The 48,036-nt window shown below is 46.7% G+C and carries 34 protein-coding genes; 13 read left to right on the forward strand and 21 right to left on the reverse strand.

Going from position 1 to position 48,036, the window contains the following annotated elements; translation table 11 throughout:
• Nucleotides 1-654: 654 nt before the first annotated feature.
• From HNR77_RS26905 to HNR77_RS26925, 5 genes are all read right to left on the reverse strand, one after another.
• A complete protein-coding gene (locus HNR77_RS26905; RefSeq protein WP_111269773.1) occupies nucleotides 655-822 on the reverse strand; it encodes a DUF3934 family protein in 168 nt (55 codons plus the stop codon).
• 153 nt (nucleotides 823-975) lie between these two features.
• Nucleotides 976-2,196, reverse strand: a complete 1,221-nt coding sequence (locus HNR77_RS26910) for an MFS transporter (RefSeq protein ID WP_184190796.1) — start codon at nucleotides 2,194-2,196, stop codon at nucleotides 976-978.
• 24 nt (nucleotides 2,197-2,220) lie between these two features.
• Nucleotides 2,221-2,826: a TetR/AcrR family transcriptional regulator gene (locus HNR77_RS26915; protein ID WP_184190848.1), complete on the reverse strand. Its 606-nt coding sequence runs from the start codon at nucleotides 2,824-2,826 to the stop codon at nucleotides 2,221-2,223.
• Between the two features lie 218 nt (nucleotides 2,827-3,044).
• Entirely contained in the window at nucleotides 3,045-4,196 is a 1,152-nt protein-coding gene (locus HNR77_RS26920; protein WP_184190798.1) for a S1C family serine protease, read from the reverse strand.
• 11 nt (nucleotides 4,197-4,207) lie between these two features.
• Nucleotides 4,208-5,416, reverse strand: a complete 1,209-nt coding sequence (locus tag HNR77_RS26925) for a hypothetical protein (RefSeq protein ID WP_184190800.1) — start codon at nucleotides 5,414-5,416, stop codon at nucleotides 4,208-4,210.
• 634 nt (nucleotides 5,417-6,050) lie between these two features.
• On the opposite strand from HNR77_RS26925, the gene HNR77_RS26930 reads away from it, so the two are divergent.
• Complete coding sequence (locus HNR77_RS26930) at nucleotides 6,051-6,818, forward strand: class I SAM-dependent methyltransferase (protein ID WP_184190802.1); 768 nt, start codon at nucleotides 6,051-6,053, stop codon at nucleotides 6,816-6,818.
• A 113-nt stretch (nucleotides 6,819-6,931) separates the two neighbouring features.
• On the opposite strand, the gene HNR77_RS26935 is transcribed toward HNR77_RS26930, so the two are convergent.
• Entirely contained in the window at nucleotides 6,932-9,061 is a 2,130-nt protein-coding gene (locus HNR77_RS26935; RefSeq protein ID WP_184190804.1) for a penicillin-binding transpeptidase domain-containing protein, read from the reverse strand.
• Nucleotides 9,062-9,239: 178 nt separating this feature from the next.
• Between HNR77_RS26935 and HNR77_RS26940 the strand changes: the two genes are divergently transcribed.
• The 5 genes from HNR77_RS26940 (at nucleotide 9,240) to HNR77_RS26960 (ending at nucleotide 16,122) form a co-directional block, all read left to right on the forward strand.
• Nucleotides 9,240-9,644 carry a CBS domain-containing protein gene (locus tag HNR77_RS26940; protein WP_110897934.1) on the forward strand — a complete coding sequence of 135 codons (405 nt, stop codon included), beginning with the start codon at nucleotides 9,240-9,242 and terminating at the stop codon, nucleotides 9,642-9,644.
• 311 nt (nucleotides 9,645-9,955) lie between these two features.
• Entirely contained in the window at nucleotides 9,956-12,232 is a 2,277-nt protein-coding gene (locus HNR77_RS26945) for a glycosyltransferase (RefSeq protein WP_221444021.1), read from the forward strand.
• A gap of 19 nt (nucleotides 12,233-12,251) precedes the next feature.
• Nucleotides 12,252-13,412 (forward strand): hypothetical protein, encoded by a 1,161-nt coding sequence (locus HNR77_RS26950; RefSeq protein WP_184190806.1) that lies wholly within the window; start codon nucleotides 12,252-12,254, stop codon nucleotides 13,410-13,412.
• 32 nt (nucleotides 13,413-13,444) lie between these two features.
• The gene (locus HNR77_RS26955; protein WP_184190808.1) at nucleotides 13,445-14,866 is read left to right on the forward strand and encodes an MBOAT family O-acyltransferase; all 1,422 of its coding nucleotides are present in this window, start codon (nucleotides 13,445-13,447) and stop codon (nucleotides 14,864-14,866) included.
• 14 nt (nucleotides 14,867-14,880) lie between these two features.
• Nucleotides 14,881-16,122 carry an alginate O-acetyltransferase AlgX-related protein gene (locus HNR77_RS26960; RefSeq protein WP_184190809.1) on the forward strand — a complete coding sequence of 414 codons (1,242 nt, stop codon included), beginning with the start codon at nucleotides 14,881-14,883 and terminating at the stop codon, nucleotides 16,120-16,122.
• A 113-nt stretch (nucleotides 16,123-16,235) separates the two neighbouring features.
• On the opposite strand, the gene HNR77_RS26965 is transcribed toward HNR77_RS26960, so the two are convergent.
• Complete coding sequence (locus HNR77_RS26965) at nucleotides 16,236-16,685, reverse strand: SMI1/KNR4 family protein (protein WP_184190811.1); 450 nt, start codon at nucleotides 16,683-16,685, stop codon at nucleotides 16,236-16,238.
• 168 nt (nucleotides 16,686-16,853) lie between these two features.
• Between HNR77_RS26965 and HNR77_RS26970 the strand changes: the two genes are divergently transcribed.
• On the forward strand, nucleotides 16,854-17,456 hold the full coding sequence (locus tag HNR77_RS26970; protein WP_184190813.1) for a hypothetical protein: 603 nt from the start codon (nucleotides 16,854-16,856) through the stop codon (nucleotides 17,454-17,456).
• Between the two features lie 125 nt (nucleotides 17,457-17,581).
• Here the strand turns inward: HNR77_RS26970 and HNR77_RS26975 are convergent, their stop codons facing one another.
• The 8 genes from HNR77_RS26975 to HNR77_RS27010 form a co-directional block, all read right to left on the reverse strand.
• Complete coding sequence (locus tag HNR77_RS26975; protein WP_184190816.1) at nucleotides 17,582-18,949, reverse strand: MFS transporter; 1,368 nt, start codon at nucleotides 18,947-18,949, stop codon at nucleotides 17,582-17,584.
• 75 nt (nucleotides 18,950-19,024) lie between these two features.
• Nucleotides 19,025-23,056 carry a non-ribosomal peptide synthetase gene (locus HNR77_RS26980; RefSeq protein ID WP_184190818.1) on the reverse strand — a complete coding sequence of 1,344 codons (4,032 nt, stop codon included), beginning with the start codon at nucleotides 23,054-23,056 and terminating at the stop codon, nucleotides 19,025-19,027.
• Nucleotides 23,057-26,152, reverse strand: coding sequence for an amino acid adenylation domain-containing protein (locus HNR77_RS26985; protein ID WP_184190820.1), 3,096 nt, complete (start codon nucleotides 26,150-26,152; stop codon nucleotides 23,057-23,059).
• Nucleotides 26,153-26,227: 75 nt separating this feature from the next.
• Entirely contained in the window at nucleotides 26,228-27,232 is a 1,005-nt protein-coding gene (locus tag HNR77_RS26990; RefSeq protein WP_184190822.1) for a TauD/TfdA family dioxygenase, read from the reverse strand.
• Nucleotides 27,233-27,243: 11 nt separating this feature from the next.
• Entirely contained in the window at nucleotides 27,244-31,872 is a 4,629-nt protein-coding gene (locus HNR77_RS26995; RefSeq protein WP_260410938.1) for a non-ribosomal peptide synthetase, read from the reverse strand.
• 240 nt (nucleotides 31,873-32,112) lie between these two features.
• Nucleotides 32,113-32,664, reverse strand: coding sequence for an isochorismatase family protein (locus tag HNR77_RS27000; protein ID WP_184190826.1), 552 nt, complete (start codon nucleotides 32,662-32,664; stop codon nucleotides 32,113-32,115).
• Nucleotides 32,661-33,032 (reverse strand): iron chaperone, encoded by a 372-nt coding sequence (locus HNR77_RS27005; RefSeq protein WP_184190828.1) that lies wholly within the window; start codon nucleotides 33,030-33,032, stop codon nucleotides 32,661-32,663. Before HNR77_RS27005 ends, HNR77_RS27000 begins: the two co-directional genes overlap by 4 nt.
• A gap of 82 nt (nucleotides 33,033-33,114) precedes the next feature.
• A complete protein-coding gene (locus HNR77_RS27010; RefSeq protein WP_397367653.1) occupies nucleotides 33,115-33,774 on the reverse strand; it encodes a M48 family metallopeptidase in 660 nt (219 codons plus the stop codon).
• Between the two features lie 169 nt (nucleotides 33,775-33,943).
• Between HNR77_RS27010 and HNR77_RS27015 the strand changes: the two genes are divergently transcribed.
• Nucleotides 33,944-34,699 carry a GNAT family N-acetyltransferase gene (locus tag HNR77_RS27015; protein ID WP_184190852.1) on the forward strand — a complete coding sequence of 252 codons (756 nt, stop codon included), beginning with the start codon at nucleotides 33,944-33,946 and terminating at the stop codon, nucleotides 34,697-34,699.
• 109 nt (nucleotides 34,700-34,808) lie between these two features.
• Here HNR77_RS27015 and HNR77_RS27020 read toward each other — a convergent pair whose 3' ends face one another.
• A complete protein-coding gene (locus HNR77_RS27020) occupies nucleotides 34,809-35,231 on the reverse strand; it encodes an ester cyclase (RefSeq protein WP_184190832.1) in 423 nt (140 codons plus the stop codon).
• Nucleotides 35,232-35,484: 253 nt separating this feature from the next.
• On the opposite strand from HNR77_RS27020, the gene HNR77_RS27025 reads away from it, so the two are divergent.
• Nucleotides 35,485-37,950 carry a transglutaminase domain-containing protein gene (locus HNR77_RS27025; protein WP_184190834.1) on the forward strand — a complete coding sequence of 822 codons (2,466 nt, stop codon included), beginning with the start codon at nucleotides 35,485-35,487 and terminating at the stop codon, nucleotides 37,948-37,950.
• Between the two features lie 119 nt (nucleotides 37,951-38,069).
• On the opposite strand, the gene HNR77_RS27030 is transcribed toward HNR77_RS27025, so the two are convergent.
• On the reverse strand, nucleotides 38,070-38,972 hold the full coding sequence (locus HNR77_RS27030) for an SDR family oxidoreductase (RefSeq protein WP_184190836.1): 903 nt from the start codon (nucleotides 38,970-38,972) through the stop codon (nucleotides 38,070-38,072).
• 264 nt (nucleotides 38,973-39,236) lie between these two features.
• On the reverse strand, nucleotides 39,237-40,613 hold the full coding sequence (locus HNR77_RS27035; protein ID WP_184190854.1) for an amino acid permease: 1,377 nt from the start codon (nucleotides 40,611-40,613) through the stop codon (nucleotides 39,237-39,239).
• Between the two features lie 237 nt (nucleotides 40,614-40,850).
• On the opposite strand from HNR77_RS27035, the gene HNR77_RS27040 reads away from it, so the two are divergent.
• Both HNR77_RS27040 and HNR77_RS27045 read left to right on the forward strand, forming a co-directional pair.
• Nucleotides 40,851-41,219: a DUF6713 family protein gene (locus HNR77_RS27040; RefSeq protein WP_184190837.1), complete on the forward strand. Its 369-nt coding sequence runs from the start codon at nucleotides 40,851-40,853 to the stop codon at nucleotides 41,217-41,219.
• Between the two features lie 28 nt (nucleotides 41,220-41,247).
• The gene (locus tag HNR77_RS27045; RefSeq protein ID WP_184190839.1) at nucleotides 41,248-42,231 is read left to right on the forward strand and encodes a DUF4003 family protein; all 984 of its coding nucleotides are present in this window, start codon (nucleotides 41,248-41,250) and stop codon (nucleotides 42,229-42,231) included.
• Between the two features lie 104 nt (nucleotides 42,232-42,335).
• On the opposite strand, the gene HNR77_RS27050 is transcribed toward HNR77_RS27045, so the two are convergent.
• From HNR77_RS27050 to HNR77_RS27060, 3 genes are all read right to left on the reverse strand, one after another.
• Nucleotides 42,336-43,343: a phosphotransferase gene (locus HNR77_RS27050; protein ID WP_184190841.1), complete on the reverse strand. Its 1,008-nt coding sequence runs from the start codon at nucleotides 43,341-43,343 to the stop codon at nucleotides 42,336-42,338.
• A 75-nt stretch (nucleotides 43,344-43,418) separates the two neighbouring features.
• Entirely contained in the window at nucleotides 43,419-45,194 is a 1,776-nt protein-coding gene (locus tag HNR77_RS27055; protein ID WP_184190843.1) for a SulP family inorganic anion transporter, read from the reverse strand.
• 180 nt (nucleotides 45,195-45,374) lie between these two features.
• Nucleotides 45,375-45,704: an ArsR/SmtB family transcription factor gene (locus HNR77_RS27060; protein ID WP_111269748.1), complete on the reverse strand. Its 330-nt coding sequence runs from the start codon at nucleotides 45,702-45,704 to the stop codon at nucleotides 45,375-45,377.
• Between the two features lie 215 nt (nucleotides 45,705-45,919).
• On the opposite strand from HNR77_RS27060, the gene HNR77_RS27065 reads away from it, so the two are divergent.
• Both HNR77_RS27065 and HNR77_RS27070 read left to right on the forward strand, forming a co-directional pair.
• The gene (locus tag HNR77_RS27065; protein ID WP_184190844.1) at nucleotides 45,920-46,879 is read left to right on the forward strand and encodes an alpha/beta hydrolase fold domain-containing protein; all 960 of its coding nucleotides are present in this window, start codon (nucleotides 45,920-45,922) and stop codon (nucleotides 46,877-46,879) included.
• Nucleotides 46,880-47,020: 141 nt separating this feature from the next.
• Nucleotides 47,021-47,740: a suppressor of fused domain protein gene (locus tag HNR77_RS27070; RefSeq protein WP_184190846.1), complete on the forward strand. Its 720-nt coding sequence runs from the start codon at nucleotides 47,021-47,023 to the stop codon at nucleotides 47,738-47,740.
• Nucleotides 47,741-48,036: the final 296 nt, after the last annotated feature.

The following is a 48,036-nucleotide window of genomic DNA, read 5'->3' on the forward strand; positions in this document are numbered from 1 at the left end:
GCGTTCGTCCTGAGCCAGGATCAAACTCTCCAATAAAGTATTGAAAAGAGCGATTAGCTCATTTTGAATCTGACGAGATTAAAAATCTCATTGTTTGTTCCAGTTTTCATACAGCCAGATGGCATGCACCAAAAACCTTCACGTTCATTCTGCAAGCAAAATGATTACTCACTCGTTGTTCAGTTTTCAAAGATCAAACTTTTCTTCGTTACCGAAACTAGTTCGTTTCAGCAACTTTTATATCATATCATTTCCGAACCAACTTTGCAAGCTCTTTTTTCCAAGCTTCTTTCGAAGCATTTTTGTAAGCTGCTTGCTGCACCGTGTAAACCGTGTTTTCTTGGCCGGAATTAGAATATATCACGAATCACCCTCGCTTGTAAAGCACTAAATATTAAAATAAATTATACATAGTATAGGTTTTGTATTTTAGACATTCGAGACACGCCCCAATTCCACATACCTATCATTAGCTAACCGAGTTTAAAATTAAATATTTCATTAATATTTACCTCTTTATAATAGAAGAAACCTGCCTAAAGTCTATTGCCTTTTACATACACAAAAAAACAGCAGTTTTCACAGATGTGCTTACCATCCCCAAAAACTGCTGCTTCCCTAACGAAACCCAGCTCTGCCTTCTCCACTGCCCGTTCACTTGGACTTATCTGCAGCCGATTCAGAACTTTCCTTATTTTTAGTGCCCTTGCTTTTATAAGGCTTTGGGGCACTCTTGGCTCGATTGGCACTGGCTTGCCAGCGGTTCCAGCCCTTTTTGCCTGTACCACGACCAGTGCCGCCCTTGCCTTTTGCTTTACTCATTTTATCACTCCAATAGTTCTGTCTATGTCTAAAAATGATCTTCCTTGGTCCTGTCCACTGTAAACCGACTCATGTGACTCACTTCCAGCAACTCTTATTATACCAGAATTGAAGTATCCACGTTTTCCCCTACAGATTGATATTATCCAGCCACTAAACTTGTGCCTTTGGTTCTTGTACTGTCTCGACAGTTCTTAGCACACGTAAAGATAACAGGAAACAAATTCCGAGCACCGCGGCAGCTGAAACATATGGATAGTTAATGTTAACATCAAATAATGCGCCCGCTACGATCGGTCCGGCAATATTGCCCAGACTGGTATAAGCCGAATTCAAGCCGGCAACGAAGCCTTGCTGCTCCTCAGCTAGTTTGGACATCTGTGTACTAATGGCAGGACGCAAAATATCCATTCCCAAAAACACGGTAAACGTTACAACAACGATGAGCCAGTACGTATGCACAAACAGAGTCAGCAGTACAAATACAGAAACAAACAGCAAGCATACGGAAATGACCTTTTTCTCACCGAATGTATTCAGCAGCCAGCCGATCAGAGATACCTGTACAACGGCTCCGGCAATTGAACCAAAAGTAATAATAAATGCAATATCTTTCGTCGTGAAACCGAATTTATGATCCACAAACAGTGAGAATACCGTTTCATAGTTAGCCAAGCCAAACGCCATAACAAATACAATGATCAAGCTGAAAAAGTAAGGCTCACGATAAGAGTTTAACAATTGAGCGACCATACCTGGTGCTTTTTCCTTCACTCTATCGGTTTCAACTGACGACTGCTCACTCGCACTCCGTTCGGATTCCGGCAAAATAATCAATGTGATAATAGCAGCCAGCAAACCGGCAACCCCCGCAGCATAAAAAGGAACCCGAATGCCAAACTCCGCAATGTAACCGCCAATGCCCGGACCGATAATAAAGCCTGTCGTAATGGCCGCATTAATTAGCCCCATGCCTTTACCGCGCTCTTCCTCCGTCGTAATATCCGCAGTGTACGCCATAACAGCCGGGAAAATCATCGCTGCACCAACCCCGCCCAGCATCCGGGCTGCGAAGAGCAGATAAGGTGCATTTACTGCGCCAAACATAAATTCAGATACGGCAAAGATCAGCATGCCGATGACAATAATCTTTTTACGTCCCCACTGATCTGACCATCGTCCGGCAGCCGGAGAGAACAGGAATTGAGTAAACGAGAACGCCGCAAACAGAAGTCCCATCGTAAAGCCTGTAATATGAAGCAAATTCATATAAGCAGGCATAATTGGAACAACCAGACCTATGCCCATAAATACCAGAAAAATATTGAACATTAACAGCAGCAGCGCGCCCCTGCTTCGTGTCAGCAAAGCCATGATTCCATCCTCCAGTGTTGTTGTCTAATTATGCTGTTTATCCTTCGCAATTCCGTAAAGGAATACACCAGCAGCCTGACGATATAATGCCAGTGCCTCTTCGGGCTCCAGCTTCCTTGACATTTGACTGAGTCCAATAATGATGCTTTCCAGAATAAGCGCAAGATGCTCCACATTGTTCTGGTTGAACTCACCTTTATCTATTCCTTCCTGAATCAGCTGTTTGTTGAATTCAATGTGACGCTCGAACATAACAGCAATCCGTTCCTGAATATCATTCTCTTTTTTCTCTCCTGTAAAAAATTCATCAGCTGCCTTTGTTAAAGGATGATTCAAATCATCCATAATTAGCTGTTCTGCCAGCCCGTAGATTTTCTCAGTGGAAGTGCGATATAGATGTTCTTTCGCGCTCCAGCTCGCTTCCCATTCCCGATCCCATTCATCAATGAGATAGAGGAAGAGCCCTTCTTTGCTTTTAAAATGATAATAGATATTCCCTTTACTGCTGCCTGTAGCGGCGACAATATCCTCAATCGAAGTTGCTTTATATCCTTTTTGTACAAAAAGGGCTTTGGAAGCATCAGCGAGTTTCTTCTTTGTCTGCTCGGACTGGAGCTGCTTTTTATTCATACTCACTCACTTCACTCCATTCACATATACATACTGAACGTTCGTTCTGTATTTTATCAAAACTGCATTTAATTCGCAATACATAAAGAAAGAACCCGCAGATAACTGCGTGCTCTTCACTTTGGTTATAACTTTGCCTGTATAGGTTCTATTTAATGACTCCAGCCATGTAAACTGCTGATCCATATCATGCTATTTTAGCTTTTCACCTTATCATGTTACTTAATCTTTTTGCCTTGACCGTGCAGAATCTTCATCTGGCCGTTCTCGTATCCAACCTGATAAGTGACATTATATCGTGATGTGATGTATTCCCCATCCTTGCGTTCTTCTGCAGCAATTACACCGCTTACTTCCAACTCATCCTCAGCGGTACGCTTGGAAGATATCTTCTCCAGGGTCACATCACTTGTATACGTATAACCTTCACGGAATTTGGCGTAACTTGTACTGCTCTGCCAGTCACTTCCGAGCAGCGCATAAGCAGATACATAATCACTCATGCTCAGATAACTGTAAAAGTCAGCAACCACGCCCTCCGCTTCCGATAAGTCCGCTGAGGACGTTTGTGAAGAGTTGTCCAGAACCGTCTGAACAGACTTGGCATCAGAGGAAAGCTCGGACCACTGCTGCACCTGTTTCAGCACACTGGTGATCGGAATGCTGAATCCAATTCCACCTTCCTGTTTCACCACCGTTGAGTTGATGCCCAGCACTTCTCCTGTCTCGGCATTAATCAGCGGGCCTCCGCTGTTGCCGTTAGTTATCGGAGCAGAGATCTGATACAAGTTGTTATAGATATACGGTTCAATCTCAAAGCTGCGGTCAAGTCCGCTAATAATGCCAGTGGTGACGGTGTTTTCAAAGCCCAGCGGGCTGCCCAATGCAAGAATCTCATCGCCCACCTCTGCTTTGGCAGAAGAGATGGGCAGTGGTTCTATTTTCACAAGATCCGGGACTCTGACGACAGCTATATCTGTTTCTTCCCCGATGCCGATGACTATCCCCTGATATTCCTGATGATCCAGAGTGCGAACGGTCACTTCTTTCGAGCCCTCTACCACATGTGCATTGGTGATTACATCACCCTTGTTATTGTATAAAAAGCCGGAGCCCAGACCTTCGCCGCTCTCGATCGTGACCACTTTTTTCTGACTATCCTCAATAATCTGCTTGCGTGTTTTTTTATTTGAAGCGTTAGAAGTCGTATTGGCCTCAGGCTTTTCCGTTCCTTTAGAAGAGGCAACTGCCAGTTTGGGTGCAATCGCCAGCTCGTCGGCTGCCTGCTCGTGAATCCAGAATACGCCTCCAGCACCGGCTCCAATGATTATTGCACTGGAAACGATCGTGCCCCATATCCGTTTGCTCATTTGATCCCCTCCTACTCCACATACCATGATGCATTCGTAACCGTCACATTTGTTGCTTCATATACCCCGTAATAGTAGGTTTCAAAATAACCCTCTTCGCCTACATCTAATATCGTCGGGTATACATAAGCATCCGTTTCACCGATATAATCACCATTCGAAGCATTGATATTGACGATAAGAGCCACCGACGAAATTGGACGTGTGCCCTGATTAACGATTGATCCGCTGATATACAAATCTCCGTACTCATCCAGTTCAGCAGACAGATCTGTAACATATACAGCCCCTGTGCGATTTCGAAGCTCCTCCTCAGCTGCCTGCTGCTCGGCAAGTCGAATACGTTCTTCCTCCGCTTTCTCAAACGCCTTTTTCTCCCGCAGCACTTCGTCCCGATATTTGGTCAGCTTTTGGTCATCTGGTGCATAGGATAAACCGTTGTCCACGGTCTGCAGCGCTGCTGTAAAATTACGTTTCTTCACCTGCTGCTCCGCTTGTTTATAACTGATGCCTGCCAGCTTGTCGATGATCTGCTTTCGTACCGCTTCCGCTTCCTTGCCGCTCAAGCCGGATATCGTTTTGAGTTTCCCCGCCAGTGCTTCTACGGTGGTTAACTGATCAATTTCTTTTTTGACCTTTAGAACAGCCAGCGTTACTTTTCGATTGTTCAAGGCTGCCCTTGCTTTAGCAAATACGGGCTCCTGCCGCTCGTTTAACGTTTTCGCTGCCGTTTGAATGATTTTGTCCGCTTCTGACAGCTTGCCTGTTTTGAGTAAACCCGCAGCTTCATCCATCTGATTGAATAGATTGTAGGCTTTTGCCGTAATCTGCCGGTCCTGAACCAACGCTTCTACATTCGGTCTGTAGCCAAGTGCTTGATCCAGCAGCTTGATGGCCTCCGCATATTTCCCATTCAGCGCGGCTTGCTCTGCCTCATGATGCAATGTCTTTACTTGAGCATTAACAGCACTCTCCTGATTATAATAATACGTCAGCAGCGCACCCATAAATGCTGCAAGCAGCAGCGGAATAATCCATAGAAAAGGGCTATTTTTACGTTTGCTCACCTCTCCGGCAGAAGCTGCATTGCGGGGTGAAAGTCCTTCCTGTTCCTTCCAGATCTGATCCTCCGTAGAGCTGACTTGTTTGAGCACAGTTCCACACTTCTGACACTGTGCTTGACCCGAGCTGTTTTTTGTCCCGCATACGTGACAGTACACCCTGATCCCTCCATCTAAAAATATGTATGTTTCCATTGCTTATCTGTTATTAAGCTGTTCTTCTACCCGTTAACAGAATATGTGTATCTGAATCTCAGGGTGAATCGACATATATCATATAGCAAAAAGGTAAAATGCACCATATCTTACTGCGATAAAATGCATTATTCGCTATTGGCTAGGTGATGTCAGGCTTTGTAATGATTCACCTTTCCATAAAGATAAACATTGCAGGCAAGGAGACATCACAATTGTGATTCGTTCATCTAAAAAAGCCCTCCTGTAGTCAGGAAGGCTTTCTACATTGTTATGCACAGTATCTTATTTGCTTTCTGAGCTTAGCACGAAGAGCCACCATCGATCCCTCGGATTGGTAGAATAGAATCCACTCCAAAATATCACCTCGCGTATGCGCTATCAATTACGTATAATGAACGTATTCCAACATGTGAGGTGAAAGGGATGTTGTTCCCGATCGTTCGAAGTAGTTAGAAATCGGGCTGGATCAAAACGCGTACCAGCTGCCAAGGGGCAGGTCTGTCCATTTGAGCCTGTTCGATGCTTTACACACGAATGATTACACAAGGAGACACATCCATAACCATAACATCACATATTGGAGGAAGGTTAAAGTATGACAAAAAAATGGGATTACGAAGCATTCTATGAACGTGTCGGTCGGCAAAACGGCTGGGATTTCAGCACAATGAAGGTTGTATCTGATACCCCTGATTGGGATTTCTACGAAGAGGTTATTCGCTGCACGCAAACCTCAGACTTGCTGCTCGATATTGGCACCGGCGGAGGAGAAGCCGTGTTGTCCATTGCAGAACATGCTCATCTGCTTGTGGGCATTGATCTGGCTCAAGGCATGATCGATACTGCCCGGCGAAATCTGAAGAAAGCGGCAAGCTGCTCCGCAAACAGTTCCAATGTCCGCTTCGTTCAGATGGATGCAGACCATCTCGAGTTCCCGAATGAGTTTTTCAACACCGCATCCTGCAGACATTCCGCATTCTCTGCATCGGAGGTATACCGGGTACTCGCAGAGGACGGCATATTTCTGACCCAACAAGTCAGCGAGCATGACAAATTAAATATCGCGCAGGCTTTCGAACGCAGGCAGCATTCCGGCATTGAACCTGACGCGCTGCTGGAACGCTACAGACAGGAGCTTGCACGCGCCGGTTTCCGGCAGATCGAGGTCCGTGAATATAATGTAATGGAGTATTATGCAACACCAGAGGATCTCCTGTTTTTGCTCATGCACACGCCGATTGTGCCTCATTTTGGAGAACATGCTTCCGATCTGGAGACTTTCAAACAGTTTGTGCAGGACCACCGGCACGAGAAGGGGATTCGCACCAACTCGGCACGCTTTATGATTACAGCAAGAAAATAATCTGAAATATATTCAAAAACGCGCGTTGGCAAATCCGGGTGGATTCAGCCAACGCGCGTTTTGTTCATTATACTTGCCGCTCGCTGTTTATGAAAAAATTTTACTGAGTCAAATTACTGATCAAGCTGCAATTTCTCCAGGAACGGCTTTAACCGATCCACTACATAATGGCTGCCCCCGCGCCCGTTAACTTCTTCGATCACCGCTGCCAGAAGGAACGATGGCGATTCCGTATCAAACGTAACGAAAAAGCCATTCTCCTGACCTTGCTCGCCCTTCTTCGCTTTCAGCTCTGCCGTACCGGTCTTGCCTGCAAGACCACCAGCAATTGAACTGAGGGCATGTCCTGTTCCTCCTTGACGAGAAACAACCTCTTTCAAAGCATTTTTGACGGTGTTGGCCACATCGGGTGTGATAATTGCCGCAGGGTCAGAGGTTTCTTTGCCAACAATGAGCACAGGCTTTACAAGCTTGCCTTCATTCACAAACGGTGTAAAAGCAGCGGCAAGATGAATCGGCGACATTAACATCTCCCCTTGTCCATATGACGTGTCGGCAAGCAGCACCTCGGAGGATAAGTCCTTATGTGCTTCATTGGCATACTGACTCGGCTTCAGGTACAGCTCATCCATTCCGAAATTATCGCCAAACCCGAACTTCTGAATGCCCTCGATGAACTTGGCACTGCCCATTTCTGTCGCTTCCATCGCAAAATAAATATTGTCGGAATACACCAGCGCATCCACCATATTAACCGGACTCAGGCTTTTCACCCGCTTGACGTAATATCCACCCCAGCTGTCATCTTTCCTCCACTGCAAACCGGAAATGTCATGAGTTTTATCCGCGGTTGTTACGTTCTCCATTAATCCGGCTGCCGCGGTAATTGCTTTGAAGGTCGAACCCGGGGCATACCGTGTCGTAACTCGATTGATAAAAGGAAGCTTCTCATTCGCCGAATAGGCGTCCCATTCCGCTTGCGTCAGGCCCGTGACCATTTTGTTTGGATCGTATGACGGTGCACTTACCAGCGCCAGCAGGTTGCCATCCTTTGGATTCATCATCACCATTGCTCCGGCATCACCGCCGCCAGACAGCGTTTGATACAGCCTTTTCTGCTGCGCCGAGCTGATCGTGAGCTGCACATCTTTGCCATCCACCGCATCCTTGCGAATTAATTCGGAAAGGGTATTCCCCGCTTGATCGGTGATCTCAATCAAAGCACCGCGCTCTCCGCGCAGCTGTTTCTCCATGGATTGCTCCAGTCCTGCTTTGCCGATCCAATCCTCCGCGCGGTAATATCCCTCGGTGTCTTTGTCCAGGTCCTCCTTGGTCGCTTTACGAACATAGCCAATCAGATGCGCGGCTGCTTCTCCAAGGGGATAATATCGGACCTCCTTGCTTTGCAATGCAACACCACTCAGTGAATCCGGAACATCGAACTCCTCCGTAGAACCGATCGGGACAAAAAATCCGGGCTTCACCCACGTCTGATTCAGCGCCTTCTGAATGCCTTCTACGGATACATTGTAATGATCTGCGATGCGAGCAATCATCTGATCGGGTTGATCTCCCAGCTTCTCAGGCACAATTCCCCATTCATTCATGGTCCCTTGGGTTGCGAGCGGTAATCCATCACGATCTACAATATTTCCTCGAGCCGGAAACAAAGTCTTCACCCGAACCTTGCTTCCTTTCACCATGTCACTGAGAATCAGGGATGGCTGCCAGTTAATTTGCCAGATTTTGCTCCCGTCCTCCAGCTCCTGTCTAACTAATTTTAACGTATGGGTCTCACTGATATCTCCCAGAAAAGTAGTCAGGTGAAGATTGTAATTTGCCTCGTAGAGGTCCGGATTACCGTCATTCTCCTGACCCGTCTTCGCTTCTGAACCCGCTTTCTGATCTGTATTCGCTCCGGCATCCGCTCCAGCTTCAGTCTCTGCTTCCTGCAGCGGCTGCAGCTCAGCCTTGATGTCGGAAACCTGCATGCCCGTATATATGGCATTGTATTTCTCGACAAACTGCTCCTTTGTCATGCCTGCTTCGGTCAACGAAGCAGGTGACATTAACGAATACAACTGGTCGAACTCTTTCTTCTGCAGATGCTCTATGTACTGATTTACGGTGGTCTGAGGTTTCGCTTCCTCGGGTTTGTTGTTCTGCATGTATAAATACATTCCGATGCCGCCTGCAAACAGGATGGGCAGAAGTCCATATAATAATTTACGTTTTGATTTCATGTCAGTTCACCTCTACTCTATACTATAGATTTCCAGCACGGATTAAACAATGTAACAAATCTGATGAATTTGTCATTAAAAATAGCCTTCGGCTCACATAATATGTTTAAATAAGAATAGTGAATTACATACTAAAGCTTTTTTGCTGTGAAGCAAAAAGCTGAAAAGGAGCCCGATGATGGAAATCAGCTATTTTTTACTCCCCAAAGCCGAAGTGGCCTATATCGAGTCTACCGCTTCCATGAAAGATGCTATCGAGCAGCTGGAATCGCACCACTACACCGCCATTCCCGTAATTGACCCGGATGGAAAATATGTTGCTACTCTATCCGAAGGCGATCTGTTATGGAAAATGCGGGGCACCCCCGGTTTGACATTTGACAATATGGATCAAGTGCAGGTGCATGAGATCAGCAATCGCGTTTATAATGAATGCGTGTACATCGAAGCAGAGATGGAAGATATGCTGACCCTTGCAGCAGATCAGAACTTTGTACCCGTGGTCGATATAGATCGTGTCTTTCTCGGCATCATTCGTCGTAAAGATATCATTGAATATTACACCCGCAACATTTCAGATTAACACGAATCTGGAGGAGCAGCAGATACACAGGTGTGTCTGCATAAGATATTACGAAGAAGGCGAGCTTACGGGCTCGTCTTTTTTGCATCTGTACAGAAAAACCCAAAATATATTCCATATCGTGGATTTATAATAAAAATGTTGCTAATTATCGCTGAAATAAATACAATATTCATCATAATTCGACATTTATCCCAATGACCATATCAGCTTATGTTCAGAATCTGTTCAGAACTGCATTGTATGATAGACATATTGTCAGACTTGATAAACGCTAGCTATTTTACCACGCATAGAGAGAGGTATGCACCTTGAATCGTTTAAGCACGCGCAACAAAATACTGGTCACTGCAACAGTCATTATGTCCTGTATTTACGTCATCTGGCGTACATTCTTCACCATTCCTTTCGGCCATGGCCCTCTTGCTGTGACCGCTGGTCTTGCCCTCCTCATTGTTGAACTCATCGGCATGTTTGAACTGGCCGTGCATTTCTATAATATGACCCGGCTTGAATATCCCGAGCTTCCCGTTGTGGACGAGGTTTTATATCCGGATGTCGATGTTTTTATTGCAACCTACAATGAACCGGCATCCCTGCTCTTCAAAACGATAAACGGTTGTCTCAACATGGATTATCCCGATCGCTCCAAAGTACATATTTATCTATGTGACGACTCCAATCGTCCCGAGATGCGGGAACTGGCTGCTCATATGGGCATTCACTATCTAACCCGAACAGAGCATATCCATGCCAAGGCCGGAAACCTGAACAACGCCATGAAGCATACTTCCTCACCTCTAATCGCCACGTTCGATGCCGATATGATTCCGAAGCATGATTTTCTGACGTCCTGTGTGCCGTATTTTTTGACAGGAGAAAAAATTGGCTTCGTTCAAACTCCGCAAAGCTTTTATAATCCGGATCAATTTCAGTACAACCTGTATTCGGAAGCCCGCATTCCCAATGAACAGGACTACTTCTATCGTGATGTGCAGGTTGGGCGGAACAAGTCCAACTCCGTCATCTATGGCGGAACCAATACGGTGCTGTCCAGACAAGCCCTTGAGGACGTTGGTGGTTTCTATACCGGGTCGATTACAGAAGACTTTGCAACCGGTATTGAAATGCAGAGCAAAGGGTATCGCTGTTATGCCACCAATAAGGTGCTGGCTTCAGGACTTGCTCCCGGTGATCTGAAAAGCCTGATCAAGCAGCGTCAGCGCTGGGCACGCGGATGTATCCAGACGGGCAGAAAATTGAACATTCTCTTCAAGAGAGGTCTTACTTTTGCCCAAAGACTGAACTATATCTCATCCATTACCTACTGGTATGCCGGCTTAAAACGGCTGCTGTACATTATGTCGCCTATTCTGTTTGCTGTGTTTGGTGTGCTGGTGGTGAAATGCACCATTCTGGAGATTCTGGTGTTCTGGCTGCCGATGTACCTGCTGACCAATACATGTCTTCGTATGCTGTCAGGCAATATTCGAACGACCAAATGGACCAATGTATATGAAACGATATTGTTTCCGTCGCTGCTGCCTGCCGTTATTCTGGAAACACTCGGCATCACCATGAACAAGTTTGCAGTCACTCGCAAAGATGGAGCACATAATGATCGCAGCTACCAGATCAAACAGATTATTCCTCATCTCATTCTGGCGGTGCTGTCCGTAATTGGTATTGTGAACTGTATCCACTGGACCTTTAGTCAAGGCACGATTGGTTTTCTTGTCGTTTTATACTGGTTGCTGATCAACTTCTACAACATTATGATGTCCATCTTTTTCCTCAGCGGACGCAAGGTGTTCCGCAACTATGAGCGTGTGCTGGCTGCTGTGGAGTGTACGCTGACCACAGAGGGGGAAACCCTCTCGACTGTTACTTATGATATCTCGGAAGGCGGCATTTCCATTCTGCTGGATACACCAAGATACATTCCGAGTGATGCTGAATTTGGCGTGCAGCTGGTATCGGGTCCTTATTCGAGCGAGTTCAAAGCCAAGGTCACACACGTCACTACATTTGGAACCAAGTGGAAGTATGCATTTAAAGTGCATGAGATTAACGAAGCAGAGCAGCGCCAGCTGCTGCACATTGTGTATGATCGCGAGCCAACGCTTCCTCAGAAGCTGGACAAGGATATCAGTACATTTGAAGACATTCGTCTGAACTTTGTACGCCGCGGACAGATCGGCATGATGTCGAACCGCAAGCTGGCCCGTATTTCGCTGAACCACGAGCTTGAAACAACCGAGTATGGCACAGTGACCCTGCTGGATTTCAACTACGATTTTATACTTGTGCAGATGTCTCACCCGGAAATGGCCTACGAAGTTCGTCTGCCTCTTGCGGAAAATCTGATTCTCGACTGTGAATGGGTAAAATCGATGCGAAGCAAACACGGCATTTTGTATCGGGTTCGAAACATTCGCGACATCGCCCGCAGTGGTCAAATGCCAGAGCTGGAGGCCCTTTTGAAGCAGTGGAATGTAGCGTATATCGAGTCTCGCAAACCAAAGGGCACATCCTCTTACAAAAACTTCGTCTCCGATGATGAACTGAACGAGATGGCTTATTTATAAATAATGGAGGCAAAAAAGCATGCGTACGAAATGGCAGCAGTGGCTGCTTCTCGCGATTGTGACGGGGTTGTGGAGCATGAGCAGTTCCTATGCCAGTGCTTCAACTCAGCCTGAACAGCTGCACTGGAGCGAACGTTCCATCCATAAGTGGAGCAATGGTGCCAAGGTGCAGTCCAATGTGGACCGTAATGGCAGCTTGCAGATCAGCACCAGCACACAGGGGCTGAACAAAGGATTTTATTCTGCCTATCTATACGAACTGCAGAACAGGGATTGGTCGGGCAGCGGCGAGCTAAGGTTCTCCGTACGCAATGACTCGGATCAGGCACTGCCACTAAACGTTGTTATCACCCGAGCTGACCGGGCCGCACTCACTGTTTCGAACGAACGTCAGGTCATCCTGATTCCGAAAGCAACCAAGCAACCCGGGCTGGTTCAACCCGTGAATGGATTGATTGAACTTGCGCCGGGATTTGAAGGCGAGGTTCGTGTTCCCTTTTCCAGCCTCATGATTCGCAATAAACCTGCTACAGCCGGACACGTCACTCCGGGAAACATTCTGAGCTGGGGGATCACCATGACAACATCGGAAAATGCACAGCTGAGCTATCGCATAGGAAACGTCAAGCTGGTGTCTGCTCAAGAAGCCTTTATGGAGAACAGCTTGTCCGCTGTGCACATCCATGGAGATGAACGCGTAGTCATACCCGTCGCCGGTCAATCCGTGGCCCAATATACGGTGATTGGTTCGCCAGAGAGTTCGGACGTCCAATTCCAGCTTGCACATCCTGTACAGGGTGTATCCATTACATCGGACGGGCTGCTGACACTTGAGACGGAGGCTGACGGGGCCAAGTCGGTTGTGATTCAGGCTGTAATTGATGAGAAGTGGCGCAGCAGCCTCTCGATTGCACTTGATCCTTCTACGGCGATGAAGGTCAAGGAGGCTGACGGAACACCACGTTTCATCCCTGCACCTGATCAGGTGTCCAAAGTGCTGGAGCCTTCTGCCATATGGTTAAAGCCCTGGATGGAATGGATGATTCGCATCAGCCTGCTCCTCATCGGTCTACTGGTTGTCATCCCTTACTGGCTGTGGAGAAGAGAGCAGCGTGCCTTCCAATCTGGTAAAGCCCATTCCATGAATCATCGCCGGTCCAAACGATTGTTCCGCATGTAAGTTGTTTATTTCATCTCCAAGGAGGAAAGGCAGTGCTCTTTTCCAGTGTCGTTTTTTTATTTTATTTTTTGCCGCTTGTATTAGGGCTCTATTATGTACTGCGATTTTCGGTAACGCTGAAAAACATGCTGCTGCTTGCAGCCAGTCTATTCTTCTATGCGTGGGGTGAACCTCGCTTCGTACTGGTCATGCTGGTTTCGATTGCGCTGAACTATGTGTTCGCCCTGCTTGTAGACAAGTATCGGGATCGGCGCAATGCCGCCTACACCATTATTACTGTGATGCTTGCCGCCAATCTGGGCATGCTGTTTGTTTATAAATATTTGGCGTTTGCCCTGCGCATTGTGAATGAAAGCACAGGCTTTGGTCTGAGCATTTCACATATTGCGCTGCCGCTCGGTATTTCTTTTTTCACCTTCCATGCGATCTCCTATGTTATTGACGTGTACCGCGGACATGGCAGTGTGCAGAAAAACCCGTTTTATGTCGCTCTGTATATTTCCTTTTTCCCTCAGCTGGTTGCGGGGCCTATTCTGCGTTACAACATGATTGCGGATCAGATGATGCATCGCAAGGAGAGCTGGGACAAGTTCGCGGTAGGCTGCTGCCGCTTCATTGTCGGTTTAAGCAAAAAGGTGCTGTTATCCAACAGCATGGCCATTGTTGCCGATCACGCCTTCAGCGTGGGAGGAACGTCCGATATGGCATCAAGTCTGGCATGGTTGGGCGCTATCGCCTATACGCTGCAAATATATTTCGACTTCTCCGGTTATTCCGATATGGCGATTGGACTTGCGTTAATGTTTGGCTTCAAGTTTGAAGAAAACTTCAAGTATCCGTACATTTCCCGATCTATCACTGAATTCTGGCGCCGCTGGCATATCTCGCTTGGAACCTGGTTCAAGGAATATGTCTACTTCCCGCTCGGAGGCTCACGAGTCAGCAACAAGGACAAAATGATCCGCAACCTGCTTGTGGTCTGGGGACTTACAGGTGTCTGGCATGGCGCGGAATGGACATTTGTCATCTGGGGTTTAATTAACTTTGCCTTCATTGCCTTGGAGAAAATCTTTAATCTGGACAAAGGCATTCGTTTTGCTCCGCTCAGACATGTCTATGCCATGTTTGTTGTTGTCATCGGCTGGGTCATTTTCCGTTCACCCGATCTGCTGCAGGCAGGCAACTATCTTGGCAACATGTTCGGATTGTACGGCAACGGGTTCTGGAGTGATACAACCGGGATGTTCATGAAGGAATATGCGCTTTTCTTCGTACTCGGCATTCTCTTCTCCACACCGATCGCCTTGCGTATGAACAAATGGATGGTCGATGGCGTTCGCTTCGGCAAACCGCTGGAGCTGATCTACCCGGTGAGCATCATCGGTTTGTTCCTCGTATGTGTATCCTATCTGGTCAAAGGAACGTATAATCCGTTTATTTATTTCAATTTCTGAGAGAAGGATGTTATATGCATAACTTTTTTGCCAAAAAGAGACTCGCCGCCTTCCTCTTCATTGTGGTGCTGGCTGCGTTCTCCATCCTCAATATGCTGCAATCTTTCGAGCCGTTAAAAAAGACGCTGGCATCGGCAGACTATCGTTTCTCCAATGCCAAAGGCATCATTAACAAGCTGGATGCAGACATCAATGAGCATGTTTTTGAGAAGTTCGGGTTCGTGGAGGCCTACGGTTACTTGCAGGCTCTGATGTGGAAAAACGAGGAGAATAACTTCGAGGTGGTCAAAGATACCGAAGGCAAGCTGCACTATACCTACTTCGCTACCGGTCCGACCGATACGAAGCAGCTTTCTGACCGGGTGGCCGAGCTTGGGGCACAATTGGATGCCGCAACAAAGCTGACCTATGTTATGACACCCGACAAATATGTACGTGGGCATACAACGTTCCCGGACGGCATTCCTTACAATTATAATAACGAAACCGCCGATGGCTTTCTGAATCATCTGAAGCAGGCCGGAATCGACACACTCGACTTGCGCGAGGGGCTGCTGGAGAGCGGCATACCTGCGAAGGACCTTTTTTTCACAACCGATCATCACTGGAAAATCAGAACGGCCTTCTGGGCGTTCGGTCAGCTGGTTCATCATCTGGATGGCATGTATAACAAACCACTGGACCCGGAGCATTATTTTACGGATATCAACAACTATAACGTCATTCCATACAAGGATTTCTTTATTGGCTCACAAGGGCGCAGAACGGGGAAATGGTATGCAGGCGACGATGATTTTGATCTCATCTATCCAAAATTCGGAACGAACTACTCGTTCTATTTCCAGACAGGCGACACCAAGGCAACATTAAACGGACGCTTCGAGGATGCCCTGCTGACAACGTATCCGCTGAATGTGAAGGGTGCTGCCTATGATCTCACTGCTGATAAATATTTTACGTATCTTTATGGCAATCAAGGGATCGTACATGTGACCAACAAAGACAATCCGAACGGACTCAAGGTGATGTTTATTAAAGACTCGCTGGCTGTGCCGATGATCTCTTTCCTCTCGACCGTAGTATCTGATGTGTATCTGGTTGATCCACGATATTATACCGGGGACATTATTGATTTTGCGAAAAAGACCGACCTGGATCACGTCTTTGTGTCCATCTCGCCGCAGGATCTCGTGGATGAGTTTTTCCCTTACGGGAAGAACGAGAAGACAGAAGATCATTACGCCAGTTCGAAGTAAAGGAGCAAGCTAACACCTGAAAAAGGGTACTTCTACGACATTTGCAGCCAGTAGAGTACCCTTTTGCTTATCAGGGATATGTCTAGCACTTTTTCCACTTACATATTGCTTTTTTACAGTGTCGTCACTTCGGCCAATTCGAAATACCACTCCAGAAATGCATTAAAATCAGCCCATTGCGGCTTGCTCTCACCACTCAAAAAGCGTTCAATCGACTCGCCCAGCTCAACCAGCACAACTTCGTCTGTCTGACGATTATAGAAAAATCCACCCTCGCCCTCAAAGCTGTCCAGCGGAATATATGCCTCTGGCAGTCCGAGTGTAAGCTGAGCTACATTCATATCGTCCAGATATACGGTATTTTCGATTACCCAACAGATCTGATACAGCTCCTGATGCCTACTGTAAAATGTCGGTCCATCCTCTGCATGCAAGTAAAATTGTGCGAAATCCGAGTTCAGATCCATATTCAGCTTACGCAGCGCTTCCTCGTATTCGGCAGGTACATCTTCATGCCACCAGCCGTTTACGCGGCAGTGTTCAATGACTTTGGTGGATAACATCACAAGCCCTCCTGTTCATGAAGCCGTCCCTCATGGTTAAGTATGGTCTATAAATCAAATACCTTCTCACTATATCGTCTGCGCTGTCCCGGTTCAAGTCAGGTCAATATGCAACTTTCTCTTTTCATCTCCGTCTAACTAGAGGACTACACCTCAAAGGAGATGACTATGCGAATAAGCTGCAGCCCCGGTTTTCCCGGAAGTATGATCGGTTCCATTGATTTGAGACCTGTTGAACCTGGCCCTACCCTTTCTACGAAAAGTCAGATCACAGCACACATTGATCCCGAACTTATCGCGATTCCCTATACTATCGATCCTGGTTTTGGATCACACTTTGATACGATGAAGATCATGAAAGGTACATATCAGCAAGAGTTTCACCATAGCTTTGATGTCGAGTTTACGATTGATGTAGATCAAAAAGGTTATATTACGCAGTTTGAGCACACCTTCACGCTGGAGCGTTATTTGGATTTGATCCGAACGCAGTCATACCAGGTCATTCAGACGAACTGGCGCGGACAGTCCTTTCATGTCATGACCTACAGTTATATGGAAGAGGTGCTTAACCCGAACAATGTGATTTTCCGATGCACGGATGCAGAAGATGTGTTTGTTGTCGCTGAGCTCATTCCTTTTCGCGTGGGGGGAGTTGTGGAGCAGCTTAACCATCGGTTCCTTCACTTTCGCGCACTGATCTCCGCCCGGGACGACTTGTACCCCATTGATTATATGTGTCAGCCGGATTTCGATCTGAATCTGAACTAAGCCATAAAGCTCGCTGCCCCTGTAGCCATTAAAAAAGCACCTCACCGAATCAGCACAAGATAACCATACTTACGCCGGATATCGATGCATTTCGGGGGTGCTTCGTTTAATAGAATTACAATTGCTCACATACCGGTTCCAGTTCCAGTACCCGAACGAGCAGATTCCGCGCGCGGAGTGAAGCTGAAATATCCTTCATCGAGATGCTCTGTTTTGGGAAGACTGCGTGACACGCGGTCAACCATCCAGAACACACCAACCAGAACGACAATACAACCACTCAAAGTAATCACACCAGCAGTGGGTATCCACACCCCCAGCGTACCACCAATCAGACTGCCTACAGGCATCGCGATCCCGCTCAATGCCATCGTGGCAGCGAAAACCAAGCCAAGATATTTCTGAGGAATGCCTTTCTGAACAACCGTGTTAATGATGACATTTACCGCGCCACCAGGAAGCCAGGCCAATCCATAGACCAGAATGCTAAGCCATCCCCAAGGAGCAAATACACAGGCTATCCATGCAATTCCTGATGCGATATACGCAACGGAATATAACAAACCCAGACGAACCTGTTCCAGTCTGAGATAAGGTGCACATGTGGCTCCAATCACACTTCCGAGCGCCTGTGCCATTAACATTAGCCCGTACATGCCTGCCCCGCCAAGTTGATCACTATATATCGGAAGAACGCTGAAGGTTGCTCCGCCAGCAGCATTAATAACCATTATGCCGAAGAGCAGCTTGGCTAAGGAAGTGCGGGTAAGAAGCTGTATCCCGCTAACCAGGTCGTCCATGTAATTCCTGAAAAACAACCGGATTCCGGCGTGTTTCCTGTTACCCGTTGACTCTTCATTCACCGATGAAGAAGCAGTATCCGGCTGTTGTGCTGTTTCCTGTTTTGCAGATGACGATGGGGGGAAAGGAGCGATTCGCAGCTGGGAAAACAGCATAGCGCCAATAAAAAAACCAATAGCATTCCAGAAATACATCGAAACTGCACCCAATGCGACAATGAGCATCCCGGATATTGCATTACAGGCCACATCAATTCCTTGATACGCTATGGAAAACAAGGAGTTGCCCTGGGTTAGCTGATGTTTGTGGACTACCCTCGGCAGCGCTGACATCTGAACAGGATACACCCATGTGTTGCAAATATTAAGAATCGGGGTGATCACCAGAACCAGACCTACACTCAAAAAATCATAATATGCCGCAACAGGTACAATTAATAACAAAAAAGCCTGAATAAGCTGACTATATACGAGAATGCCTCGAACCGGTAAACGATCAATGATCGGGCCGGAGAAAATCTGAATAATTTTAGGCAAAATCGACAGAAAACCTGCCAGCCCCGTATAGAATGATGATCCGCCCAGGTTATATACCAGCCACATCGCTGATACAGCATAAAGGCTATCTCCTATGTTAGTCAGAATACGTCCAAAAAACATCAGGCTAAAATTTTTGTTTCTGAAAATGTCCAAATCTCCACCTCCATCAGCCTCGCCAGTTCCCTGAATTTATACCCATACACCACGCAAGGAGGTTGGATGCTCTGCTCAGAAATCCTTGGATGCCTCCTTCACCAATTGATTGACATATTGAGCGACATTCACCGCGTGTGTGGTATCAATCAGATTTTCATGATGACCAGGGATGGGAATAGCGACACAGCTGCCTGTTGTTTTGGCATGCCATGATGCCGCATCCGTTAATGGAACCGGACTTGTTTCATCCTGAGTGACAGCGTACAACAGATGGATATCCGACTGAATCGGCTCAGCAGAATAATAGTTATCAAAAGCGACCTCGTTCGCGATGCGCACTTTCAAATTGCCCACCGAAGTCTTGTCGGGAAAATAACTCAACAGCTCGGAAAGCTGCTCTTCATAGGTGTCATCCGGCTTCAATTCGTACCCGTTATTCCAGGCAAGCTCGTTCAAAGCCTGCACTCGATTGATAGGACGTACAACCTGTTGATGGCTTCTTGCTGGAGCATCCAGAATAATCAGCCACTCCAGTTCTTGTCCCGCTTCTTCAATCAACCGTGCCAGTTCAAAGGCTACATTACCACCAAAGGACCAGCCGAGCACTCGATACGGCCCCTGCGGCTTCCACTTGGTAAGAACCGAGTAATAAAAGCGCGCGATAGATTGCACCGTATATAAAGGCTCCTCATGGCTGTCATAACCTTTAGGTATAAATCCGCATATCGTTAAATTCTCAATCTGACTTACCAATTCATAATAGTTGATGAGATTGCCACCACCTGTTGGAACAAGGAACAGAGGGTTATCCTGCTTCCGTGCACTTTCCTTTAATACAACAATGGACTGATGTTTATCTGTCATACCTTCGCGAATCAAACGGGCAATTTCAATGACGGTAGAGTGATCAAACAAAGTCAGTACTGATAATTGAGTCTGGAAAGTGCTGTTCAGCATATCCACTAAACGAATCGCTTTAATCGAATGTCCCCCTTGATCAAAAAAGCTCTCATGAAGCTGCACGGATTCCAGATCCAGTATTTCCATGAAAATCTGCATGATTTTCTCCTCCAGCTCATCCTGAGGAGCGAAAGTCCCATCCTGGAGCAGGCTGCTGTCCAGCTGCTTCAATGCAGACTTGTCTACCTTACCGTTACTGTTCAGGGGAATCTGATCAATGGTGAAAAAACGTGATGGAATCATATGGCTCGGCAGCAGCGTTCGGCAGTAACTGCGTAAATCTGTGCTGGTCATGGCTGAAGACGAAGTCATCTGAATATAGGCGCTTAATGAAAGCTCATCATCATCGCCCCATTTCTCTGCGAGTACCGCACATTCCTGAATATCAGCGTGTCTGGAGATGACATCCGATATCTCTCCGAGTTCCACACGCATCCCCCTGATCTTCAACTGATTGTCCATCCGGCCAACAATGTACAGTTTCCCTGAAGCATCGTAATAAGCCATATCTCCTGTTTTATACATTCGTCCTTCTGTAAAAGGGTTGGTGAAAAAGGCCTGCGCTGTCTTGACAGGGTCTCTGTAGTACCCCCTCGCCAGCCCCACTCCCCCAATATACAGATGCCCTTGAACACCAATGGGCACAGGCTGCTGCATTTCGTCCAGAACATAGATAAAGTTGTTCCCGATTGGACGGCCGATCGATACATTTCGTGAAGCCAGCCCCGGATCGGATTGCACATTGATATTAACCGTGGAATCAATGGACACTTCCGTTACTCCATAGCTGTTATGAAGACGAATGCCTGGAAGATGACGATGAAACGCTTGCACCATCTCAGGCTTTAACGCCTCTCCGCTGGAGAATACATCTCTCAATGCATGCAGCTGCTCCAGGTCCGAACGCCCCACTCGCTGGGTCAGCATTTTGAGCATGCTTGGAACAAAAAACACGATACCCACCTTATATTTCTTCAGGGCTTCGATAATGGCGTAAGGGTCCCGATGAAATCCCGGCTCCAGAAGCGCAACTCGGGCACCAGCCATCCAGGTCCAGAAATATTCGAGTCCCACATCGTCAAACGTCAGCGTTGTTTTCTGAAGCACGGTTTCATCATGCCGCAGCTTGAACTGCTGCTGCATCCACCAGATTCGGCTTACCCAGCCCTGATGCCGCACGGACACCCCTTTTGGTTTGCCCGTAGTTCCTGAGGTGTAATAGATAGCAACCAGATGATCCGGCCCTACTTGAGACGGGGGAGCATCGACTGGTTTATTGTGAACGAGTTCAGGCCGGGAAACATCGATCAGTACTGCTGCATCCTTCGGAATAGGAAGTGTATGCGTATTGATCAGACAGATGGATGCTTCCGAATCCAGGATCATGTGGCGGTTCCGTTCGATAGGTGCATCCAGATCCAGGGGCACGATCGCTCCTCCTGCTTTTAACACCGCAAGCAGTGCCACAGGCAAATGTAAGGAACGTTCAATGCCAATAGCAACGGCCTTGTCCGGCCCGATTCCGTGTTCAATCAGAGCATGAGCCAGTTGATTCGCTCTGCGATCCAATTCCTCATAGGTTAAACTCACTGTTCCATATACTACTGCGGCATGATCAGGATAACGGGAAACCGATGCTTCAAACAGATGATGTACACATCGATCCTCGGGATAGTCCATATGGGTATTATTCCATTCATACAGAAGCTGCTGCCGTTCCTCAGCACTTACCCCGCTTAACGTTGAGATAGGCTGTTCAGGGTGCTCGGCAATATCCTGAAGCAAGGCAAGAAAGTTACCGATCCAGCGTTCGATAGTACCCGCATCAAATAGATCGGCTCGACATTCGAATGTACCTCTGATGACCTCCTCTCCCTCCGTCATGTCCAGGGACATATCAAATTTGGATGTACTTACTGGCTTGAACTGCATCCCTTTGAATTCAGTCTGGCGATCCTGCTGCTGGACACGAGCTGCCCTTCCCAGACTAAACATCACTTGAAAGAGTGGGGAGTAGCCGACATTTCTGGTTTGTATCAAATCATCAAATAACAGATCAATCGGTACGTCCTGATGATCAAAAGCATCCAGAATCGTGTTTCTGGATTGCTTCAGCTGATCCAGATACGATTGCTCATCATGAATTCGACTCCGTAGCACCAGTGTGTTCACAAAAAAACCAACAACCTTCTCCAAATCCGGCTGCGGCCGATTCGAAACAGGTGTGCCTATCAGCAGGTCCGTCTCGCCCGAATACTTGCGCAGCAGAATAGCAAAGCAAGTGTACATCACCATAAAAAGAGTAGAATGATGTGTCTGTGAAATACTCTTCAACTTGCGTGTGAGTGCTGCGGGCACTGTAAAATGTACGGATATGCCCTCTTCACTTGGCTTTGCCGGACGTTCGCGATCGCAAGGAAGATTCAGAGTGTAGGAATGACCTTTCAACTGTTCAATCCAGTACTGCTTCTGTTTCATAAACGATGAACGGTCCAGCATCTGATTCTGCCATACGGAATAATCTATATATTGGGCCGCGAAAGCATCGAACACCTGTAATGGACCAGCCCCGCGGAAATATTCATAATAGGATAATAAGTCACGCTGAATGATCTCTATGGATTGACCATCCGAAATAATATGGTGCATCATTAGAACAAAAATATGACGCTGCTGATCCAGCCTGAACAGTCTGAACTTGCACAATGGATCATGTGTAAAATCAAAAGGGCCATTGGCCCTCTCGATCAGTTCTGCAATATGCTGCTCCGCCTGAGCATTCGAATGCATGGAAACATCCACAAATTGATAATCCGGCTTGTCATGTTCAATACATTGATAAGGTATACCTGCTTCAGCATCAATTCGAATCTGAAGCGCCTCTTGTCGCTGCACCAGCAAATGGATCGCTTGCTCGAATGCTTCAGGTTCAAATGGCCCCCGAATGTCATTCGCAAACATCATATTATAAGCCGTACTGGCCGGGTCAATCTGCTGTTGAAGCCACAATCTTTTTTGGGCAAAAGATAACGGAAATCGATTGTCTTCACGAGATATACGCTCTATAGCTTCGGACACATTCATTTGGCTCAAAATTTGATCAACTAATTGCCTTTTATTCAGGATTGCACCGGATTTTTTCAATTAATTGTCCTCCACACGATATCCATTCGCTTCCAACAGTACATTTTCAACGACTTCCGACAACTCCTGAATGGTTGGTGCATCAAAAATTTTGCGCAGCGGCAGATTGATGCCCATCTGTTGTCTGATGCCAGAAATAACCTGGGTGGCGATTAGAGAGTGCCCGCCTAGCGCAAAGAAATTTTCGTTAATACTGATCTTCTCGCGCTTTAACACCGTTCTCCAGATTTGTGCAACAATGTGCTCCACGGAAGTCGATGGTTCTACATAGTCATCTGATGCATCGATCAGAGCATCCGGCAAGGAATGATAGTCGATCTTTCCGTTATGCAGGAGCGGCAGCTGATCCAGCTTTTGAATGAAGCCAGGAACCATATATTCAGGCAGCGCCGAAGCAATCCATTGTCTGACATCCTGGATATCTCCCTGTGCATCCATTTCTACATAACCAGCCAGCAAAGGCTCTGTTTTCTCCAGCACCTTCACAGCTGCAAGCCGCACATGAGGATGAGTGTTCAGCGTCTTTTCAATCTCGCCAAGTTCAATCCGGTACCCTCTCAGCTTTACCTGCCGGTCAACCCTCCCGATATATTCCAAATTCCCGTCCGCAAAGTAGCGCACCCGGTCTCCCGTTCTGTACATACGCTGCTCCGGTTCATACGAATTTGCCATAAAAGCTTCCGCATTCAGAGCCTCATCCACATAACCATCGGCCAGCCCATTTCCACTAATGTATAATTCTCCGGCGACCCCTGGCGGTACCAGCCTGAGCTCCGAATCCAGAACCAGCAAACGAGTATTATGAATTGGGGAACCGATCGTTTCATACACCTGATGCCTGTCACAGATATGAAAGGTGGTATCCACAGCAGCTTCAGTAGGACCATAAAGATTAATTAACTGTGCATTACTTGCCGCAAAGAAAGCCTGCTGTAAAGGAACACCCAGTCTTTCTCCACCGCTAAATACTCTGGTCAACGGAGAAGAAGCAAGCTTTTCCTGCTCCACCAAAGCCTGAAGCATCGTAGGCACAACCTGCAGCGTTGTAATGTTCTCCTTATGGATCGTATCAAGCAAGTAGTCCGGGTCCGCATGTTTCTCCGGTTCAGCCATCACAAGTCTCGCGCCAGTAGTCAGCGGTGCATAGAACTCCCAGACAGAAGCATCGAAGTTCATGGACGTTTTCTGCAATACAGCATCTGCCCCGCTCATCGGAAACTCATGATTCATCCAGTGCATATGATTGGTAATTGCCTCATGGGAAATTTTCACACCTTTAGGCCTGCCCGTGGAGCCGGATGTATACAGAATATAAGCCGTGTCTTTACCCTTCACTGTAACGGCTGGAGCATCACTCGACTCCGCAGTGATCTGCTCTCCCTCTTCCTCCAGATATACAGGTTGTGCAAACAGCGAGCTAAGCCGGTTATTGTTTTTATTTTGCAACAGTACCGTCTGGATTCGCGCATTATCACAAATATAGGTTAAACGCTCATTCGGATAATCCGGGTCAAGAGGTACGTATGCAGCACCAGCCCGAAGAACCGCTAACAACGCAATCACCAGTTCCGACGATCTCTCTATGCATACCCCGATGACATCGCCATGTTTGACGTTTCTGGTTCGATGCAGGTAATTGGCAAGCTGTCTGGACGTTTCCTGTACCTCCCGATAAGTCAGCAGCGTATGACCAAAAACAACCGCAATCTGATCCGGTGTCTTTAACGCCTGCTCGTCAATCAATTCTACAAGTGTGGAAGCCTGGTAATGCCGAGCCTCTCCTTGAAGTAATTCACGTAACGTTTGCGTCAGTTGATCCGGCATGGAGATGGAAGCAACGCTTTTCTCCGGATTCGAATACACAAGATTACAAAGATGTGCCAAGATATCCGCCACATAGCTGGCTTCTGTGCTCGTATATACCTCGCTATTGTAGTTTAATGTGATATCTTTGCGGTCCTCATAATGATTCACTTTCAGGCCCAGATGTACCGGCTCAATCTCTTCAGATTGATATACGATTCGAAACGTATTACCTTCCGACTCTATAAGGCATGATGCATCACTACTCTCAAATCCGTAGGAAAATATCTGCTGCCCCTGATCTGCCGCTCCTGAAAGTTTAAAATCGAAGTAATCTGCATATTCGGCGCTATCCTTGACCTCATTCCTTGTTCTTTGCAAAAATCCAAGGAACGTATCCTCCTCTTTTATGCCGGAGTATACAGGTACATATCTATTCAATGGTCCGACAACGTTCTCCAGGTCTTCATCTTGCCGGCCGCGGGTATGTACGCCCACCGTAATTTCTTTTGCTTCGCCCAGCCAATGGATTGTCAGGTTCCAGCAGGCAAGCAGCACCTGATCTATTGTACTTTCAGCTTGTACAGCTATTTTGTCCAACTGCTGCCATAGCTCCGAAGACCCCGAGACGGGTATACTAGCCATACTCAGCTTGCTTGCGTCCCGATTCGAAGCAAGCGCAAGCTGCTTGTCATAATGGGTATATCGTTTGTGATTCCAGAAGCTTCGCTCCTCCGAATGCTCCTCACTGGTTAACAGATCATTCAGCCATTCGGATACTGCGTAATAGGGAACCTCCTCTTCCAGCAGTGATGAATCCATCTCGCCTCTGGTGAATTCGGATAAATCCTTCATAATAATCGCGGATTCCACGTCCGAAAAGTAAGGGTGGAGAGCAAGAATCAACATACTCGAACGGTCTGGACCATTAACCAACACGCTATCCAGGGTGTATTCTCCTGTCCAGTTACCCAGCTCCTGCTGTACTAGGGACGGGATATGTTCTTCCTGAATTCGTTGATCTGAAAATGCAGTGCGGAATCGATATTTCGGCTCTTCTCCCACCTTTTGCAGGTATACTCCATAGTTGGGATCGGCTTCAATGGAAGTCCTGAATGTACTGTATTTCTCGGCTATTCTCTTCACAGCTGCTTCAATCTGAGGATTCGTGCATTCACCTTCAATACTTATGGCGATTACATTAGGGACAGACGATTTTAGACCGCTAAGCTGCAATTCATGCAGCCGCTTCTGTTGTGGTGAAAGGGGATAACCCAGCATTACATTTTCCATGTTTAACCCTCCTGCAGTTTTAGTGGTTTGCTGCCGTTCCAGTGCGAATCTGCTCTTCAACCTTGCCTGGATATGTTAACGACTCACCGGCTCACCCATGGCAACCAGCACTTTGCGCTCGCCCTGATACGGATTACGTGCATGCGCGACCAGCATATTGTCCAGCATCAGGATGTCACCCTCCTGCCATGGAAAAGCAATCGTTGCATCTTCATACGCCTGACGAATATGTGCTGCCACAGACGGATCAATCGGGCTCCCGTCCCCATAATAAGTCTGGTAGGGCAGACCCTCTTCTCCGAATTCCTCCAGCATCAGGTTGCGCACTTCCTCATTCAAGCTGCTGCTGTGCCAGAAGGCGATATGGTTGAACCACAGGTTTTCATTCGTGTCAGGATGGATGGTAATTGCGGGTCTTACCTGTTTTGTTGTCAGCGTTCCATCCTCGTTCCAGTGAAAGGACATGTTATTCTCCTGGCAATACTGCTCGACTTCCTCCTTGGATTCGGTATGAAAAACGTACTGCCACGTTTGTCCAAATCCGCTGCCATAATTGCGAACCAGCATCCAGCCCTTTTCAGCAAATACATCCCGAATCTCCGGATCAATAAGGTTGTATACTTTGCGCACATCAACGATTGGCGTTTCTCCCCCCTCATCCGCCACAATCATGCTGGCAAACCAGATTTTTTTAGGCCAGGTCATCACATAGGACAGCTCATTGTGAGGTGCAATCGTTTCTTCATTCGGAAATTCAGTTGACGTATACACCTTTCCCTGGACTTGTGTTCTCGGTGTTGCTCCCTCCTTATAGCTGAGCGGCTCCGGGCAGCTCACATCGATAAAACGGTAAAAGCTCTCCGGTGTCTTCGTTTCAAATCCTCTGAACAGGATACCTCCATGCTTCAATATCTTCTCTTCAACCAGCTCTTTATTGTTTAGATACCACTGATTCAGATCAAGCCCCGCAATATTCGGTTTGATAACCAAAGGCAGTTCTTGGCCCTCGGCCAGCAGCGATTGTTTGACAAGTTCCTTTTGCATGACCATCTGAGCACCTTTATCAAACTTCTTTTTCATGTTCATTCCTCCTATGATTTGATTTTGCTGAACTTCTTTTTGTTTTTACTGCTGTTCAGCAGCTCCATCTTGTAGGCATGGGACATCACCTCCCATTCCTCCCTGATCTCATGAAGACTGCGTGAGGAGTCTTCAGCGATCAGCTGCACAAGCGCAGCATAATCATGCAAAAATCTTTTCATTGTTGATTTGTTAAACAGCTCGGTTTTGTACTCAACAACCACATTCATCATCTGATCGGCCTCAATCAGATTCAAGGTCAGATCCCACTTGCTCTTGCCGCTGTGACCCCACAAAACTTCATTCTGGGATATATCGAGTCCCTTGATGCCGTAGGTGGTTTTCACGTCAAGAACAAACCAGGATTGAAAAAATGGAGTTAGCCCTGTCGTACGATCCGGGTTCAGAAGCTCAATCAGTTTACCGAAGGGCATCTCTTGATGGTCAAACGCCTCAAATACGGTGTTTCGCACCATGATAATCTGTGCGTCCATCGATTGCTCAGGATCAATCTCCGTCTTCAGCGCGAGACTGTTAGAGAAATATCCGATCAGCTTCTGCACCTCTGCCCGATTGCGATTCGCCACTGGTGTGCCAACGACGATCTCGGTTACATCCGAGTAAAAATAGAGAAGCACCTTATACGCTGTTAACATCGTAATGTACAGACTGGCATTGCTTTTCATCCCCGCCTGTTTGGCCCGTTCAATCCTATCGATTGGAATCTCCGAAAATAACACTTCTCCCGCATCACCCGTATCAACCTCCGGTTCCCGATCATAGGGCAGCACCTTAATGGAACGACTTGCCCCGTTCTTCAGCTGATTGCTCCAGTAATCTAGTAAAATCGGAAACTCGGACGTTAACCATATTCCTTTTTGCCAATGTGAATAGTCAGAATATTGGATGCTGAGTTCCTCCAGATTCACATTATCCTCTGTCAGATAAGCATTGTAGTACGTATCCATCTCACTCATAAGCACCTGCTGTGACCAGCCATCAAATATAATGTGATGGAAGTTGAAATAAGCAAAATGTTTATGCTCATCGATCTGGTATAAACGGAAATAGTACATGGGCCCGGTCTCCAGATTGAACTGATGTCTGGATTCTTCTTCGATAACACGCTTCAGGCTGGCCTCTGAGTCGTCTCGCAGTGAATACTGAACCTCCAATTCAAAGGGCTCGTAAGGCCGGACTCGCTGCACGGGCATGTTTTGTTCCATAACAAAATACGTTCGAAGCACATCATGTCTGCGCACAATCTGGTTCAAGGCATACGTGAAGGCATCTACAGAGAAAGTGCCTTTGAATATGACGTGTCCGGGGATGTTATATTTGGTGCTCTTCCCCTCAAATTGTTCAACGAGCCATAATGCCTCCTGGTTAAATGACATGGCCCCTTTCTGTTCTGGAGGAACACTTGCAATATCCTTCGAAAGCGCCACCGGCTTACCTATAATCTCGTTTAACCATTCATCCTTGGATGGTCTTGCTGCGGTATGTTTCATATCCACCCTGCCTTCCCTTCCTTCTACAAGTTGATCCAGATGTGTACATAAGGAACGAATTGTAGGGAATTTAAACATATCGTTAATGGAGAAGTCATAACCTGTCTGGGTCAATCTGGTATAAATCTGTATCAGCTTTAGTGAATCCCCGCCTCGCTCGTAGAAATGATCCGTGACTCCGACCGTGTCCAGCTCCAGAAGCTCACACCAGATCTCCGCTAACTGCTGCTCTGCCTCAGAGACCGGAGCAACTCGGAGATGGCTCTCCTCCTTCATCGAGTTCTCCATGGGCAGTGCGTAATAATCAATCTTGCCATTGATGGTAAGCGGTATCGTTGACACTTGAATCAAATGTGTCGGAATCATATATTCGGGCAAATGGAAAGCCAGGTGTTCACGGATACTCCGCTGGGCAAAGTCTGTTTCACTCACATAGTGAGCACATAGTTGTTTCGATTGATGCTCACCTCGGACACTGACAGCAGCATCACGAATGCCTTTTATTTTCAGAAGTGCTGCCTTAATCTCACCAAGTTCTATTCGATATCCACGAACTTTCACCTGATCGTCCGTTCGGCCGAGATATTCCATCTGTCCATCTTCTCTCAGCCGGCATACATCCCCGGTTCGATATAATCGTCTGCCAGGAAAGTCCGGGTGCTCGACATATTTGGCGGCTGTCAGATCAGGTCTGTTCAAATAGCCTCTTGTCACACCGTCTCCTCCGACAAACAACTCACCTTGAACACCCACCGGAACGAACTGAAGCGACCGATCAAGTACATATAACGATGTGTTCTGAATAGGTTTTCCAATAGGTACATTTTCCGTCTGGTCCAACTGAGGATTAAAGGTATAGATCATACAGCCCACCACCGTTTCCGTTGGCCCATATTCATTAAATATGGTCACTTCATGGCTGCTTTGCTGTGTAATGGTTCGAGCGAGTGAGGTGCTCAGATTATCCCCGCCAACAATAAACGTGGTGACATTGGAATGCTGCATCAGCTTCATATCCTGAATCAGCTGCAGATGGGCAGGCGTCAGCTTGACCAAATCTACCCGCGGGTCAGATACAACCTCTGCAACCAAAGCCTTGTTCTGCGGCGAGTGGTATATTACCACAGCGTTGCCTGTGATCAGTGGCGTGAAAATGGACGTAATAGTCAGGTCAAACGAAATGGACGAATACAAGGAAAAAGTGGTTTTCTTTCCTTTGACATACGTATCACTTGCCCAGCAAATATAATTGGTTAATCCTCTGTGCTCGACCAGAACTCCTTTGGGAGCTCCTGTTGAGCCCGAGGTATAGATCACATATGCAAGATCGCTGATATGAATGTCCAGATTCAGATTATCTGTCGGATCAACAGGCCTGTTCATTTCACGTAAATCTATAGTCTGAATACTTTGCGGCAGAGCTGCCGCTTGATTGACCAGTACAAACCTCGTCTGTGAGTCCTTCAAAATATGCTGAATTCGCTCATCGGGATATTCAGGGTCAATCGGAATATAGGCACAGCCTGCTTTCATCACAGCCATAATGGCAACAACCAGCTCCATGCTGTGGGAAGCCATAATACCAACCAGATCACGCTGCCGGATGCCTCTGCTGATTAGCAGAGCAGCCAGGCGATTAGCCCGGTCGTTAAGCTCTCTGTAGCTCATCTCCTGCTCACCGAGAATGAGCGCTGTTGCCAAAGGTCTATTAACAGCCTGCTCTTCAAACAGTTGAATGACCGTGCGATTATTTGGATACGCTTTCATTGTGTTGTTATATTCATTCAGCATCCAGTTTCTCTCAGCCTCACTGACAAGGTTGATCTGATGAATGCTCTGATCGGCATCCTTCAGAATGGTTTCCGCCATGTACAGAAAGCGATCAAACAGCTGGTCTGCTTCAGGTTCAGTAAACAGCTGCGTGCGATACTCGAACTGGAATACAATCTGATGTTGATTGACTTTTTCAATAATATTGATCAGCAGGTCATTCGTTTCATGTCCGTTGAATTTGTTCTCAAACTGAATCTCATGACCCAGCAGTTTCTCAAATCGCTCAGGTCTGTAGACCAAGGAGATGCCAAACAATCTCTTGAGCTCCATTAAGGAAAGTGAATCTCTTAATTCACGAATGATTTGGTGATAGGGATACTTCTGATGGCGCAGTACCTCCTTCTGTTCGTTGGAGATCATTTGAATGGATTCGAGCGCTGTATGCTCCGGATCAATTCCGATTCGAACAGGCACCGTTGTGACAAACATGCCTATCGTTTCCTTGTCTGTTCTGCTCGTGCGGTTAGCGTAATTGGTTCCGACAACCAGGTCGGTACAATGAGTGAGTTTGTGTATCAGGATCGCCAGAGTTGAGAGAAAAAAGGTAAATATGCTGACATTGTTCAAATGGCAGAACTCTTGCAAACGTACATACATCGAGTGGTCCATATAACGTATTTTTCTGTTGGCTGCGGTATTGGTAAGAAGGGGATTATGCGGCTTGAGCTCTGTCCATTCAGGCATGGTTCGAAATTTCTCTTTCCAGAAAATCTGGTCTTTCGCATAACGCCTGGAAGCGAGATATTGTCGTTCACTCTCCAGATAGCTGGTATAGTCATCAAATGGAGGCGAACTGCATGTCCTGTCTGATCGGCCCGGTTGCAACTGAGCATGATAAATTGCCGTAATTTCATTAATCAACTGAATAAAGCTGAGACCATCACATATGATGTGGTGGGCTTGAATTATGTATCCATACTCACCTTCTCCTTCATAGGCATAGAACTGAATCAGATGCTCACTATGAAGATGAATGGGATGTTTGTCCACATAATCAGTCCATGTCTCGTTATCACGAAGAGAGAAGGGATCGATTCTAGGGATCGTTCTGAATTCGTACGGTGGTATATACTGCTTATTCTCGCCTTGATCCAGCACAATTCGAGTTCTCAGCAGCTGTCTTTGCTCAAGTATGAGGTTGATCGAACGTTCCAGCAAGGTAAAATCTAAAGGTTCGGGTATGCTTATCTTAGCTGTAATCATCCATACATCTGAATTCGGATATAACATTTCCATATACCATATTCTTTGCTGATGCTCTGTTAAAGGATGCAGATCGAAGCATACATTTACCATTTAATTCTCCTTTTTTATATAATTTATAACAAAATAAGTTAATAACAACTTATCATTCCACAAAGATTTTATCAATCATTATTTTAGCTTATTTTCCAACACTTTCTCGTATATTCCGACATCTAAAACACTTCATTCAAGCTCTGTACCTTGGAGTAATGACTTCTGAAAACACAAAAAAACAGCCGGATTACCGAAGTATCCTGCTGTTGAATGGAAGTATGATGTCAGGCCTCTTAATCAAGGCTTTAACGGAGAATCCACTGCAACATTTTCCAAAAACTCATCTGTATACACAACCTCAACACAGCCGGACCAGTTCAGAATTGAACCGATAAAATCAGGGATATCCAGCCCCTTCATCTCGTATGTATCCTCCGTATTCACCGTGCCGGCTGCATCCTCAATCAAGGTTACCTGAAACCCCTCATGTTCAGCGGTAATTGCTGTAAACAAGCAACAATATTCCATATTAAAACCGACAATACACACATGCTCGACCTGTTGACCAAGCAGCCACTTTTTCAGTTCACTGTTGCTAAAGGCACTCGGCTTGCTTTTCTCAAAAACAGGATGCTGCCTGGTATCCAGAACAATCTCAATATTCTCCGTCTTCTGGCGGTAAAGTGAGGATTGCTCGTCCTGCTCATCTGCATGTTTGATAAATACGATCGGCCAATTCATACGTTCAAAGACTGTAATGATTGCTTCAATCTTTTCAACCGTCGCAGACACATCTCTCAGACTCGTCAGACCACGCTGCACATCAAGCACGATCAAGGCTTTATTCATCTCTGACTCCTCTCTACATTCTCCTTTACCCTGAATTCAACGATCTGGCGTATCAAATCCTCTGGCAGCGGCTCATCGAGCGGAAACTGCACAGACCCCTTTGCTCCCTTGAACCTGGAGAGCTGTTCCTTGAATGCCAGTATACCGCTAGCTGCAGGATAAAACCCGATATGATTCTTATATGCGGCAAAATGAACCAGATTCCCATGCTGCGCATATGTCGGCATCTTGTAACTGATCTTTTCTTCGGCAAGCGGGGCTGCCTCCCGAATCATCTGCCGCAGCCTCTGCAATTTCTGCTGCACATCTGCCGGAAATGCGGCGATATATTCTTCCACCAGCGCCGAATGCTGCCCATTTTGATTCATCTTGTTCTCCTTTCACTTACAACCATATTATTTGTTGAATCATGCATTCAATATGAAGAGCCATAGTATTCTCTTGGTTCATTTACAGCGTCATCGCACGTCCATTGCGCATCAGATAATCTTCTTTTTCCTTGTAATCCGGCATTATACTACCTACCCGCCGCCAGAACGAGCGGTCATGATTCATATGATGAATATGGCATAGCTCATGGATTATAACGTAATCCATTACCTCTGGCGGTGCCATGGCAAGGCGGTAATTAAACGTCAGTTTTTTGTCCCAGCTGCAGCTGCCCCATTTCGTGGGAGAGTCTACGATCTCAATGGACTTCGGCTTCACCTTCAGCTCCTGCTGATAACGTGTAATTCGCTGCCCGATCATGCGTTTACATTCGGCAAAATAAAACTTTTTCAGATTCGCACGCAGCTCTTCTTCAGTAAGTCCCTCTACCGGAATCAGTTCATGCAGGGCATGAGCCTTGCCAAATAACAAAAATGTCCCTCTGCCCTCTTTCTCGTATTCCTTGGCTTGGGGACCATCCAGTACCTGCTGCATTCGGGCCGATTTCTCTACAATCTCTGCACCATGCTGCATGACCAGCTGCCGAAGCACCTCCTCACTCGTACCATTTGGCGCTTTAATCGTGACCATATAAGGCAAATCCATCGTGATGGAGGCCTTTTTTCGTTTGCCGAATTCGATATGACACTTCACCGTTTGTCCCTGAATCTCGATCGTAATCATGCTGTACTCCATTTCTATGACTTGAGCTGCTCTGTTCTACAGACTGTATACCATGATGCTAACCAGGATAAGATTATTGCTCTATCATTTTCGGTTGAATTTTTATACACATATTTGTATTATTATAAATTATATTACTATACGAAGGAGGCCAAAGCGAGTGCAGATGACGGAATCCACATATCGCCAGATTGAAGAATTAACGCTTAATCACTGGCAGCCTTTATCCACATCATTATATGACGGGTGGGTGCTGCGGTTTGCCAACGGGTATTCGAAACGCGCCAACTCCGTGCAGCCGATCTACACTTCTACACTGGATGTGCATGAGAAAATTATAACATGTGAGAACATATATAACTCCAATCAGTTAAGCACCATTTTTAAAATCACACCTTTTGTCCAGCCTGAAAATATAGACGAGCTGCTGCAGCATCGAGGTTATACTGTCGTTGATCCAACGATTGTACAGCTTCGAAATTTGGACGATTTGAAAGCCCCCGATCCCCTGGATATACTTATCGATGAGCAACTGACAGACGAATGGCTGCATCACTTGTGTCGCTTCGGTTCGGTAAACGAAGAATTGCGGAAAACAATGTCACAGATGCTGCGGAATGTCCGTGCACATACGTGCTTTATTAGCTTGTCCATTGAGGGTCAGGTGGTCGCTTGTGGTCTCGGCGTACTCGAACGGAGAGTCATTGGACTACATGATATCATCACCGATAAAGCGTATCGCAACCGTGGTCTGGCAGAACAGATGATTCTGCATCTGCTGCATTGGGGTAAACAGCGCGGTGCACAGTCAAGCTATTTGCAAGTGGTCGCAAATAATGCTCCTGCACGCAGATTATATGAAAAATTGGGATACACCGATGCCTATACATACTGGTACCGGGTCCAGAAATATACGAAGTAAAGCTCACTCTAACCGTTGATGCAACTCTCCGAATTAAAACGGCCCTCTCTTATAACATAAAGAAAGGACCGTTTTTGATTCCAATTTCACTATAGTCACAAGTCATATTTTATCCGTTCAGGTTGCGCTCCAATTGTCTCTCGATGCCCAGGCGATCAATCTGAATCCAATACTCCGCAATTTGATCATTCTCCACCCGATAGACCGCACTCGCGATCTCGACCACGGGGAGTCCCGTTGGGCTGTAGTGATCCACCTGTCCCGTATGAGTACCTGTTTGCTTCCAGCGCACATATACTTTGCTGCCTTGTGTGATCATCTCCTGTATCTCCAGCGTAAACGCCCCGTATGCTTCGATCATCTCGCGCACATGCTCCGCATAATCGGAAGGTGTTCGCTTGACCGTGACTTCTTCCTCGGATATCACTTGATGAGCCAGCACCTGTTCTGCCATCACCTGACTTGCATAATCCGGATTCCGGCCTGATCGGACTTCTTCAAAAAATATTCTGACAATCTGCTCAGCAATCATGCACGGCTGCCTCCTCCAACGTTATTCTCCATTGATGAACGCATCAACGATGATTGAACTATTTTAGCATAGGTTTAACATGAGAACGTTGGTCTTTTATACCTAGTTACAGGCCTTTAAGCCCCTTATATTTCCTTGACAATAAGCCTGTATGACCATACACTAGCAATGAATATCAGGAAATTAATAGGAGGTTTAAGGGGTAAGAGGATTGAAATCGAGTTTTAACCAGAAAAATAGAAAGTGGTGTACCATGAAACGATTATTAGCAATGATGTTTGCATTAACATTGCTGTTGGCCGGATGCCAGAGCAGTGAGCAGGAGAGCAGTAATCCCGAAAGCAATCCGACGGAACCGAAACAGGGCTCCAGCATTTTAAGTCTGAAAGAAAAGTATGGCACAGCTTCCGAAAAAGCAATCATGCCCATGTACAATGTGGCACAGGATGAAGAATTTACGTTTAAGTTTAAAGGTGATCTGAGTAAAATAGATTATTATTCCAATGATATCATTTCAGTACATACCGATATTAAAGGCCTTAAAGCAAGTGAAGTTCCGTGGTTGGTAGATTACAAGGATAATAGTGTTTCAGTAAGACCACTGGGTTGGGGTGTGCTAAGTTCCGATTCCATGCGCATAAAGGGAAACAGCAGTTGGGGCGGTGCTCCCATCTATTATATTCGTCTGAACTATGATCCGGATGCAGAGAATCCCACTTTGCTTGACGAGCCTATCATTATCCCTTTTACTGTAAAATCCGAGCTTCCGGTGCCTAAACTTAGATATGAGATTGACAAAGACAGACGGTTCAAGCTGGTCTGGGATAAGGTTGAGGGTGCAACCCAATATAACATTTATAAACGTATTGATCGAACTAAAATTTTTGATTCTGGCAATCTTCCTCTTCAGGGAGCAGAGAGCGCATATGATGGAGCTATTCCATTGCTTGTCGCAACGACAAACGAAACAACCTTTAATGATTTTATGAAAGATGGTCGTGGCGGCCTTGGCATTTATAATGACATCATTACAACGAGACAAAATTTCGGTATTATAGGAGAATACTACGTAACCGCACTCGGAGACGGCAAGGAATCCAATTTTAGTAATGGAGTGGCTACGGCTCCACTGGCATCGCAGTTACCCTCATCTTTAAAAGAAGAACTCTATCGAGACAAGTTAAAAAATGTTAGCGAGCTGCCTCAGAAAATTACGGTGGAATACAATGACGGCTCACTAGCCCGTGAGACAATTGTCTATGATACGGCTAATGTGAAGATTTCAGAGTTCCTTGAAACGGAAATTCCTTTCCACGTCAAAGGAACAGCACTTAAAAGTTACGTCCGTGTAGAGAATGTGACCCAGGAGGATCTGGATCACCTTGCACAGCAGCGTGTGGCAGATTCCAGCAACGGATTCGTTGAACCCAAAAACGACACACCTTATGTGCCTGCACCAGATGTACCAACGATTATCAATAATGACACACCACCAGCAGTAGAAGAAAATACCGACACGTCATCGAATGCCGCAACAGAGGCTACAGACGGTACCAGCGAAGAAGCAACGACTAGCGATTCTACAAATGCTCCTTCGGATGAAACAGCTGCCCCAGAGCCAGCTGCCGATGAGAACCTAATCGATGAGCAAAAGTCTAATACCGAGCAGCAGGTGGAGCAGGGAAATCAGGAGACTGTGCCTGAACCAGCTACAGGGGATGCGTTCATAAACGCAGATTCAGCTCTGGAAGAAGTTTTAGCTAAAAATATGATTGCCGCTCAGGACAGCATCTCGCTGAAAGCTTTTCCTGAAGCACAGAATTTCACCACACTCTCGGACGTTGTCTTGAAGGTGATGTACCAGAATCCCCTCATTCTCGGCGTAGAAGGATTCGAATACAACTATGGCACACTCACCCTGTCGATCCATTACAAAGAATCGGCTGCCGATATTCAGCGTAAACAGAATGAGATTATTGCCAAAGGCAAAGACGTTGTCGCTTCAATCATCAAACAAGGCATGAGCGATGATGAGAAACGCAAAGCTATCTACGATTATTTGAACGACAATGCAAAATACGATGACGCTGCCCTGGAAAACGCCGAGCAAAATAACTTTAAAAACGTGGATGCACAGTTCAACGATTCCTTCACAACATACGGCATTCTAGTTAAGGGTGTAGGTGTATGTGCGAGTTATGCTTCGGTATACAAGCTGCTCTCGGACCTGTCCGGACTGGAAAGCATCGTCGTTACGGGAACCTCCAGCGGTGTACCGCATGCATGGAACAAGGTTAAAATCGGAAACGAGTGGTTACATGTGGATGCAACCAATAACCTGACGAACTCCGGCATTCCTTATTTCCTGTACAACGCCAATGATGAGACAGCTGTAAGCCAGAAAACGGTAGCGGACAAGGACTACTGGCTCGATTCCGAGCTGGATCAGTTCAAGGGCGATAGTGATGCCAACGATTATTATGTACAGAACGACCTTGAAGTCGATTCCATTAGCGAGTACAAGAGCAAAGCCGAGACACATCTGAAAAAAGGCGAGACATCTGTCATTCTTCGTTTTGCCTCACCGGTTGACTCCGATGAACTGATGACCGCAGCGGGTGAAGCATTGACTGCTGTGAATGAAGCCCTGCTGGATAACGCGCAGCTTGCCACCTTGGGCAGCTATGTATTATTGGAAACGAAGTCAGAGCAGAAATAAAGAACACACTCAATCTTCATAAATATCGTAATGTCTAGAGCATACCTCGGACATACAAAAGGGACAAAGCAGCGCAACAACTGCTTTGTCCCTTTTTCTTAACAAAAACAAATGAATCCTTATGGACTAACCGTGCCTCCATTGGCATTCAGGGTCTCCCCGCTCACATAGCTGGATTCCTGACTTGCCAGAAATACATACGCCGGAGCCATCTCCGCAGGCTGTCCTGCCCGGCCCAGCGGAGTATTGCTGCCGAAATCAGCCAGCTTCTCCACAGGCTGTCCACCTACAATCTGCAAAGGGGTCCAGACGGGTCCCGGCGCAACAACATTCACCCGAATGCCTTTGCTGCCAACCTGTTGTGCGAGCGCCTTGCTGAACGTATTGATTGAAGCCTTGGTCGTGGCATAATCCAGCAAAATCGGGGAGGGCTTGTAGGCCTGAATGGACGATGTATTAATAATCGAACCGCCTGCCTTCATATGTTTCACCGCTGCCTTGCATAGCCAGAACATGGAATACACATTGGTTTTAAACGTGGCATCAAATTGCTCTGTGGTCAGGTCTTCGATCTGCTCCACAAACTGCTGCTTGCCTGCAACGTTAGCAAGAATGTCGATGCCGCCCAGCTCTTTTACCGCAGTTTCAATCAGCTGTCCACAGTATTTCTCGTCCTTCAGATCACCCGGAACAGCAACCGCTTTGCGGCCAGCTTCCTCGATCAGCTGTACAACCTCTTTCGCATCTGCTTCCTCTTCCGGCAGGTAGGAGAGCACCACATCGGCCCCTTCACGTGCATAGGCAATAGCCGCCGCCCGGCCGATGCCGCTATCTGCCCCGGTCACTACGGCTTTACGGCCCGTTAGTCGGCCGCTGCCCTGATAACTTTTTTCACCGCAATCGGGTACTGGTGTCATCTTACGCTGCAATCCTGGCTCCTCCTGCTGCTGTTTCCATGCTGAAGTGGCCTTCGGATATTGTGTCGTTGGATCTTGAATGGTGTGCTGGTCCTGTTTTGTCATATTCTATTCCTCCTCGGTTCCTGGTTATGTGTTATGCGTTTCATCTGTTCATCTGTGTAAAGGTTCTCTCTTTCCTTTGTAACCGAGATGCCCGTGATTTAAACTGCACAAAAAAACACTCCAGGAACGCATTGGACTTTGGACAGGTCCTTCAATACGATTCCAGGAGTGTATCTTGACCGCTTTACAGGCGGCTTTTATTATATTCGCAAACGGTGCTTGTTAAAGTGTTACCTTCTCATGTTGTGACTTGGCCCAACCTTATTAGTTTCTATCATTCCCCTTCGATTGCCGGCTTCCGATGCCAAATACGTAATAACCAATAACTACAAGAGCCATGAACGATGCACCGACAATCAGCGGCAGGCGTGTGTCCGGGTTAAAGGCCATACCGAAAATAACCAGAACCAGGTACACAATAATAATATAGTTGCTGATCGGGAACCATTTGGATCTGAAATTGTGATCCGCCAGCTCCTTTCCCCAGCGCTTTCTGAATTTGAACTGACTGAACGCCAGTGCAAACCAAGGCACCATACCCGGCAGCACACTTGCGCTGTAAATATACAGGAACAGCTTCGAATCCGGCATCAGATAGTTAAGAACGACCCCGATCAGAAGCAGCGAGATGGTCACTACGATACTGTTGCGGGGAACCCCGCCTTTGGACAGCTTTTTGAAAAAGGCAGGTGCTTGTCCGTTCTCTGCCAGTGTGTATAACATCCGTCCTGCGCTGTAGATTCCGCTGTTGCATCCCGACATCGCTGCTGTCAGTACCACGAAGTTAATAATGCCCGCGGCAGCTACAATCCCCACTTTGGCAAAGGTAAGCACGAATGGACTTCCAGTCTCACCAACCTCGTTCCATGGATACAGCGTAACGATGACAAATATCGCGCCAACGTAGAAAATGAGAATACGCCATACGATGTTTTTGATCGCTTTGCGCAGTGTGTATTTCGGATTTTCGGCTTCACCAGCTGTAATGCCTACCATCTCAACCCCTTGATAAGCTGCGGTCACAATACATAATGCAAACAGGAAACCTTTAATTCCTCCCGGGAAAAAGCCCCCGTGATTTACAAGATTGGACAAGCCGATCGGCTGTCCTCCGTTGCCCCATCCGAAGAAGATCAGACCCGTGCCGATCACAATCATCACCACAATGGCCGTTACCTTAATCAAGGCAAACCAGAACTCGAATTCCCCGTAAAACTTTACCGCTGCCAGATTCGCGGCTGCAATGATCAGTACCCCCGCAAGCGCCGGTAGCCACTGGGGAATATCCGGGAACCAGTACCCGACGTAAATCCCGATTGCCGTGACTTCGGCCATGCCCACCGTAACCCACAGAAACCAGTAACTCCAGGCCGTGAGGAACCCGGCAAGCGGGCTGATATATTTGTGGGCAAATGTCGCAAATGAACCCGTCACCGGCTCCTGAATCAACATTTCTCCCATAATACGCATAATAAAAAAGATAATGATACCGGCCATTAAATAGGCCAGCAATACGGATGGACCTGCCCATTTGATCGTGCTTGCCGATCCCATGAACAACCCGACACCGATCGTACCGCCGAGTGCAATCAGCTCAACGTGACGAGGTTTTAACCCGCGTGATAATTCTTTCGATTCCAAGTGATTCTCCCCTTTTCTGAAATACAGCTTACTGTCTCCAACCCGTTTCAATTTCATTCACATTAACGCAATGCAGAATTGCTTCACCAAATTGTACGAGATGTGCGCCGGAAATACAATATGGAATGTGAGGAAGAGAAATTCGGTCACCTTACTGGAAACTTTCCAACTGGAGTGACGTATTGATATTTAATGCCCTTAGAGATCGATTATCAAAAATAAAAAAGGAGAATATTTGTGCCAAGTTGGTTGTTGATCTTATTTCTGTTTAACCTGTCTCTGTTTCTGCTGCATGAAATGGATGCCATCCGGCGGTCTGAATGGAAGTTGTTTATCGTGTTAAAAGATATGAAGCAGGAACAGGCCTATACCTGTTTCACCTGGATTCATCTTCCGCTGTATACGATCATTCTCTCACTACTGTTCAGCTCCTATCAGACCATAACATTCTGGGTACTGGATATATTTTTCATCATACATACCGTGCTGCATTTCTTTTTCGAAAAGCATCCTCAGAACGAATTCAAAAACAGGTTCTCCCGTTCCTTAATCTATCCGATGGGGTTGATTGCCCTGATTCACCTCGTATGCCTCATGCTGACGTAAATACATTCATTATTGGGAGGTTTGCCTTATGCACATCGAACAAGTTGAATTATTCGTTTCCAACACTGAGACGATCAAGAAAGCCTTCAAATGGCAGCATACTGCGATGCATCGCATGGCTGCTCTTCTCTACGCTGCGGAGAATAGAACCGCAGATGTGGAAGCGATTCGCCAAAGCAATGAGTTGATCAAACAGGAAACCAAACGATTCTCCGCATTTCGAGGTCACTCTGCCTTTGTCATCGCGGCCATGCTTTCTCTGACTAGCGATGGACCTGCCAGGCTGCAGGATACTTTTCATGTTTATGATCTCATGAAAGAAATGAAGTTTCGCACTTCTGAATATTTAGTGATAGCCGCATATCAGATTGCTACTCAGGCTGAACCAGGGCAATTCCAGCCTGTGGTGGAGCGGGCCAAGTCATTCTACGACCGGATGAAAGCGGAGCATCCCTTCCTGACGGGACGCGATGATTACATTTTCACAGCCATGTTAGCCTTATCCGGTCTGGAGCTGGATTCTACGGTGACACGTATGAAGCTGCTGTACCAGGACTTAAAGCCATACTTCTCCGCCGGAAACGGGCTGCAATCCTTAACACAGATCCTGGTTATGGGAGAGGATCACCCTGAGGTCAGTGCGCGTGTATTGGCCTTGAGTGATGCCTTCCGGGCAAGAAAGCTTCGGATGGATAAACTGTACACCTTGCCTTCTCTCGGACTTTTGTCGCTATTATCTGCCGATCCAGAAGCGCTGGCAGATGATGTAGTGAACACGTATCAATGGTTGCGAGAGCAGAAGGGGTTCGGGGCGTGGTCTATCACCAAACAGGAGCTGCTACTCTTCTCGTCTGCTCTGACTATGCTTGAACATGTGGAGCATCTGCGCAAGGATGTGCTTACAACATCGATGTCAACAACGATTACACATATGATCATTGCTCAGCAAGCCGCCATGACCGCGGCCATTGCAGCCTCAGCAGCTTCCACGGCTTCCCAGTCATCCAACTGACTGACTGCGATAATAACCGAAGCGTGGCTGTAATTCTGTTAAATACCAAAACGAGTACGCAGGCATAAGATCCGCGTACTCGTTTTTTATAATTTTTAAACTCGTTATTTCACAATCCTCGTCTCCCGAAACTCCTCGACGAAGTCATTCAGCCAATCGCTACCATAATCCAGTGCTCCCATATCACTCTCGATAAAGGCGACATCCAGCCCCATAACCCAGAAGCGGCGAGCGATGATAAACAGATCAACCGCCTGCTCATCTGCGTCTGTGAAGCTCCGAACGGAGCGATATCCTTTCATGAGCGCCTCCCACAGCTGCTGTTTTTGTTCTGGATTACCGGATTGACGCTTGCGAATTTTCACCTGGGCCAGATCATATGCGCGCCAGCCCGGTGCTGCCCACTCGAAGTCATAATGGATGAACCGCTCCTGTTGTTGAAACACATTGTTATTACCGTGCATATCGCCATGGCATAAACCGTAGTCCAATCCACTGCCCGAGACGGTCTGAATTTGGTCTTTTAACGTACTGGCAAATGCTCGTAAAAAAGCTGCTTCTTCATGGCTTTCTCCGATGTAGCGAATAATCCGTTCCAAAGGCTCATCGATGAGGAACTTCGTATCCAGTTCAAATCGGGAATGATCCCGCCCGGAACCAAGCTTGATCTGGTCCATCGCCCGGTGTAATTCAGCAGCAGATTGACCAAAGGCATAACAGGAAGCCTCGTCCTCCAGATTATTTTCCACACCCTCAATATAATGGAACATAACTGCCGCGCGTTTGCCTTCAGCCGCGTCAATCATGATGCAGCCACTCTGATCTTTTGTCCGGATATAATCACCGATTCCCGTATGAACGCTGGTCTTCAGATGATCCTGCAGCATTGTCAGCATATCCAGCTCATAGTGAACATCCGCTTCCGTCACCTCGGTGCGATAGATACGTAATATAAACGTTCCCTCGCTCGTCCGAACCCGGTACGTGTCATTTAATCCTCTTAGCCAAAATCTACATTCTTCCCATGTTCCAATATCATAGTGTTCCTGTAATGCCCACTTCAGGTAGGCTCGACTCAATACTGAACGCAAAGCAGTCGGTTGATTAAACATCGTTAAGCCCCTTCCTGTCTGATTCATGTGTAATATACTGAATATATACCATACAGGAATATATTGGAACATTAATTATAAGCTTACTTTATCAGCAGCAGCAGTAGCAGGTTTCCACTTCGGCTGCTGATCCGGCTCCGTGCCAGCGCTCGACAAGGCCGCACATTCCCGAAATGCGAAATGCCTGCAGCCCTTGCATTTCTCTTGATTCAGATGCTGTAACGCATAATGGATTGCTTCCCCGGTATGCTCGAATCGATGAGCTGGATTAATCCGCTCCAGCAAACCTGTGCGTTTGAGCATTTCAAGCGGCTGCTCTTGAATGCCTGACAGCAGTACAATACCGCCTGATCGTTCAAAATGCTTGATCAAACTCGCCAGATTCGCCTCGCCTGTCGTATCCATAAACGGAACCTTTCCCATACGCAGCAGCAGCATGCCCGGGCGCTCCGAGAGTGAATCCATCACCGATTTTTCAAACATATCCGCCGCGCCAAAAAATAACGGGCCTTCAATAGTGTACAGGCTGATCTGCGGACAATCATGTCCTTCCCGTACCATGTGAGCCATAACCTTCTCATGTTTGTGATCGGGATCAGGCAGCACCTTGGCCACCTTAAGCATCTCGCTCATTCGTTTGACAAACAGAATGACGGCCATAATCAAACCAATCTCAACCGCTGTCGTCAGGCTTGTGAATACAGTAAGCAGGAAGGTCAGAAGCAGCACGAGTGAATCGCCTGTTCTGGTTCGCAGTACATGGGCAAAAGATTTCCGTTCACTCATATTCCATGCCACCAGCATAAGTACAGGTGCCATACTCGCTAACGGAATGTGGGAAGCATACGGGGCGAACAGAATCAGGACAAGCAGCACAACCAGCCCGTGAATCACACCCGATAATGGAGATACCGCGCCGGATTTAATATTTGTTGCAGTACGTGCAATAGCTCCCGTGGCGGGAATACCACCGAACAGCGGAGTAACAAGGTTGGCTACCCCCTGACCAATTAACTCCCGGTTGCTGTTATGACGGCTGCCTGTCATACCATCAGCAACCACTGCGGATAACAGGGATTCAATTCCGCCAAGCATCGCAATGACAAAAGCAGGCTGCAACAGATTGATAATTCGCTCCCATGTGATCTCTGGCAGGTGGAACCCAGGCAATGTACCGGGAATCATACCAAAGGATGAACCAATCGTAGCGACCTGACCTTTAAAGAAGATGGCCGCGACGACTGTAGACAAAATCAGGCCAAGCAGCGAAGCAGGCACTTTGGGCGCAAATTTCGGCACAAGCAGAAGAACAGCCAGGCACACCCCCGCTGTCAGCAAACTATATATATTCATTGTACCGATGTGAATCCCGATCTCTTTCATATTGGAGTAAAAGTCCTCATGTTTCGTAACCCCGGTAAGCCCAAGCACGTTAACAATCTGACCGCTAAAGATCAGAACAGCGATGCCCGCTGTAAATCCAATGGTCACGGGTCTCGGAATGAATTTGATCAGGGCTCCCAGCCGAAACATACCCATAACAATAAGCATCAGCCCGGCCATCATACCGGCAATAAGCAAATTCTCATAACCATACTGCATCACGATGGCAAAAAGGATGGGAATAAATGCCCCTGTCGGACCGCCAATCTGAAATTTGGAACCGCCCAGCAGTGAAATTAAAATACCTGCAATAATGGTGGTATACAATCCATATTCCGGCTTCACTCCCGAGGCAATAGCAAAAGCCATGCCAAGCGGAATCGCTATAATCCCTACAATCAGCCCCGATATTAGATCCTTGCGAAGATCGGCTATTCGATAACCCGCATATCTTCCGATGCCTTTCATGTTCCATAACCTTCTTTTCTTCATATATTTGAATATTTGAATATATATTGAACACTACTCCCTGATATATGCTCTGTCAACCGGAAATATCACGTATTTCACATCATACGGCTTTCCTTTAATCAAACAAAAAAAACAAGAGACTCCGGTCCAGGCCAGCAGTTGCTCTTGTTTTATGTGTCAGCTGTCTTTGCGCATATCCTCCAGCATCGATATGGCATCGACCAGATGATTGTCAAAAATTTGTTTGGCAACCACCAGCAGGTCTTTAATCAGCGGATCACGCAAGGAGTAAGTGACCGTTGTGCCCTCCTTCGTGCCTTGAACCACATTTTTACTGCGCAGCACTGCCAGCTGCTGAGAGACAGCCGAACCTTCCGATCCGAGAATGCTCTGCAGCTCATTAACGTTTTTATCCCCTTCACTCAGCAGCTCCAGAATGCGGATACGCATCGGATGTGCCAGCGCCTTGAAAAAATCAGCTTTGAACTGCTGTACGCTCTGATTCATACCCTTTGCTCCTTCAATCGCTCTATCACGCTGTCCATATCATAACATATCCCGTGCACCAGCTTCACTCCAGACTGAACAAGAACTCTGTTCCATTCAACAGGATAGTCATCACAAACAGGATTGACCTTGAAGTGTACTTCAAGCTTTATACTTTATTTAATCCCCTCCATCTCATATATTCTAATTTCATCAGGAAGGAACGTGAACCAGACATGAGCCTTTATATTCATAACAAAAAACGCTCTGTTACGAGCTACATATTTGAGAAATATATCGCAACGTTAGATAGCAAAAAAAATTTATCAACTCGGGAACTTACCCGCAAACATCTGGAGCATATGGGCAAGGAAAATATTAAACCTTATCAGATAGGAAAAGTAAAATTAGCCTCCTCCATAACAGAGCATATCTATGAAGACATTCAAGTATTTACATTAAACGACCAACACTCTCGCGCACAAAAGGTCATTCTCTATATCCATGGCGGAGCCCATACACATCAGCCATTATCCCTACACTGGAAGTTCATGGATCGTATGGCCCAAGCGCTGCATGCCAAAGTTATTGCTCCAATCTATCCGAAAGTGCCACATTATAATTACCAGCATACGTATCCCAAACTGCTTCAAATATATCGCGACATTCTGGGTTCCGTAGACCATCCGGCACAGATAACCGTTATGGGTGATTCCGCTGGCGGCAACATCTCTCTTGGCTTGGCCCATTATGTAAACATGCATAATCTGCCTCAACCTAAAGATATCATTCTGTTATCGCCTTGTGTAGATATGGTGTTGGACAACCCGGTGATCTTTGATTACGAAACTCGAGACCCGATGCTGGCCGTGGAAGGTTACGATGTCATTCGCCGAATCTGGGCAGCCGATAAACCGCTGCATGATCCATTAATCAGCCCCATCTATGGAAATTTTAATGGTTTGGGCAAGATCAGTATCTTTATTGGCACGCATGAAGGTTTGTTTCCTGACAATATGAGACTGGACAAGCTGCTTACAGATCAAAGGATTGAGCATCATACGTATGTTTATCCCAAAATGAACCATGTATTTGTTTTATATCCTATTCCTGAGGCACGAGATGCCCAGCGCAAAATCATTAACATTATTAATACTACAGCACCTGAATACGAAAAATACTCGAATCAGTCGTAATCAGCAACCTAAACGGAAGACTGACCGTTGCTGCTGCTGAACATGCCCTACAGCATCCGACCAAAGAATCCCGCTGCTTCTGTGCCCGATATGATATGATGAAAAGGCCAATATACCATTTTGTGTAAGGGAGAGGTAAGCATGTGCAATTCATCAGAGTTTTCGCCCGCTGGCGTTCCTATTCTTCGTCACAAGCAGCATGAACGTGAGTGGCAATCTACTTCTTACGTCGAAGAGAGCTGGCTGAAACGGATTGAACAACACGCTGACAAATATCTCGGTGAAGCCGAATCCGTATTCCATGAGCTGGTGTCAGACCAGGTGCACATCGATGTTCATATCGTTCGCCCAACGCCGGAACGCAATTATTATACGTTGTATACAACCGGGATGAGTGCTTTGCCGATGAACACACCTGAAGATGCACAGGAATACGAGTATGCAGAGCTGATGATCTGTTTGCCGCCAGATTGGCCGCTATTACAGGAGGAACTGGAGAACTCGGAAAACTACTGGCCAATACGCTGGTTGAAAACGATGGCTCGTCTGCCGCATGACTACGATACCTGGCTGAGCTGGGGGCATACTGTACCGAATGGTGATCCCGCGCTACCACTCTCCGGCAACACGGACATGTGTGCCTTTATCGTCCTGCCTCCGCTTGAGGTGCATGAAGATTTTCTGACGCTGGATATGGAGGAGGGACAAACCGTACACTTTTATGCGATCCTCCCCATCTATCTGGAAGAGCTTGAGCATAAGCTCAAGTACGGTTTGGACGCTCTGCTTGACCAATTTGAAGAACATCATGTGAATGAAATTTTGGATATAAACAGGATCAATACCTGTGAGGATGTTTAACCTATAAAACTTGAATATTCTTCGCAGGAGAATTCCTCGTCCCAAGCATTCAGGTGGACAACCTCTCGCTGAAACCTTGAACGTTTACAGACTGACACATAATGAAACGGCCTTTCTCCATTAATTCAGGAGCAAGGCCGCTTCATTTCTTCATCGATGATATTTAATTATGACTGTATATATTTGTCCAGCTTAACTTAAATACTGTACTTGCCAAAAACTGCTTCCAATTTATTTACAGTAGAATAACAAAGTTTAGGCTAATCGTAGTTGCTGCTGGACCCATTCAAAAGAAG

The organism is Paenibacillus sp. JGP012 (assembly GCF_014203995.1).
Taxonomy (GTDB): Bacteria; Bacillota; Bacilli; order Paenibacillales; family Paenibacillaceae; genus Paenibacillus; species Paenibacillus silvae.

Excerpts from the sequence above, each read along its gene's own strand:
- HNR77_RS26905 (WP_111269773.1), bottom strand. The coding sequence starts at position 822 with ATGAGTAAAGCAAAAGGCAAGGGCGGCACTGGTCGTGGTACAGGCAAA.
- HNR77_RS26910 (WP_184190796.1), bottom strand. The coding sequence starts at position 2,196 with ATGGCTTTGCTGACACGAAGCAGGGGCGCGCTGCTGCTGTTAATGTTC.
- HNR77_RS26915 (WP_184190848.1), bottom strand. The coding sequence starts at position 2,826 with ATGAATAAAAAGCAGCTCCAGTCCGAGCAGACAAAGAAGAAACTCGCT.
- HNR77_RS26920 (WP_184190798.1), bottom strand. The coding sequence starts at position 4,196 with ATGAGCAAACGGATATGGGGCACGATCGTTTCCAGTGCAATAATCATT.
- HNR77_RS26930 (WP_184190802.1), top strand. The coding sequence starts at position 6,051 with ATGACAAAAAAATGGGATTACGAAGCATTCTATGAACGTGTCGGTCGG.
- HNR77_RS26935 (WP_184190804.1), bottom strand. The coding sequence starts at position 9,061 with ATGAAATCAAAACGTAAATTATTATATGGACTTCTGCCCATCCTGTTT.
- HNR77_RS26940 (WP_110897934.1), top strand. The coding sequence starts at position 9,240 with ATGGAAATCAGCTATTTTTTACTCCCCAAAGCCGAAGTGGCCTATATC.
- HNR77_RS26950 (WP_184190806.1), top strand. The coding sequence starts at position 12,252 with ATGCGTACGAAATGGCAGCAGTGGCTGCTTCTCGCGATTGTGACGGGG.
- HNR77_RS26960 (WP_184190809.1), top strand. The coding sequence starts at position 14,881 with ATGCATAACTTTTTTGCCAAAAAGAGACTCGCCGCCTTCCTCTTCATT.
- HNR77_RS26965 (WP_184190811.1), bottom strand. The coding sequence starts at position 16,685 with ATGTTATCCACCAAAGTCATTGAACACTGCCGCGTAAACGGCTGGTGG.
- HNR77_RS26970 (WP_184190813.1), top strand. The coding sequence starts at position 16,854 with ATGCGAATAAGCTGCAGCCCCGGTTTTCCCGGAAGTATGATCGGTTCC.
- HNR77_RS26985 (WP_184190820.1), bottom strand. The coding sequence starts at position 26,152 with ATGGAAAATGTAATGCTGGGTTATCCCCTTTCACCACAACAGAAGCGG.
- HNR77_RS26990 (WP_184190822.1), bottom strand. The coding sequence starts at position 27,232 with ATGAAAAAGAAGTTTGATAAAGGTGCTCAGATGGTCATGCAAAAGGAA.
- HNR77_RS26995 (WP_260410938.1), bottom strand. The coding sequence starts at position 31,872 with ATGGTAAATGTATGCTTCGATCTGCATCCTTTAACAGAGCATCAGCAA.
- HNR77_RS27000 (WP_184190826.1), bottom strand. The coding sequence starts at position 32,664 with ATGAATAAAGCCTTGATCGTGCTTGATGTGCAGCGTGGTCTGACGAGT.
- HNR77_RS27005 (WP_184190828.1), bottom strand. The coding sequence starts at position 33,032 with ATGAATCAAAATGGGCAGCATTCGGCGCTGGTGGAAGAATATATCGCC.
- HNR77_RS27015 (WP_184190852.1), top strand. The coding sequence starts at position 33,944 with ATGACGGAATCCACATATCGCCAGATTGAAGAATTAACGCTTAATCAC.
- HNR77_RS27020 (WP_184190832.1), bottom strand. The coding sequence starts at position 35,231 with ATGATTGCTGAGCAGATTGTCAGAATATTTTTTGAAGAAGTCCGATCA.
- HNR77_RS27025 (WP_184190834.1), top strand. The coding sequence starts at position 35,485 with ATGAAACGATTATTAGCAATGATGTTTGCATTAACATTGCTGTTGGCC.
- HNR77_RS27030 (WP_184190836.1), bottom strand. The coding sequence starts at position 38,972 with ATGACAAAACAGGACCAGCACACCATTCAAGATCCAACGACACAATAT.
- HNR77_RS27045 (WP_184190839.1), top strand. The coding sequence starts at position 41,248 with ATGCACATCGAACAAGTTGAATTATTCGTTTCCAACACTGAGACGATC.
- HNR77_RS27050 (WP_184190841.1), bottom strand. The coding sequence starts at position 43,343 with ATGTTTAATCAACCGACTGCTTTGCGTTCAGTATTGAGTCGAGCCTAC.
- HNR77_RS27055 (WP_184190843.1), bottom strand. The coding sequence starts at position 45,194 with ATGAAAGGCATCGGAAGATATGCGGGTTATCGAATAGCCGATCTTCGC.
- HNR77_RS27060 (WP_111269748.1), bottom strand. The coding sequence starts at position 45,704 with ATGAATCAGAGCGTACAGCAGTTCAAAGCTGATTTTTTCAAGGCGCTG.
- HNR77_RS27065 (WP_184190844.1), top strand. The coding sequence starts at position 45,920 with ATGAGCCTTTATATTCATAACAAAAAACGCTCTGTTACGAGCTACATA.
- HNR77_RS27070 (WP_184190846.1), top strand. The coding sequence starts at position 47,021 with ATGTGCAATTCATCAGAGTTTTCGCCCGCTGGCGTTCCTATTCTTCGT.